38 protein-coding genes and 1 pseudogene are annotated in these 44,963 nt (G+C 39.6%); 18 read left to right on the forward strand and 21 right to left on the reverse strand.

The genetic code is table 11. The features are described from left to right. Positions 1-533: 533 nt before the first annotated feature. Positions 534-3,368, reverse strand: a complete 2,835-nt coding sequence (locus tag QOW94_RS07175; RefSeq protein ID WP_283679711.1) for a DUF5776 domain-containing protein — start codon at positions 3,366-3,368, stop codon at positions 534-536. A 178-nt stretch (positions 3,369-3,546) separates the two neighbouring features. Beyond that, positions 3,547-4,563 carry a sugar kinase gene (locus QOW94_RS07180; protein ID WP_283679662.1) on the reverse strand — a complete coding sequence of 339 codons (1,017 nt, stop codon included), beginning with the start codon at positions 4,561-4,563 and terminating at the stop codon, positions 3,547-3,549. A gap of 175 nt (positions 4,564-4,738) precedes the next feature. Between QOW94_RS07180 and QOW94_RS07185 the strand changes: the two genes are divergently transcribed. The 3 genes from QOW94_RS07185 to uxaC all read left to right on the forward strand — a co-directional run bounded on the left by QOW94_RS07185 (position 4,739) and on the right by uxaC (position 8,516). Beyond that, complete coding sequence (locus QOW94_RS07185) at positions 4,739-5,371, forward strand: bifunctional 2-keto-4-hydroxyglutarate aldolase/2-keto-3-deoxy-6-phosphogluconate aldolase (protein WP_283679663.1); 633 nt, start codon at positions 4,739-4,741, stop codon at positions 5,369-5,371. 86 nt (positions 5,372-5,457) lie between these two features. Beyond that, complete coding sequence (locus QOW94_RS07190; RefSeq protein WP_283679664.1) at positions 5,458-7,083, forward strand: mannitol dehydrogenase family protein; 1,626 nt, start codon at positions 5,458-5,460, stop codon at positions 7,081-7,083. Positions 7,084-7,097: 14 nt separating this feature from the next. Beyond that, entirely contained in the window at positions 7,098-8,516 is a 1,419-nt protein-coding gene (gene uxaC / locus QOW94_RS07195; RefSeq protein WP_283679666.1) for a glucuronate isomerase, read from the forward strand. Between the two features lie 60 nt (positions 8,517-8,576). On the opposite strand, the gene QOW94_RS07200 is transcribed toward uxaC, so the two are convergent. Genes QOW94_RS07200 through QOW94_RS07215 form a run of 4 tightly spaced genes read right to left on the reverse strand, consistent with a single transcriptional unit; the run spans position 8,577 to position 12,690 of the window. Next, positions 8,577-9,656, reverse strand: a complete 1,080-nt coding sequence (locus QOW94_RS07200) for an ABC transporter ATP-binding protein (protein WP_283679671.1) — start codon at positions 9,654-9,656, stop codon at positions 8,577-8,579. Positions 9,657-9,667: 11 nt separating this feature from the next. Continuing rightward, positions 9,668-10,489 carry a carbohydrate ABC transporter permease gene (locus tag QOW94_RS07205; protein WP_283679672.1) on the reverse strand — a complete coding sequence of 274 codons (822 nt, stop codon included), beginning with the start codon at positions 10,487-10,489 and terminating at the stop codon, positions 9,668-9,670. Further along, on the reverse strand, positions 10,479-11,420 hold the full coding sequence (locus QOW94_RS07210) for a carbohydrate ABC transporter permease (protein ID WP_283679673.1): 942 nt from the start codon (positions 11,418-11,420) through the stop codon (positions 10,479-10,481). Before QOW94_RS07210 ends, QOW94_RS07205 begins: the two co-directional genes overlap by 11 nt. Beyond that, entirely contained in the window at positions 11,407-12,690 is a 1,284-nt protein-coding gene (locus tag QOW94_RS07215) for an ABC transporter substrate-binding protein (RefSeq protein WP_283679674.1), read from the reverse strand. The genes QOW94_RS07210 and QOW94_RS07215 overlap by 14 nt, the downstream gene beginning before the upstream one ends. A gap of 157 nt (positions 12,691-12,847) precedes the next feature. Here QOW94_RS07215 and QOW94_RS07220 point away from each other — a divergent pair, with 157 nt between their 5' ends. Beyond that, positions 12,848-13,273 (forward strand): hypothetical protein, encoded by a 426-nt coding sequence (locus QOW94_RS07220; protein WP_283679676.1) that lies wholly within the window; start codon positions 12,848-12,850, stop codon positions 13,271-13,273. Between the two features lie 348 nt (positions 13,274-13,621). Here the strand turns inward: QOW94_RS07220 and QOW94_RS07225 are convergent, their stop codons facing one another. Both QOW94_RS07225 and QOW94_RS07230 read right to left on the reverse strand, forming a co-directional pair. Further along, complete coding sequence (locus QOW94_RS07225; RefSeq protein ID WP_283679678.1) at positions 13,622-17,398, reverse strand: DUF5695 domain-containing protein; 3,777 nt, start codon at positions 17,396-17,398, stop codon at positions 13,622-13,624. 360 nt (positions 17,399-17,758) lie between these two features. Further along, a complete protein-coding gene (locus QOW94_RS07230; RefSeq protein WP_283679680.1) occupies positions 17,759-18,577 on the reverse strand; it encodes a hypothetical protein in 819 nt (272 codons plus the stop codon). 301 nt (positions 18,578-18,878) lie between these two features. Between QOW94_RS07230 and QOW94_RS07235 the strand changes: the two genes are divergently transcribed. From QOW94_RS07235 to QOW94_RS07260, 6 genes are all read left to right on the forward strand, one after another. After that, positions 18,879-20,543, forward strand: a complete 1,665-nt coding sequence (locus QOW94_RS07235) for a formate--tetrahydrofolate ligase (protein ID WP_283679682.1) — start codon at positions 18,879-18,881, stop codon at positions 20,541-20,543. A 12-nt stretch (positions 20,544-20,555) separates the two neighbouring features. Continuing rightward, positions 20,556-21,170 carry a cyclodeaminase/cyclohydrolase family protein gene (locus QOW94_RS07240; RefSeq protein ID WP_283679684.1) on the forward strand — a complete coding sequence of 205 codons (615 nt, stop codon included), beginning with the start codon at positions 20,556-20,558 and terminating at the stop codon, positions 21,168-21,170. A 4-nt stretch (positions 21,171-21,174) separates the two neighbouring features. Then, positions 21,175-22,047 (forward strand): bifunctional 5,10-methylenetetrahydrofolate dehydrogenase/5,10-methenyltetrahydrofolate cyclohydrolase, encoded by an 873-nt coding sequence (locus QOW94_RS07245; protein WP_283679685.1) that lies wholly within the window; start codon positions 21,175-21,177, stop codon positions 22,045-22,047. Positions 22,048-22,248: 201 nt separating this feature from the next. Further along, the gene (locus QOW94_RS07250) at positions 22,249-22,587 is read left to right on the forward strand and encodes a DUF2628 domain-containing protein (RefSeq protein ID WP_283679686.1); all 339 of its coding nucleotides are present in this window, start codon (positions 22,249-22,251) and stop codon (positions 22,585-22,587) included. Positions 22,588-22,805: 218 nt separating this feature from the next. Beyond that, positions 22,806-23,882 carry a ribosome small subunit-dependent GTPase A gene (gene rsgA / locus QOW94_RS07255; protein WP_283679687.1) on the forward strand — a complete coding sequence of 359 codons (1,077 nt, stop codon included), beginning with the start codon at positions 22,806-22,808 and terminating at the stop codon, positions 23,880-23,882. 167 nt (positions 23,883-24,049) lie between these two features. Next, positions 24,050-24,442, forward strand: a complete 393-nt coding sequence (locus QOW94_RS07260; protein ID WP_283679688.1) for an HIT family protein — start codon at positions 24,050-24,052, stop codon at positions 24,440-24,442. Positions 24,443-24,492: 50 nt separating this feature from the next. Here the strand turns inward: QOW94_RS07260 and pepI are convergent, their stop codons facing one another. After that, positions 24,493-25,371: a proline iminopeptidase gene (pepI, locus tag QOW94_RS07265; protein WP_283679689.1), complete on the reverse strand. Its 879-nt coding sequence runs from the start codon at positions 25,369-25,371 to the stop codon at positions 24,493-24,495. A 171-nt stretch (positions 25,372-25,542) separates the two neighbouring features. On the opposite strand from pepI, the gene QOW94_RS07270 reads away from it, so the two are divergent. Next, positions 25,543-26,049: a thioredoxin domain-containing protein gene (locus tag QOW94_RS07270; RefSeq protein WP_283679690.1), complete on the forward strand. Its 507-nt coding sequence runs from the start codon at positions 25,543-25,545 to the stop codon at positions 26,047-26,049. An 80-nt stretch (positions 26,050-26,129) separates the two neighbouring features. Here the strand turns inward: QOW94_RS07270 and QOW94_RS07275 are convergent, their stop codons facing one another. Further along, positions 26,130-26,492: a hypothetical protein gene (locus tag QOW94_RS07275; protein ID WP_283679691.1), complete on the reverse strand. Its 363-nt coding sequence runs from the start codon at positions 26,490-26,492 to the stop codon at positions 26,130-26,132. A gap of 10 nt (positions 26,493-26,502) precedes the next feature. Next, positions 26,503-26,997, reverse strand: coding sequence for a hypothetical protein (locus tag QOW94_RS07280; RefSeq protein ID WP_283679692.1), 495 nt, complete (start codon positions 26,995-26,997; stop codon positions 26,503-26,505). Between the two features lie 162 nt (positions 26,998-27,159). Here QOW94_RS07280 and QOW94_RS07285 point away from each other — a divergent pair, with 162 nt between their 5' ends. Next, the gene (locus tag QOW94_RS07285) at positions 27,160-27,828 is read left to right on the forward strand and encodes a type 1 glutamine amidotransferase (protein ID WP_283679693.1); all 669 of its coding nucleotides are present in this window, start codon (positions 27,160-27,162) and stop codon (positions 27,826-27,828) included. Between the two features lie 158 nt (positions 27,829-27,986). On the opposite strand, the gene QOW94_RS07290 is transcribed toward QOW94_RS07285, so the two are convergent. From QOW94_RS07290 to lepB, 4 genes are all read right to left on the reverse strand, one after another. Further along, the gene (locus tag QOW94_RS07290; protein ID WP_283679694.1) at positions 27,987-28,388 is read right to left on the reverse strand and encodes a type II toxin-antitoxin system death-on-curing family toxin; all 402 of its coding nucleotides are present in this window, start codon (positions 28,386-28,388) and stop codon (positions 27,987-27,989) included. After that, the gene (locus tag QOW94_RS07295) at positions 28,372-28,623 is read right to left on the reverse strand and encodes an AbrB/MazE/SpoVT family DNA-binding domain-containing protein (RefSeq protein WP_283679695.1); all 252 of its coding nucleotides are present in this window, start codon (positions 28,621-28,623) and stop codon (positions 28,372-28,374) included. The genes QOW94_RS07290 and QOW94_RS07295 overlap by 17 nt, the downstream gene beginning before the upstream one ends. A gap of 256 nt (positions 28,624-28,879) precedes the next feature. After that, on the reverse strand, positions 28,880-29,719 hold the full coding sequence (locus tag QOW94_RS07300; RefSeq protein WP_283679696.1) for a hypothetical protein: 840 nt from the start codon (positions 29,717-29,719) through the stop codon (positions 28,880-28,882). Positions 29,720-29,743: 24 nt separating this feature from the next. Beyond that, positions 29,744-30,319, reverse strand: coding sequence for a signal peptidase I (gene lepB / locus QOW94_RS07305; RefSeq protein ID WP_283679697.1), 576 nt, complete (start codon positions 30,317-30,319; stop codon positions 29,744-29,746). Positions 30,320-30,435: 116 nt separating this feature from the next. Here lepB and QOW94_RS07310 point away from each other — a divergent pair, with 116 nt between their 5' ends. Beyond that, positions 30,436-30,954 (forward strand): 2'-5' RNA ligase family protein, encoded by a 519-nt coding sequence (locus tag QOW94_RS07310; RefSeq protein WP_283679698.1) that lies wholly within the window; start codon positions 30,436-30,438, stop codon positions 30,952-30,954. Between the two features lie 3 nt (positions 30,955-30,957). On the opposite strand, the gene QOW94_RS07315 is transcribed toward QOW94_RS07310, so the two are convergent. Further along, complete coding sequence (locus QOW94_RS07315) at positions 30,958-31,401, reverse strand: GNAT family N-acetyltransferase (RefSeq protein WP_283679699.1); 444 nt, start codon at positions 31,399-31,401, stop codon at positions 30,958-30,960. A gap of 171 nt (positions 31,402-31,572) precedes the next feature. Here QOW94_RS07315 and QOW94_RS07320 point away from each other — a divergent pair, with 171 nt between their 5' ends. Both QOW94_RS07320 and QOW94_RS07325 read left to right on the forward strand, forming a co-directional pair. Beyond that, the gene (locus QOW94_RS07320) at positions 31,573-31,842 is read left to right on the forward strand and encodes an ACT domain-containing protein (RefSeq protein ID WP_283679700.1); all 270 of its coding nucleotides are present in this window, start codon (positions 31,573-31,575) and stop codon (positions 31,840-31,842) included. A gap of 11 nt (positions 31,843-31,853) precedes the next feature. After that, positions 31,854-33,197 (forward strand): annotated as a pseudogene (locus tag QOW94_RS07325) (PFL family protein). A gap of 93 nt (positions 33,198-33,290) precedes the next feature. Here QOW94_RS07325 and QOW94_RS07330 read toward each other — a convergent pair. From QOW94_RS07330 to QOW94_RS07340, 3 genes are all read right to left on the reverse strand, one after another. Continuing rightward, entirely contained in the window at positions 33,291-35,111 is a 1,821-nt protein-coding gene (locus QOW94_RS07330) for a S53 family peptidase (protein WP_283679701.1), read from the reverse strand. A gap of 94 nt (positions 35,112-35,205) precedes the next feature. Then, positions 35,206-35,637 (reverse strand): Rrf2 family transcriptional regulator, encoded by a 432-nt coding sequence (locus tag QOW94_RS07335; protein WP_283679702.1) that lies wholly within the window; start codon positions 35,635-35,637, stop codon positions 35,206-35,208. A gap of 13 nt (positions 35,638-35,650) precedes the next feature. Next, on the reverse strand, positions 35,651-36,508 hold the full coding sequence (locus tag QOW94_RS07340) for an NAD(P)H-binding protein (protein ID WP_283679703.1): 858 nt from the start codon (positions 36,506-36,508) through the stop codon (positions 35,651-35,653). A gap of 210 nt (positions 36,509-36,718) precedes the next feature. Between QOW94_RS07340 and QOW94_RS07345 the strand changes: the two genes are divergently transcribed. Continuing rightward, the gene (locus tag QOW94_RS07345; protein WP_283679704.1) at positions 36,719-37,756 is read left to right on the forward strand and encodes a zinc-binding dehydrogenase; all 1,038 of its coding nucleotides are present in this window, start codon (positions 36,719-36,721) and stop codon (positions 37,754-37,756) included. Between the two features lie 221 nt (positions 37,757-37,977). Here the strand turns inward: QOW94_RS07345 and QOW94_RS07350 are convergent, their stop codons facing one another. Then, the gene (locus QOW94_RS07350) at positions 37,978-38,517 is read right to left on the reverse strand and encodes a biotin transporter BioY (protein ID WP_283679705.1); all 540 of its coding nucleotides are present in this window, start codon (positions 38,515-38,517) and stop codon (positions 37,978-37,980) included. Positions 38,518-38,848: 331 nt separating this feature from the next. Beyond that, entirely contained in the window at positions 38,849-39,991 is a 1,143-nt protein-coding gene (locus QOW94_RS07355) for a YhgE/Pip domain-containing protein (protein ID WP_283679706.1), read from the reverse strand. Positions 39,992-40,117: 126 nt separating this feature from the next. On the opposite strand from QOW94_RS07355, the gene QOW94_RS07360 reads away from it, so the two are divergent. Together QOW94_RS07360 and QOW94_RS07365 are read left to right on the forward strand one after the other, a co-directional pair. After that, positions 40,118-40,708: a TetR/AcrR family transcriptional regulator gene (locus QOW94_RS07360; RefSeq protein WP_283679708.1), complete on the forward strand. Its 591-nt coding sequence runs from the start codon at positions 40,118-40,120 to the stop codon at positions 40,706-40,708. 296 nt (positions 40,709-41,004) lie between these two features. Next, positions 41,005-44,820 carry a DUF5695 domain-containing protein gene (locus QOW94_RS07365; protein ID WP_283679710.1) on the forward strand — a complete coding sequence of 1,272 codons (3,816 nt, stop codon included), beginning with the start codon at positions 41,005-41,007 and terminating at the stop codon, positions 44,818-44,820. The last annotated feature ends 143 nt before the right edge of the window (positions 44,821-44,963 follow it).

A 44,963-nucleotide genomic window follows, 5' to 3' on the forward strand; every position in this document is an offset into this window, starting at 1 on the left:
CGAAAAGAAATAAGGTCGCCATCGTTGCTTGTATGAACAAAACAGTTCATTGTCTATTTTCGATGATACAAGCGAATCAAAGGTATGAATACACATACCACGAGCTCAAGGCCCAATAAGATCCGGAGATCTTATATTTAAAGTATAACTGGTCAAGCTGTTTTTTTAAATAGGAACGGGTTGGCTTATTAAGTATGCTTTAATTACATAAACAAGGACCTTGACTAATCGTAGGAACAAGGGAGTGGGACAAAAAGCATACGAAGATGCTTTTGTCGTCTCACCCCCGCGAGACCAACAGTAACTGAGATCCATGAATAATGGGTCTCAGTCCTGATGGTTACTGCGTGTAGCAAGGATTTGGATGAAAGCAAAAAAGCAACGATAAATTTCAAGAAAATGAAATTTATCGTTGCTTTTTTTAGATTTACCTAGTTATGTCCCAACCACTTGTTTGTCTAATGTTTGATACCGGTAGTAGGTATTAGAACAGAGTGCCATTATTCCATATCTACTTACATTTTCTAATGATCCTAATCAAAGATTACTAGCTTCTTATTGGCAGTAATGTACTTGTCATTAGTCAATTGGAATCGGTTGATTGATCTATTAAGGATAACTTTTTTAACTCTAAGGACTGAGTTCCGCTTGTAATGCTTTTGCTTGTCAGTAAGTCCTTTAGTTTGGTAAGAATTGATGCCTGACTTACTAATTACCTTAACTTTCTTGTTTGTAGGGATAGTTGAGTAATAACCAGGTTTAACGTAGTTTTTATTGTAAGTAATGTAACCCTTTTGGGATGTTACTTTCCCTTTTGCGTTAATAACGGATACGAAGTAACGCTTTACTCCGTTTTTGTTAGTTGTAACTTTCGTAGCTAGGAACATTTGGCGATTAGTACGTTTAGCCAATGGATAAGATTTCACCGCGTTGCTGGCCTTGAAAACTGGATTGTTGTACAGCTTGATTCCTTTGACAGCATAAACAGCTTTATGAATTGATTTTGAAGTTGGTTTAGCTGGTTGAGGAGTGACGGTAGAAGAACTAGATGAGTTAGATTCGGATGAAGAATTGTTTGGAGTGGAACTGATTGAGACGGTTGAACTAGTTGAAGATGAGCCATTTGTTGATGGAGTATCTGGCTTTTCAACCTTATTTGATACCCTGACTACAGAATTCTTTGGAACGGTGATGGTGATTGTTCCATCGTGATTGTTGGTATATTCGACCTTGTCATTGTTTGCTACCCACTCGTTTGACTGAGCATCCTTATATTGGCCATTTTCTACCTTTGTTGCCTTGCCGAATCCTTTAATAGTGAAGGTGGCGTCACTGTCCAGTGTACTACCAAGAAGAATATTATTGTCATCCTGTTTTTCAGCAATTCCCATACTCTTCAAAGTGTCAGTCTTATAAGTAACCGAAACGTTGTCACCAAATTTCTTGGTATCCGTAAAGTTATTATTTGAGGAAGGAACAGCGTTGAAGAACAGTAAGTTTTTACCACCAGCACCATCAGCTTGCTTGGTTGCGAGGTCGTAGCCAAGCTTGTTAACGAAGCTGTTAGTTGCTCTGACGTAAGAGATGGCAGATTCACCGTTGACTTCGTGTGGTTTCCAGGTTCCGTCTGCATTTTCACTATCATATAAATCAAAACCATCGCCACTTCTAAAGTCGTAGTAATTATGAGTGGCTCCACCCGCTAACGAAGTGATAATTCTAGCACCGGCATCAATTGGTTTATAGTTATTATGTGCCCAAGAACCCTCAATCCCTAATCCGTCTTCCATAACCATTGGCATGTTATTGCCCTGAGCGTAGTTGCCGGCATGACCGAACTTGTAGATTCCTTCATAATTGTGAGTGTAGGGATCAAGACCAACTGTATCTAGGTAGGTACCACCATTTTTTCTAGCCTCTTCATTTAATGCAACAATTTGAGATCCCTTATCGCCGGAAGCGTTATTTACTCTTGTCCAAACTGAGTATTGAGATTTTTTGATATGGCTATCTAAATTGTTAGTGTAGTTCCATAGAGTCCAAACTGTGAAGTCTGCTTTGCCATGGTAGTTCTCCTTGGCCTTCTTGCTTGCTTCAGATTGTGAGTTATCAGTTGCTGGTTCGTTTGGCTGTTGAGACCCAATAATGGTGTTGGAGTAGTTATGCTCGGCATTGTCAGTAGCGATATGGTTGAATGTTTTGCCAAGAGCAGCTCCTTCATCAGTTTGCAAGTTCTGATCGTTTTTATCTAGAACAAAATTGTATTGTCCCATTCCTGAGGTTGGACTACTGCGTTTAAAATGAATGGGGTTGCCATTTGAATCAACTTCCCACTGATAATTTTGGGCTGCGTATGTGGGAAGCCTTTTTTCTGTTGAAACTTTAGTTGTATCACTACCAAACCATAACAGTTCCATTTTGATGCCTGCTTGTCTTGCGGCTGATATGACTTTATCTAAGTACGAGAAGTCGAAAGCGTCCTTTTTAGATAGTGAAAGAGTGGGGACTTCATCCAATGGCTTTTTGGTGGCAGAGCTATTTTTAGTCCCAAAATCTTGACCACCTCCAATGGTTATGGAATTACCCTTATCTGTCCCTAATGCTAAGGTAACAGTGCCATGGTTTTGTTGATTTACAAAATCCTTAACGTTAAAGTCATAATAATTTTCGCCCTTGATAGGATCGTATTTAGGGGAAACAGTGATTTTTGTTTCATCTCCACGTAAACTGCCAGTTTTATCCCAAGTTGAATTTGAGTCCCAGTTATCCTTATCCGCACCGTAAATCGTTAGATTGGTGTTAGTTTCTGATTTTGCATAGATTCGTAACTTTACACCGTCATAATTGCCAGATTTAAAATCCGAACTAGTTAGGTTTGCTAAGTTATACTTCAACAAGACTTGGGATTGAGTATTGCCATCATTTGAAATTTTTAATGATTGTGCTTTTTCGTCAAAGTTTTTGGTTGCGTCACTCCCACCTTTGATATAAGCAATATCACTTGGCTTTAGCGATTTATCAGGTTGAACATCAGACCATAAAATTTGTGAGTTAATAACTGTGAAACCATCTCTTTTTGCTTGTTTAAAAGCGTTGGTAATGTCATTCATGTTGTAGCCAAAAATGTCACGCAATTTATCAATCCTAATCTGCACTCCATTGTAGAAAAATGGTTGGTAGTCAGAAGAATTGCCTTTTCTTACCTCTAAAATCTGATTTTTGTCCTGGTTTTTTTGATCTGTTTTTTGGACAATTTTAGAAATTGGTAATGAATCAGCGTGAACTGAGACATCACCGTTGGATATTCCACCGAGGATTACGACTGGCAAAGCTAAAAGGCTACTGGTTAGTAGACTGCTGTAATTCATTTTCAAAACAAACAACTCCCATAGATAAATATTTTGATATATTAGTATTTCAAATGTGAGGATACATCTTTTTGAAAGCGCTGTCAACGTAACCAATATGTTACAGCGAGCTGCTTTAGAGCAAAAAAAGAATGTGTTCTCATTTTGAGTACACATTCTTTGAAATGTCTATATTAAACTAACGATTCATTGCTGAACCACCAGCGATAATACTACTGATTTCGGATTCACTAGCTAAGTTCCAGTCGCCACTGATGGTTAATTTATAGACACTAGCAGCAATTGCAAAATTAATTTGGTCTTGAGGTGCAAAATTGTTCATAATACCGTGCATTAATCCAGCACCGAATGCATCACCACCAGCGACACCTTCATACACATGCATATCATAACTGCCGCCTTGGAAGAATTGGCCATTGGTATAAAGGATTGCAGTCCAGGTACTTTTCTCAACAGATAGGATATTACGAAGCACAGATCCAACTGATTCGATATTTGGATATTGATTGACTAGTTCTTCAATTGCGGTTTTAAACGAGTCCATTTGATTGATTCCGTTAGTCATATCACCATCAAAAGCTTTGATCCCAAAAGATTGTTCAAAGTCTTCATCATGTGCTAGGACGACGGAGACGTATGGAAGAAATTTCTTTGAAAATGTTTGAGCTTCAGCCTCAGACCAAAGTTTTCCCCTATAATTAGCGTCAAAAATAACTTTGATACCATTTTCATTGCAGTACTTTGCGGCTTCTAGAGTTGCCTGTTGGAGCTCCTTAGAAAGGGCAGTGGTGATTCCTGACACATAAAAATAGTCTGAACCAGCTAATAGTTTAGGCCAGTTGTATTCTGACGCGCTTGATTCTGCAAATGAACTGAATTTTCGATCGTAAACCACATCGGTACCACGGACACTAGCGCCTTTTTCAAAAAAGTAGATTCCTAATCTATCTCCACCACGAATAATTTTATTAGTATCAACGGATAATCCTCGGAGCTTTCTAAGTGCGGAATCACCAAGGGTGTTGTTAGGTAGTTTTGTAATGTAAGCAGCCTCATCGCCCATTATTGATAACGATACAGCTACGTTTGATTCAGCACCACCAAATGATGCTTCAAAAACATCAGACTGATTTATTCTTTTTGCTGATTCTGGCTTGAATCTTAACATTAATTCTCCAAACGAAGTTAATTTCATGGTTTCATTTCTCCTGTTTATATGTTATTATGATTGCGCTTACAAATATTGTATATTAATATATCAATTTGTCAAACGCTGAGTGTATCGGAAATAACAAATTAAAAAAAGCATTTGACTTTAACTAATATATTAATATACTTAAAGACAAATAACTATAGTGAAGGTGAATTTTTTGAAACGTGTAGAGATTTTAGATAATATCAAGAAAACTGGTGTGGTTGCCGTTGTTCGTGGTGACTCAAAGGAACAAGCCATTAAGACGGTTGATGCAATCGTTGCTGGTGGGGTTAAGGGAATTGAATTAACTTTTACTGTTCCTAATGCTGATCAAGCAATTAGTGAATTAAATGAAAAGTATGCTGGTACTGATGTAATGGTTGGTGCAGGAACTGTGTTGGATCCCGTTTCAGCAAGAATTGCAATTATTGCTGGAGCTAAGTTTATTGTTAGTCCATCATTCAATGAGGAAGTTGCTAAGATTTCAAATCTTTACCAAATTCCATATATCCCTGGAACATTTACGAATACCGAAATCCAATGGGCACTCGAAGCTGGTTCAGATATTGTTAAGTTGTTCCCAGGAAGTATTGCCCAACCAGGTGCTATCAAAGAGATTCACGGACCATTCCCATATGTTAGTGTCATGCCTTCAGGTGGTGTTAATGCTGATAATATTAGTGAATGGAAAGCAGCTGGTGCACTGATTGTTGGTGTCGGTGGCTCTCTTAGTGCTCCGGCAGCTGAAGGTAATTTTGCAGCTGTAACTGAAAACGCTAAGAAATTATCCGCAGAATGGAATAAATAATGAAAGGCCGTATTTGCGGCCTTTTTAACTAATTGGGTTGTAATCGCTTTCCAGCGCAATGATTATTTAGGAGGATCATTTACCAAATGGTAAAAATTACTGACAACTATTTAACGAATAAAACGGCCTTTGAAAATGCAGGGATCAAGGTCCCCAATTATGACATCTCTAACAAAACAGGGGATATTAAGTGGGTCCACTTTGGGGGTGGAAACCTGTTTAGAGCGTATCACGCGGCAATTGCTAATACGCTGATTGAGAATGGTGATTTAGATGCTGGGGTTGTTGTAGCTGATACCCATAATGAAGCGGTGATCAACAAAGTTTATGCTCCTTTTGAAAATCGAATTCTACGTGTAATTACCAAAGATAATGGTGACTTTGACAATGAGTTACTAACTCCAGTAGCGGATGCCTTTTTCTTAGCTCCTGACCACAAACAAAATTGGGCTAAGATGCAGAAATTGTTTGAATCCCCTGCACTACAACTAGTATCATTTACGATTACCGAGAAGGGTTATGGATTATGGCAATCAAATGGTGAGTTTACTGATGAAGTAGCTGCCGACATTAAAAACGGGCCTTCAGCGCCAAAAAATAATATGACTGGCCTAGTTGCACTGATGTATGCCCGCTTTAAGGCGGGTAAACTACCGCTTGCATTATTAACTACCGATAATTTCTCTCAAAACGGAGATAAGTTGAAGAAAAGCGTCAATACAGTGGCAAAGCAATGGGCTAATAATGGCAATGTTGAGCCAGAATTTGTTGATTATCTTGATGATTCAACTAAGGTCAGCTTTCCGCTATCAATGATTGACCGGATCACGCCAAATCCTTCAAAAGAAGTGGCAGACAAATTGAAGGAATCCGGTTTTCAAGATAGTGAAATTATTAGCGTTGGCAGAACAGATTTTGCTGCTTTTGCTAACACAGAGGAGTCACACTACCTAGTTATTGAAGATGCCTTTCCTAATGGGCGACCTGCTTTTGAAAAGGCGGGAGTCATTATGACTGATAGAGACACTGTTAATGATGCAGATGAGATGAAGGTTACGACTTGCTTGAATCCGTTGCATACAGCTCTTGCAATTCATGGTGATCTACTTGGATTTGAATCGATTGCTGAAGAGGTTTCTGACCCAGATATGCTTAATTTAATTAAACAAATTGGTTACGTTGAAGGGTTGCCAGTTGTTAAAGATCCTAAGGTTATCAGTCCAAAGAAGTTTATTGATCAATTAGTTACTAAGAGGTTGCCAAATCCTTATATTCCGGATAAACCTCAAAGAATCGCCGCGGATACTTCGCAAAAAATTCCGGTACGGTATGGCGTAACAATTTCGCATTACCTAAACGACGCTGACCGAAAAGTGACTGACTTAACGTTCATTCCATTAGTTCTGGCTACTTGGTGCCGCTACTTAATGGCTGTTGACGATAATGGCAAATCATTTACCCCTAGTCCAGATCCGCTATTAGATGAGTTACAGCCAAAAGTTGCTGACATTCATCTTGGAGATAAAGATGTTGATGTTCACGGCCATTTGAAGGATATTTTGAGTAATAAAGCAATTTTTGGCCACGACTTATACGAAATTGGATTAGGTTCTAAGGTGGAAGATTTCTTTGCCAAACAAATTATCGGAGTGGGTGCGGTTCGGAAAACACTCCATGATACGTTAGCTGAATATGCCAAGCCAATAATTTAAAGGAGATATCTTAAATGTCATTGCTTAACGATGATTTTCTATTAACAACTGAAACTGCTCGTAAATTGTTTCATAATCATGCTGAAAAAATGCCAATTATTGACTTTCATTGTCATTTGGAACCCAAAGAAATTTATGAGAACAAGAATTATGACAACATTACCCAAATCTGGATTAATCAGGGCAATTCTGGGGATCATTACAAATGGCGCTTGATGAGAGCAAATGGGGTTCCAGAAGAGCTTATTACTGGTGATGGTAATGACTATGATAAGTTTATTGCTTGGGCAAAAACAATTGAAAAGGCGCTTGGCAACCCACTTTATGAATGGACCCATTTGGAATTAAAACGATTTTTTGGTATTGATGAAGTGTTTAATGAAAAGTCAGCACCAGCTATCTGGGAAAAAGCTAACAAAATGCTTGCCACGACTGACTTCAAGCCAAGAAACCTTATTAAACGTTCAAACGTTGAGGTGGTTTGTACGACAGATGATCCTGCCTCTGATCTTAAGTACCATAAGCTTCTTAAAGAAGATGAAGCCCAAAATGGGTTTAAAGTGTTACCAGCGATGCGCCCCGATGCGATTTTTAACCTAAATGCGGATGACTTTGACGAGTATTTAAAGTCATTGAGTTCAGTTTCGGGCATTAGCGTTAATTCATTTAAAACGATGATGGAGGCCCTTGACCAACGGTTTGATTTCTTTGAAACTTTAGGTGGTAGTCTGTCGGATCATGGCCTAAACTTCTTTAGGTTTAACAAAGCAAGTGAAGATCAAATTGATGAGATCATTGATAAGGCAAGAAGAAACGAACAATTATCGGCCGAAGAAGTTGATAAATACCAAACAATGGTCGTTGAAGAGTTGATGCGTCTTAATAAGAAACATAATTGGACAATGCAATTTCATATGAATGTTATTCGGGATGCGAATAAGCCAATGCTGAAGTCGTTTGGCTCCAACGGTGGTTTCGATTCGATGGGAACCCAGGCTGATATTGCTGATCAATTTATGAAACTCTTGATTGATATGCAAAGCGAGAACCAACTACCAAAGATGATTTTGTATTCACTTAATCCTAATGACTGGATGCAGCTTGCAACTGGAATGGGTGACTTCCAACAGGATGGAGTTCAAAAGATTCAACTAGGTGCCGCTTGGTGGTTTAACGATACCTTCTCAGGGATGACAAAGCAGTTGACCACAATGGCTGAGCAGAGTTTACTATCGAACTTTGTTGGAATGTTAACTGATTCACGGAGCTTCTTATCATATCCACGACATGAATACTTTAGACGAGTTTTATGTAATTTTGTTGGTACCTTAGCAGAAAGAGGCCAAGTACCAGATGATGAAGAAATACTGGGTAAGATGGTGGCGGATATATCTTATAACAATGCTCATGACTACTTTGGTTTTTATAAATAATGGATAAAAAGCGTCTCATTAACTCTAGAAATAGGGTTGAGTGAGACGCTTTAATTAATTTTAATCAATACGGGTACCAGTATTTTTATCAAATAAAAGTATGCAATCTTGATCAAATTTCATGTATGCGGTAGCTGCATTACTATTCCAACTGGGAGTCAAGGCCTTTAGGTTAACTTCTGGGCTGACTTTAATTGTTAATTGCTTAAACTTCCCGTAGTCTGTCACTGCATCAATTTTTACTGGAATGGATTCTGTTTCCTGTTTCTCGGAAATTGAGATATTTTCAGGGCGAATACCTAGTAATAATCTTTTATCTTTTTGAACTATATTTTTATAGTTTGAAATTAGTTTCATACCGTCTAGGGTAATCAAGTTTGAATCATTATACTCAACTTGAATTACATTGATTTGAGGACTACCAACGAACTTAGCAACGAATAAATTTGACGGATTGTGGTACACGTTTTCAGGAGTATCAATCATTTGAACTATTCCATTGTTGATGACGGCAATCCTGTCTCCAAGGGCCATTGCCTCTTGCTGGTCGTGGGTGACATAAAGAATAGTTTGACCATTCTGGTTATGGAGCTGTAACAACTGATCTCGGGCTTTTTCTCGGAGCTGAACGTCAATATTCGAAAGGGGCTCATCTAAGAGAAAAATATTGGTTTTTTTGGCCATTCCTCTTCCAAGGGCAACTCGTTGTTTTTGTCCTCCAGATAACTCGGCAGGAAAACGGTCTTTGTACTTAGATAAGTTTAGAGATTCCATTATTTTTTCAAGCCGCTGTTTGCGTTCTTCTTTTGGTACCCTATGGACCTTTAGAGCGTATTCCAAATTTTGATACACAGTCATGTTTGGATACAATGCGTAATCTTGAAAAACCATTGCAATACTGCGCTGCTTATTATTCAAATTCCTAGAATCTTTATTGTTGATTATGATTTTACCGCCAGTTGGGTCCTCCAATCCTGCAATCATCCTTAGTGTTGTTGATTTTCCACATCCAGATGGTCCGAGAAAGACAAGGAGTTCCCCTGGGTAAATTTTGAGATTCATATTCTTAATCACGTTGGTTGATTTATCGTAGTCTTTTGAAACATCTTCAAGTACGATCGAATATCCATTGCTTTCCATATATTAATACCTCACTTTAATCCACTACTACTAATGCTATTTAGGATATATTTTTGGAAAATAACATAAATCAATAACGGTGGAATAATCATAATAGTTGCCAATGCCATTGCTAATGGAAAGTTTGTTCCACCTTCACTGGAAATATAGTTTTGAAGTGCTAATGGCAGGGTAAAGCTGCCTTTATCTTTTAGTATTAGGGTTGGCCAAACGTATTCATTCCAACTGTTAATAAAGAATATAGCTCCAATACTGATAATGTTTGGTTTTAAAATAGGGATGATAATATTCATTAGAATTTTTCGTTCTGGGATGTCATCAATTCGAGCACTTTCAACCAAACTAGTCGGTACTTTCTCCATAGCCTTTAAAAAAAGCATTATTCCAGCTGCATCACACATTTGTGGTAGTGCGACTCCAAGCATATTATTCAGTAAGTTCATTTTTGAGATTACTAAGTAGTTTGGAATCATTATGGTTGTGAACGGCACAAAGATAGTTGCAATAAAGATAAAATAGACGATTTTTTTACCATGAAATTTAAAGTTATGAAATGCGTATGCGGCTAGCAATCCAGTTGAAATTTTCCCTAAAGTCACTAGTGTAGCCATCCCAAACGTGTTTAAAGTTACTCTAATCAAGTTGATCTGATGATTTAGCGTGATGTAATTAGCTAGAGTGGGGTGACTTGGAATTAAGCTTAGAATTGAATTGTAAGAGTCATGCAAAGTTTTGAAAGAGTTAGAGATCATGAACAAGATTGGTAAGATTATTACTAATACGATTAACAAAAGCGGGATATGCCATACTAGGCTTTTTCGATTAGTCTGCATGCTTTCTCCCTCCTTCAACAAATTTTATTTCAAGTGCAAGTAGTATCAAGAAAATTATGAAAGTGACTGTAGCTAATGCTGATGCATTACCAGTTTTGTATAAAACAAATCCATTTAGGTAAGTGTGGTAGAGAATGTTTGAAGAACCATAATTTGGCCCACCTTGAGTAATAACGTTTAGAGGTGTGAAAACATATTGAAGTCCTTCGACAATTGTTAAAATCAAAACATAGACTGAAACACTCTTATTCATTGGCAGGACAATGTCCCATATTACTCTCCATTTTGGGATACCATCAATTTTTGCTGCTTCAATTATATTTTTGGGGATGGAACCTAAACCAGTTAAGAGGAGAATAAAGTTATATCCGAAAACTTTCCAGTTGGTAATTAGACAAATAACGATAATCGCTAGTGAACCAGAATTAGTCCATTGAGGCAGTTTCATTCCGTAGTCCCTTAAAATCAATGCAACAGGTCCGGAAACTGGATTTAAAATCCAAGAGAATAGCATTGCACCAACTACAAGGGAGAACAAACTAGGAATGAAAAATAATATCTTGTAAGGCCCTTTAGTTTTACCAATAAAGAAGTTAACAATTATTGAGATTAAATAAGGGATGACAAAGTTTAGAATTACTAAAATACCAATATAAATAAGGGTATTAAACATCACCTGTCGGTTGGTTGGATCTGTAAATACGTTAATGTAGTTATTAAACCCCACAAACTCTTTGGTTGGTGATATTAGATTCCAGTTAAAGAAGCTTAAATAAAGAGTATAGAGCACTGGAAATCCTATGAATATTGAAATAAGAATTCCTGATGGTAATAGGTAAAAAAATGGTTTGATATTCATTTTCTTGCCCCTTTTGACGGGACCAGAGCGAGAGCTTATTTTTTCCTTGGCTTGGATGTTATTGCTTAACATTTATCTTCTCCTGAGCTGATTTTAGGGTTTGATTAACGTTCTTTCCTGATAGAATTTGGTCTCTAGCATCAATCATACTTTGTTCTGCATCAAGTCCATTTTTAGGGAACGAAGTCCATGGAACTGCATTTCCAAGCTCATCGACAGCAGGCTTTATCATCGGATTCTTATCTAAGTATGTCTTAAAGATAGTAGAATTGAGAGCAGTTTTTGTTGGTGGAAGGTATCCAGTTCCTTTATCCCAGGTCATGAGGGAACTGTTCTTATACATAAATTTTTCAAACTTCCAAGCAGCTTTTTGCTGTGGAGTTGATTGCGCAGTAATTGTCAGCATCGAGCCTCCAACTGGAACTGTAAGTTTTTTGCCTTTGAAGGTGGGAGCAACGATTGCTGATGCATCAAAATTAGCACTTTGCTTAATGTGAGATGCTTGGGCAACAGTAGTGAATGCCATTGCAACTTTTCCATTGATGAAAGCATCCATACCTTGATCCCAAGGAGCGTGGAGAGCGGTTTTTTCTTTAACAACCATATCTTGGTAGAGCTGGTATGCTTGTTGTCCTGCCTTTGAGTTGAAAGCCGCTTTACCGTCATTCGATTTAATTTGTGCTCCATTGCTTAACATCATAGCTTGTTGAGCCCAGGTATCAGCTGGTTCCTGAATGTAAACACCATAGTTACCACTCTTTGATTTGATTTGCTTTGAAGCTTTTTCAACACCTTGCCAAGTAGACAGTTCTGAAGGATCGATTCCATATTTTTTCAAAATAGTTTTGTTGATGTAAAGGATGGGAGTACTTAAAGAATAAGGCAACCCAACAAGTTTTCCATTAGCGTTTTTTGCGAAGCTTAAAGTTTTAGGAGAAAAATTTTTGGTGATTGAATTTGTATTTTTATCAAACTTTTGGGCGGCATCGTTTGGATTTAAATATTTAAAGTTATCAGAGAAGTAGTTTGTGTAAGCCCAACCCACTTGAACAACATCTGGTACCTTACCCGATGCTTGAGCGGACTGGAGATTTTGCATCAGGCCTTGATACATATTTGGATTAAATTTTGCGGTCACTTTAATGTTTTTATGAGTTTGATTAAACTCCTTTACCAGCTTATTAACAGAAGCCCCTCCCAATGTTTGAGCGTTGACGTGCCAGTATGTTATATGCGTTACTTTGTCGTTTGCCTGGGATTTTGAGCATCCTGCAAACAAGGCTGCCATTCCAATGATTGCGGTTATTCCAGCTAACCGTTTCAAAGTGTGCTTAGTATTCATCTTGATTCCTCCAATATATTTGATACTTGAAGAATAACAATTGTTTGTAAAAAAGCATTATGGATAGCGTAATGAACGTGTAAATATTTAAGCTTTAGTACTATAAATTACATTTAGTTCTATAATTAACGTATCTACATATTTGGAGGGGATTACATTGAAACATTTCAAGATTAAGTTGGGGCTAACTATTGCGACTGCTAGCTTCTTGACGTTTGTTCCGGTATCAAACACTGTTCATGCTTCGGCCTGGCATCATGGATGTCCGAAGTTTTTAAAGGGTTCATGGCGGAGTAGTAAATTCAAAGGTGGCATTGGGAATAAAAAGATTCGGGCCCATCTGTTTTTTAGCAACGGGGGGCTAAGTATGGTTTTAGATGGTGGTAATGGTCTTGGTGTAACTAACGGAATTGGGTATAAGCATCTTTCAGGTCACAATTATCGATTTAGAACGCACTATAAATATGGAAACGATTACGGATACTACACTATAAAAAATACTAGCCATAAACGAATCTACCAACGGTTTAATGGTGGCTGGCTTCGTTATCACAAAATATCCAACAAACTAGCTCAATACTAGTTGAAATAAAAAAGCACCGAACTACCAATGTAATTCCTACAATTGGTAGTTCGGCGTTTTTGATCTAGGGTTAAACTGTCACTGTTTTAACTGTTTTTAACTTTCACTAATAACTAAGCTTTCCCCTATTTTTACTTGCTTGTTAGAGACTCATTTCGTTTCATTTGGAACAAGCGTTCTTTTATTTGATTTTGGTAAAACAACTGGTATTTCTGATATTCATCGATACCAGAAAGTATATACATATCTAAACAAAGTAAAATTTTAATTATAAATTTAGTCAGGATAGCGATGGTGGAAAATTAAGGAAAAAATGCTATTCTTTTTGACTGATTTTTTTAAAACGTACTAGTACTGCAATATGAGTTTTTTATTACCTGTGACATACTTGCCGTTGGTCAACACAAATCTAGTTGTTAAGTGATATTTAACGATTTTCTTAACTTTAAGATGTGCTCCTTTTTTGTAGTGCTTGTACTTACCTGTAAGACTAACTTTCTTGTATGAGTTAGCTCCAGATTTAGATATAACCGTAATTACTTTAGACTTATTTAGCTTTGAGTAATAAACAGGACGAATATACTTAGCATTGGCTGTGATATATCCAGTCTTTTTATAGCTTCTGCTACGATTATTTAAGTCGATTACTTTATATCTAAGAGTTCCTCTGTCAGTTTTTGCAGTTGACAGGATTTTAAACATTGGTCGGTTAATGCGCTTTTGCTTCTTGAATGTAGAAATAATGTTCTTCTTATTGAAATCGACTTTTTTGTACAAGTTTATCTTTTTAATAGCATAAACTACAGATCCCTTAAGCTTACTTGTTTCTGCGTTTGACCCTGGGGTGCCTGTTTCGATGGAATTCGAGGATCCAGTAATATTTGATGAAGAATTAACTTGATTGCTGGAAGAACTACTAGTTGATGATGTTTCCGATCCAGTTGAGGTGCTTGAACTGCTTGAGCTATTTGAACTGTTTGAGTTACTTGAACTACCCGAATTTTCACTTGGGTTAGGGTTTGGTTGGGTTCCCTCTTTGACAATTTGTAACTTTCCGTTGGTAGCAGTTACAGGGATTGAAAGATCAATATCTGTTTGCGATTTTCCGTCGAAAGTTTGGACCTTTTTGTCATTGAATAGAACATCAAACTTGCCGTCAAAGCCTTTGCCATTGTGAATTTTCAGGTCAACGTTATGCTCAGATTTGGAAACGTTTTCAAAATCGAATATTGCTGAGTTGCCATCTTTTGATATATCAGCATGGGTATATTTGTCACCATCAAATGTGTATGATAGTTTGTCTGAAACGAGATTCAATTTGGTTTTTAGACCATCTTCAGGAGTGATTGAAAGGTTGTTACCACTCTCTGATACGTCTGCACCATAGCCTGTTAACCCAAATATTGGGTCATTTACAACGTCAGCTGATAATACCTGCAAGGCACCGAATACTGATAAGTCAGCTTCACCTGATAATGAACGCCAACCATTGTGAAGTTTTCCAGTACCAACTCCATATAGTGCTTGGGTTGGACTTCCAAGTTCTGCTTGATAAGTCCAAGAAACTGCACCAATATTCTCAGCAGAACTGTCGATTTGACCACTATTGATATGGGTCAAATTAGCTAACTTTGCTCCATAATTTGCCCGTTCAGCAAGGCCTAATTGCTCGTCTGATAATCCATTATCCTCGTTTACTAGCCAGTCGTTCATTGCTGTATCAGCCAATGATGCGGTGTATTGGAATTGCCACCAGTTTTCACCGTTGATAGTGACAGGATCATCGTATAAATACCATACGGGCTGAACGCCCCTACAAGCTCTTGTTTTCATATCAACCATTTGCATCATCTGCTTATTGCTATATTGCTTTCCAAGCATGTAAACGGCTTCTTCACCTGTGTTGTCGTATGGATACTCTGATGTGTATGGATATGGATCTTTAGAAAAGTTGGTATATTTCTTTTGGAAGTAACTAGCTAAATTTTCTGCTTCGTTTTTATACCCGTTTTCTTTCAAAGCATTAAGAATTTCAGTACCAGTTGACTCACCTTCAAGACCATCCATTGAGTAGGCTATGTCACCTGAATACAGAGTTTTCATAATGTTGTAAGCTTTCTCAAGATACCAAACAGCAGGGTGTTGATAGCTCATTAGTTTTGGATAATTATGCTCGATTTTATACATTTCAAAGAATGTATTGTAAACGTGAGGATAAGCAAATCCACGCCACGAATAATTATCTGTATCAGTGGTACCAGTTGATTTCTTGTCTAACCAGTCTGGAACGCGATAGTCATTATGGTGGTTTTTCATAAGCCCGTTCCAAATGCCAGTATTGACATACGATTCTACACCTCTTATTTGTTCTTTGTTAGGGTTCTCTGAATTTTGGGCTGCTAGGAATAAACCGTGGGTCAACCCCCAATCATCACCCCAGCCAAGGCTATTCCAGTCGGGACCATTGAAGTTGCCTCGTTTTGCCTTTGTGTTAAAGTCCCAATCATCAAAGATTTTGTCATAAAATTTACTTGAGTCGTTCCATTGAGTTTTGAGCATAAAGTTAGCATGAGATTCCAATGCATTCTCAGGGTTGTCGATAACGTAATATTGAAGGGTAGTCTGCTTCGTGGTTTGTTGGCCGGGTAGTTTGTAATTTACGATAATATTATTTCTACCCAGACTATGGAATTTAATGTTGTAAATATGGTATTGTTCGCCATTCTTTACTACTGTTTTGTCAAAGATTGCAGTCCCGGTTTGTTCGCTACCAATATTTGAACTGGTGTCGTTATTTGAATTTGTTCTTTGAGAGACGTAATCATTTTTTTGGTTTTGGTATTTAAAACTAATGTCGCTAGCGGGAACCTTAGTATGCAGGTACATCTTTCCAGTTGCAACTCCGTCTTTATTCTTAGGAATCACCATTCCTGGTACTGAAACGGCGTCCATAATGTTGTTTTTATATAAAACGGATTTCAGTTGACTTTCATACTTCGTAATAGTCATATCGCCTTTTTTGGTCTGGCTATCGCCTTTTGCAGAATTTTTGACACCAGCACTGTCAAAGTTAAATGAATATGTTTTTGTTTGACCAGGATCTAATTGAAGGGCGGTGTTAGGCAGATATCCTCTGTTACCGGATTGAATTGCTGCCGAGTTGATGTAGTAGACGTTGAGACCGTTATCCCATTTGCCACCATCAACATCCCAAGCTGCCTCATCCCCAGTGTGTGAACCCCAACCCCAGCGATCTTGGTATTCAAATTGAGTGTCTGTATTGGAATCCGGAGTCATCACTAAGAAATTTCCAATTCCGCTGGGACGGTTAGCATATACGTATGAAGAATTTTGGCCAACAAAACTATGAAATAACACACTTTTTTCATATGCTTTTTCAGTTTTATCTGCACCACTGTAGCCCCAATATTCTTTGAACGGAAGGGGAATACCAACATCGCCGACTGTTAATTTTTGGTCAGTGGTGTTTTTGATACTAATATCCCATTTAAGATTATCTTTGTCATCGATATAATAAGTTTCTGTAACCGCCACGTTTTTAAAACCGTTTTGGGTCGTCCCAGGTGTATATGAAACAACGACTTTGTTGTCACTTATAGTTATTTTCCTAGTAGCATCAGAGTAGTTTGTGTATTCCTTTTGCCAAGCTGTACCATCATTAGAACTTTGGTCGCCTGAATGAGTTCTTAACATTAAGTCACCAACCCATTTATGAGCTGAGTTTGCTTGATCTGGATTGTCTTTTGCATTCAGTACGTAGTTTGTGTCATGGGAGTCATTTTGAAGATATAAACCTTGAATAGTACCATCCTTATCAATTTGTACTTTAAATGTGTTATTTGCAATTTCGTAGCCACCGTCAGAAGTTGCTGTTGGCTTGGCCACACCACTGCTTTGTAATTGATCAACGGCAACTTTGTTACCTAAATTCAAATTATGTAAGTCAACAGCTGACTTACTCGTGGTTGTCTTTGTAGCATTTTGAGAAGCAATACTGTCAATTGTAGGGGTTAATTGACTAGTAGAGTCAGCGTTAACATTTGAAGCTAACAAGATAGTGGACAGTATCGCAGTTCCTGTCCCTATTAATAATGATTTTCTCATTTTGATGTTCTCCTTTGTAGGTTGAAGAAAATGAATGATAGATTATTGGCCAATAATCCGTGAGTATAAACGACCTAATTTATGAAATCGCTTACAGATTCCATTTTTATTCAAAATTAACTAAATTGGAATATAATTATTTACTGATTTTTTATGTAATCTCACAATATAAAAAAGCCTAGTCGAAATTTTTGACTAGGCTTTTTTTAGTGGTACTCATTTTTTCATGTTTGAAGTGACTTTTTATAAATCGCTATAGTTCCAAAAAGATAACAGGAAAAGCAACGAAAAAAATATGTTGATTGTGTTTTTGGTAATCATACTAAAAACCAATTATCGATACAATCCTGTGCTCTTTCCTTACTTATTCACTTTCCACACAAATGCGGTCATAATTCCCGTCGGATTTGCAGTATTATCATTCGAATCCGAAATGATGTTTGTTGAGATTCCCATGGTTCCCATCAAGTTGAAGTGATGACTCAAGATTGCATGAGCAAATTCTGTGCTGGTGCCAGTAGTACCATAACCGTCCTCAGCAATGTTGATAAACTCCGAACCAGTGATTTTCACCACCGCCACTTTTAAATTGGTGGAATCAAAGTGGTATTGATTTGCTAATTTATATAATGTGTTTTGATTAGCTTCAGTTACGTCAAAATTAGGATTTGCACGGTACTGTTCTAATTCATAATTAGCAACAATCTGGGCAATGTTTGTCATGGCGCTATCTTTGATGCTACGCGATAAGGAGATGTATTTATCTGAAATTAGTTCAGGTGAAACATGCTTTGAAGCAGTCACCATGTCAACCGCTTTATGAGCAGCTCCTGCCTTCAAGTAATTATGCCAAACCACACCTTGGTTGCCCTTACCATCTTGAACGTAGTAAAACAAATAACGGTTTTGGGTATTGCTTGGCCGCATTGAGATTTTCTTAGTTACATACCAAGTGGTGTGCGGGAAGTTACTAAGTTTGTGTACCTTTTGAGTGTGAGTGGCGTTGTATATATAGCCACCCGGTACTGTGTTGTCCGTATGGAACGGTACGTTTTTAACTTGCTTAGTTTTCATCCAGTAATATCTTTGTGATGCGTTCGCAGTAGTTGGGTTTATGCTGGTGGCTCCGAAACCAAGTGCCAACAGACCCAACGTTATTATCAATAATCTTTTTTTCAAAACGATCCACCTCCAATTACTTATTATAGAAGTATTTAGACCAGAAAGAGTTAAAAAATATGAAAGAAGTGTGATTTGCTGGGGAAATTATCAAATGTTGGCCAATATACGAAAAATAACTAAAAATAATTTAAAAATATCCGCGTTTTACCCCAAAACGGATGAAAAATATATTACAATATAAATTATTCAAGCTGTTTTCCGGATGTGGATTGATTCTTTCGTTCGGCTACCGGAAAAGGTTACAATTGACTTGTTAAGTAAATCCCAAATTCACTGGATAGTAAGAGAGGACGATTACATGGCATCAGATATTGAAATTGCTCAAAGTATTCAACCAGAAAACATTAAAAAGATTGCTGAAAAGGCAGGCATCAGTGAGGACCGACTCCAAATGTACGGGACTAACAAGGCCAAAGTTGATGCCCATAGTTTTAAGGACGCTAAACGTAAGGGAAAGTTGATTCTGGTAACAGCTATCTCACCAACTCCAGCCGGTGAGGGAAAGACTACTGTTGGAATTGGGTTAAACGATGCCCTTAACGTAATTGGTAAGAACTCGATTGTTGCCATTCGGGAGCCATCAATGGGTCCCGTGTTTGGAATGAAGGGTGGGGCCGCTGGTGGTGGCTATTCCCAAGTCATTCCGATGGAAGATATTAACCTGCACTTTACTGGTGACCTCCACGCAATCGGAGCCGCCAATAACCTGTTAGCTGCAATGATTGATAATCACATCCACCAAGGAAATGCTCTTAATATTGATGTTAAGCGGGTAACTTGGAAACGAGTGCTAGATATGAACGACCGGCAGTTGCGCGATATCGTTGGGGGCCTTGGCAATCACGGTAGTGGAATTCCTCGTGAAGACGGGTTTGAAATTACGGCCGCTTCAGAAGTAATGGCAATTCTTTGTTTATCGACTGACTTGATGGACTTGAAGCAGCGTCTTGGCAATATCGTTATTGGTTACGATTGCAGTAATGCTCCAATCAAGGCAAGCCAATTACATGCCCAAGGAGCAATGGCCGCAATTTTGAAGGACGCAATCAAGCCTAACTTAGTTCAAACGTTGGCACATAACCCAGCCTTTGTTCATGGTGGCCCGTTTGCTAATATTGCTCATGGTTGTAGCTCACTTACGGGAACTGATCTTGCCCTCAAACTTGGCGATTACGTGGTTACCGAAGCTGGGTTTGGTGGCGATCTTGGAGCTGAAAAGTTCCTTGATATTGTTGCTCCTAAACTCGGTCAGACCCCGGATGCAACCGTAGTTGTTGCCACGGTTCGGGCATTGAAGATGCATGGTGGCTTGGGTAAAGACGAACTTGATAACGAAGATTTGGATGCCCTGAAAAAGGGGATGCCTAACCTATTGAGACACGTCCACAACATGCACGAAGTTTACGGCCTTTCTACAGTCGTTGCCATCAACAAGTTCCCCACAGATATTGATGCGGAAGTCGAACTGGTAAAGCAACAATGTAAGGAACAGGGAATCGAAGCCGTGCCAATTGACGTTTGGGGGAAGGGTGGCGAAGGAGCCACTGAACTTGCTGAAGAAGTTGTCAAACTGACTGAACAGCCAAGTGATTTCCATAAACTATACGACGTTGAAGAACCAATCGCAGATAAGATTGAAAAGGTGGCAACTAAAATATATGGTGCCGATGGAATTTCTCTAAGTGCTAAGGCTAAAACTGAAATCAAGCGACTTGATAAGAATGGATTTGGTAAGTTGCCAATCTGTATTGCCAAAACCCAGTATTCATTCTCGACTAACAAGAATTTACTGGGAGCGCCAACTGGGTTTAAGGTACCGGTTGTCGACGTTAAAGTTAGTGCTGGAGCTGGTTTTGTCCTAGTTTCGACTGGGTCGATCATGACGATGCCTGGTTTGCCAAAGGTACCAGCTGCTGAAAACATTGATGTGACGGAAGACGGTAAGATTACTGGTTTATTCTAAGAGGTGACAATTTTGGAAAAGATAACGGTTCAGGATTTCGTAGCTCAGTTAAGTTCATCAGAACCAACGCCTGGGGGTGGGGCAGCTTCAGCAATGGCTGCCACCCTTGCTAGCAGTTTGGGTTCGATGGTTGGTAATATCAAACGAGAAAAGGCTGAAACGGCCGAACTAAAAGACCTGTTGAACCGGCTGGAAGTGAGTCGGACCAAGTTGATGAACTTGGTTGATGAGGACCAAGCTGCGTTTGCAAAACTCTCCGCTGCTTTCAAAATGCCTAAGCAAACCGAAGAGGAAAAGCAATCCCGTCAGGACCAGTTGGGTAACCGACTGCTTAAGGCCGCTTCAGTTCCCCTTGAAATCAGTCGGACAATCGTTGATGTTTTACACGAGGTGCAGGAAATGCAACACTTTTCCACTAAGTCATTGATTAGTGATATTGGCTGTGCTGCTGCTTTGGCGGCTGGAGCTATTAAAGCAGCTGTTTTGAATGTTTACGTAAACACGAAGCTGATGAAGGACAAGGAAGCTGCTCAGGTTTTAAATGAGCAAACGGAGGCTCAGCTTGAAGCTGGGCTGACTATTAGTGATCGAATCTACCAAGAAGTTCTGACAAGCGTGAAAGGATAATCTGATGGTAACAGTAATGAAGGGCCGTGAAGTGGCTCGGGCAATTCAGGATACAACTAAGGCTGAAGTTGAACGACTGACTGAACTTGGTCACCAACCCCGATTGGTTATCATCAGAGTTGGCGATGATAAGGGTTCGATTGGGTATCAGCACGCTGCAGAAAAATTAATGGGCAAACTAGGTATTGAGGTTGAGGTTGCCGAGTTTGATGCGGATATTTCAATGCCAGCGTTTGAAAACGAGTTTTTAGCAATCAACGATAGTGAAAACGTTGATGCAATTTTGATGTTGAGACCTCTTCCTGCTCAACTGAATGAGAATCGAATTCAGCAGCTGATTGATCCTAGCAAGGATATTGATGGGATGAGTCCAATCAATCTGGGCAAGAGTCTTGATCCTAATACCACTGATTTTGTGCCAATTACTCCGGCTGCGGTGATGCAGATGATGGCCTATTATGATATTTCGCTGGTTGGTAAACGGGTGACGGTTGTTGGCAATAGTTTGGTAGTTGGCCGGCCGTTGGCGGATATGCTGATGGCTAGAGAAGCTACGGTATCAGTATGTAATATTGATACCCCAGACAACGCTGAGTTTACCCGAAACGCAGATATTGTAATTGCTGCGGTTGGTAAAGTTGGTCTGATTACGGGTTCGATGGTCAAAAACGGTGCCATCGTGATTGATGTTGGAACTAATTATGATGAAACTGGACATCTGACCGGGGATGTGATGTATGATGAGGTTGCGGCTAAGGTGGCCTTTATCAATCCCGTAACGAACGGAGTTGGCTCCATTACAACATCACTGCTAGCGAAGAGAGTGGTGCAGGCGGCGAGGGCTAATGTGGTAGTGACTGGAATGGTCGAAAGATAATCTTGAATGATTAAAATAATAGGTTGATGACAAGCGTAAAAGCATTGTTGTCAACCTATTTTCATTTTAGTTTCATTTTTTTGAAAATAGGTGTATGCTTTTATAGTAATTATATTATTGTTAATATGTTTTAAATTTTCTGGGGATATTGTCCAACTACTGATGACAATAAAAGCTGAATATTTTTTGGGGGATTTTATTATGCACGTAAATTTGGTTAACTCTGCAACGAATCAAGTCAAGCAGACGAAGGTTGGTTATTCTTGGACTACTCTCTTCTTTAGCTTTTGGCCAGCTTTATTCAGAGGGGATTGGTTATGGTTCTTTGTTCAATTAGCGATTGGATTATTTGCTGGATTTTCAACTTTTGGAGTTGGATTTGGGATTTCAACAATAGTCTTTTCATTTATTTACAACAAGATTTACATCAACGAATTGTTGACGAAGGGATTCCAAGCAGCTGATAAGAGTGACCACGATATTTTATTGAGTCATGGTTTCATTGTCGATAATATGAATCATACTGCTCCAACTCATTAAGAAATAGCAATAATTATGGAAACAGTTTTCCGGTAACGGAAGGCTGTTTTTTTATTGGCTTAGTGGGTACTAATGTTGCTACACATTACTATTTTTGGTAAAATTCAAACCAAATTGGTGAACTTATCACCAGACGGAAAGGAAATATGTATATGTTGGGCATTGTAATAAACGTTGCTACGTCACTGGAGGACTACGCGCGTTAGTTCTCCCGAATTTTGGAGGACAGAAAAATCGAATTAGAATTAAAAAAATATGGCTCAAACCAAACTACGCCTGCTAGTAACGGGCTAACTTTAGCCAGAGTGATCACGACTAGTCATTTAAATTACTCAATAATAACTGATGAGGGACAGTATAAAGCCCAGGTCGCCGGTAGAATTGCTAATATGGCTGTGGGACCGGAAGATTTTCCAACGGTTGGCGACTGGGTACAGGTGCGATTACCCGAAAATGTTGAGGATTTCGCGATTATTGAACGGTTAAATGATCGGAAGTCAGTATTTTTAAGAAAAGCTTCGGGTCAGAAATCGGTCGCTCAGTTAGTTGCTGCAAATATAGATTGGCTCCTTCTGTGTATGGCATTAGATGATAATTTCAACGTTCGAAGAATGGAACGTTATCTAGCGGTGGCTGCCGCATCTGGCTCTGATCTTGCGATTGTTTTGACTAAAGCTGATAAATCGGATAATATCGAAAAACAATTATCTGAGCTCACTGAAATTAGTGGTGAAAGTCGCATAATCATTTGTGATGCCACAAGTGAAAATGGTTTGTCAGAATTGAAATCGTTTATGAAATCAGGCCAGACATACGCCTTTCTTGGTTCATCAGGAGTCGGCAAGACAACGCTGATTAATCACTTACTTGGTAGTCATGATTTAGCGACCAAGGAAGTTCGGCAAACTGATTCTCATGGGAGGCACACAACCACTGCCCGCCAATTAATGCTACTGCCGAACGGGAGTGTTGTTATTGATACCCCGGGGATGCGGGAGTTAGGACTGTTAGATGCTGATATTGATTCAACGTTTAAGGATGTTCAATTCTATGCAAAACAGTGTAAATTCAAAGATTGTTCGCATCAAAATGAACCTGGATGTGCAGTTCAAGCTGCTGTTGCAAATGGTGAGTTATCAGCAGATAGAGTAAACAGTTATTTGCAACTTTTACAGGAAAAGAGCCACAACAACGAGTTGCGCGGTAAGGCTAGGGAGAACGCTAAAGTTAATCGAATGTTTGGTAGTAAGAATCAGATGAAGAACTTTAGAAGAAATTTGAAGAAGAAACGATAAGTAGATTGAAGTAAATTATTTTATAAATATGTGTGTGAATTTTGCACAGCACCTTACCGATGAATTTATTGGTGAGGTGTTTTTAGTAACGGTAGCTTTTAACAATTAACAAAAGCTGAAAAAAAAGCTTATACTCAAACTAACTACACTACCGAAAGGAAACCGTCATGAAACAACCCAACTGCATTTTTTGCCAACGTACCGATATTCCCATTGTCCTTGAAAACGACCTTGCTGTAGCCTTCTGGGACATTCACCCAGTTAGGAAAGGGCATTTGCTAATTGTTTTGAAAGATCATAAGCAGGATTACTTTGACCTTGATCAACAGGATCTGTTGGCAATGGATAGCCTGTTACGTGAGGGCAAACAGTTGATTGACGACAAGTACCACCCAGAGGGATATAACATTGGTATCAATGTTGGTGAGTATGCCGGTCAAACGGTGATGCATTGTCACTGGCACCTGATTCCAAGGTATAAAGGTGATGTGAAAAATCCGGCTGGTGGGATAAGAAATATGTTGCCAAAGGCGGCAAGGTGGTTGCGAGATAAAAGATAATTTTAATAGATGAAATAAAAAAGAAGGCTATTCAGCCTCTTTTTTTGAACCTAGTCATTTTCCGACAACCAGTTCTCCAACACACTCAAAAATTCTTCACGTTGATCTAGTAAAGCGAGATGCCGGCTATTGGCGAATAAGTGCCACTTGGCCCCTGGAATGTTGTCATACACCGTCTTAGCAATCAATGGTGTACAAAGGTCATCAGTTCCGTTTGTGACCAGAACTGGAACGTGAACCTTATGAAGGTCATCGGTAACGTCAAAGTCACTGATGGTTCCGTTTTCGGTAAATTCATTCGGACCTTCCGCAATCAAACTAGCCCGTTTTCCATTAGTCTCACGTCTCATTGGTTCTGGTGAATTTTCATTTGGCTCGTCCCAACAATAAGCTTCCATGTAGCGGGAGTTGGCTGCCAGGTAACGAGGGCCGGTAAAGTCACCAGTTCGCTCAGCCTCGGCAATGGCCTCGCGGTCTTCGTAACTGAGGTATTTAATTAGGCGGTGCTGTTCTTGCACCCAGAGCTTGATGGACGAAGGTGAGCCGTCAATCATGACACTCTTGATTCCTTCTGGGTCAAATTGAGTTAGGTAGTACATTTCCAACATTCCGCCCCAGGACTGGCCGAGCATGTGAACGTGGTCAAGATGCAGATATTTCCGTAATTCAATCAATTCTTCTGCCCAAGTTTCTTTAACGTAAACTGATTCGTCTTCGGGGAGGGATGACTTTCCACAACCAACTTGGTCATACATAATCAATTGGCGACCACTAGTTTCAGCGAAATCGTCCATCATCTCAAAGTAATTATGAGATGACCCTGGACCACCATGAATTAACAATAACGGTGCCTTATCACTTGGTTCACCAACAATTCGGTAGTACGTTTTATACTCTCTGAATGGCATGTAACCTTCTTCAATCTTCATATGTATCAACCTTCTTTAATAGTGTTATTGTCTTCGATTGTACTCCTTGATTAACCGTTTGTGAGAGAAAATTTAATAATTGGTTAAAACTAGTAGTTGAATTATCAACTTAGATGGCTTATTGTTAAAACTATATTGACCACAATCTATTAACTAAGAATAGGGATAACCGTGACAAAATTTAACTTTGATTATTCAGACGACGCAACGCTTAATTATGGCAATCAAGATGCAAAAACAGAGCTGACCTTGATTTTGAACTTAGGCTGCCCAGACACCCGTGACTGGTTTAACGCCAACAAGGATGACTTGGAAGCTGCAATCGATGATGGCAAACTAAAAATTCACGTGAAGTTCTGGAACAAGGATAAGGAAGACCTTGCGAACGGCAACGTGGCTAACGGTTACGTTGATTATGACGATCCAAAGGCTGCTTGGAAGTTTATCGTGGCTGACTTTGAAAACCAAGATGAGTTAGACGCTCAGAATCTTGCAGATGTTCCTGCATACCTTGCTGATAAGTTTGGCGTTAAGCAATTTGCTGATCGTGAAACGGTTGCGGCTAAAACACTTGCAGAAGTAGAGGCGAATGACATTGTCAGTGTGCCAACTGTTATTAAAGGTGATGAGGCCTACTTTGATGACTCATTAAAGACGGTAACTGAATTGTTGGGATAAAAGAAAAAGTCCAGCACTGAATTTTGTGCTGGACTTTTTGATATGCCTATTCATGCTCTGAACGCGTTTTATTATTGGATTTACTTCTTTCCCAGTTCAGCCGTAGTATACACCATCTCATTCTTCAATGTTCCGCCCACTCCAATCACGTTGTACTTGGAATTTAGGAGGGCATCACGATGGCCCCAATTACTGCTAGCATCGTTGTAAATGTATTCGTGCAGATTGGATAGGGCGATACTCTTTTCTGAGCGGCCACCCTTGATCTGGTTTGAGTTTGGTAGGTTCCAGCTTTCTTTTGCTATACACTCGGAGCGGTAACCGTCATAGCCATACTTCTTGAAAAGTTGGTATGCTAATCCCTTACCGTTGCTGGCACCACTATTTGCCTTGTTGTAATGGGAAAAGTTGGTAATGATTTGTTGCGAACGTTTTTGGGCCATTTTGTTAAACTCAGCGTCTTGGGTTAGGGGGGGGTAACTTTCGCTTGGCTCGTTCAGCGTTTAATGCTTTTATAAATTCATTTCTATATTCGGTTAGTGAAAAGTGGCTTAGGCTCGACTTGGAGGACTTAGTCGACTTCACCCGTTTGATGGTATCAGCCTTCTTAACGTACTTCGAAGCGACATAACCCTTTACCTTGCCGTTTTGTGACCTAAGGTACTTGTAAATGGCGTGCTTACCACTTGCCAGTTTGACTGTGACGGTCTTACCAGTCGTAAATACAGTCTTTTTGTACTTAGCCAGATTGTGATTTTTCTTGGTTAATTTATAGTTAGTGTACATTGGGCCTTTGGTTGCCTTAACCTTGGTGGCGGGGGAAAACGTTTTTACCTTCACTAGTTGGGCAGGCTTGGTTTTGGCACTTGCGCTATCGGTGGTAGTATAAAAGCCGATACCAAGAGCTAGTCCGCATATGATTCGGGTAATTATTCTGGTTGTCAGCATTAGATTGCCTCCTTCATGCTGGATAAATATGATTGTTAGGTTTAAAATTCTGCCGTTAGTATACCATTATTGTTAATCCGATTCACGAACGGAGTATCCAGTTGCGATTCTTGGTGGCTGGTGTATATTTATGAATAGAAAATGGAAAGTGGAGGTTTCATCATGAGAATCAATGTTTTGCAACACACGCCAAATGAAGGCCCTGGGGCGATTCAAAGCTGGTCAAACGACAATGGTCATGAGATGTATGTGTATCATCCTGCCCAGTTCAATGGTGTCTTGCCAACGGCTGATGAGACCGACATGCTAATAATTCTAGGCGGACCAATGAGTCCAAACGATAATGACGACTGGATTCTAAACGAACGAGAATTGATCAAGGAACTACTGTCTCGCGATACGCCGATGTTTGGTGCTTGTTTCGGCGCTCAGCAGATTACCAAAACCCTTGGCTACCCAGTTACCAAGGGGCCCAAGGAAGTTGGCTGGGCCCCAGTTTACCTTCAAAATGATGTGATACCGAACTTACCTGATGAAGTTACAGCATTGCACTGGCATGAGGAAACGTTTGAGATTCCGGAGAACGCACAGTTACTATTCTCAAGTGATTGTCTAAAAAACCAAGGATTTGTGATGGGGCATCACGTAATCGGGTTGCAATTCCATTTTGAACCACTAGCAGACAATGTTCGCGAGATGGTGGTGAATGATGGGAGTTATACGAAGGGAAGTTTGCTGAATCAAACGCCGGCTGATATTCTGCAAGTGAAAGTGCCGAGTGAGAATAAGCAAGTGATGTATAAGTTGTTGGATTATATAAGTGAAAGGTGAGTGCTGATAACGAAGATGCCAGGACGTACCTAGGCATGTCAAAAAAGCAATGAAAATTATCATTGCTTTTTTTGCTCATATCCAAATTTTTGCTACACTTCATATACATCTAGTAATGTTCCATAATTTTATTGATTACCTATATTTAGTTATCTTACTTAATTAGTTTTATTTTCAGTAATATGGCTCGCAAATTTATCAAATACCAAGTCGTGGTTAAGGGAAGAATCCTCGGTTTTTGCTACAAATAATGCCAATTCCTCGATTTCTTTATTGGTAAAAGTTAAAACCATGTTGTTCATTGTAGTCATAAGGTCGGCGGCAAGTACTGCAGTCCTCTTGTTGCCATCTTCAAATATATGGAGTTTTATAATTTTGATAAAAACTATTCCAACTTTTTGATGAAAGGTTGGATAAAGTTCTTTTTTTGAAACAACTTGTTTTGGCAGTGTTACTAGTGAGTTCAATCCTTTAGGGTTTCGAATGAACGGAGTTTCGCCACTTTCGAGGATAATAGCAGTATTAATGGGCATTATTTCTTGCTCAGTGAGGTACTCCATTTTGGTCTCCTTCCTTCAAGGCATTTAGAGCATCTTTATATTTATTCATACTTTCAGCTAACATTGCTTCAAAGTTTTCAGGTAATTGCTGAGTTGGTTTGATTTGAATTCCATCCTTGTTTTTGGAAATTGAAACTCGATCTCCTTCTGAAAGATTCAATTCCTTTAAGACTTTTGATGGTATTACGACTCCATTAGAGTTACCGATTTTTATAACCTTTTTTATTGAATCCATGGTTAAACACCTCTTTTATAAGTAACTATATTATAACGTAATAACGTAATTACATTTTTACACAACATAATTTGAGATAAGGGGAAACCAGTTTACTTTAAAATTTTTATAAATGAAACGAAACAAAGAGGCGAAAAATGAATAAGTATATGAAACCACCCGGTAAAAGTTAGATTTATGTCTAACTCGTACCGGGTGGTTTAAGTTTAAGAAAATGAAATTATCACTATTTTTTGGTTGTTATTGTGATATTTCACTAATCTCCATTATTCTGATATGGAATTGGCAATGTGTAATACCTATACCCACCAAACTTATACATGCTGGCAGTTTGGGTGCTTCTACCAACGTATTCGTAAGGCGTGTGTAAGTTTTGAATTGTTAGCCGATACCTGTAATTACCAGTTGATCTAACCTTCTTGTCATTCACACCCTTCAGATTATTTCTGAAGTAGAAGTAAATCTTACCGTTCTTACGAATGGTTTTTCTGATTTTTGCAAACGAAGTTGGTTTTTGACGGTAAAGCCATCTACCATCGTAGCCTACCAATTGTTTGCCCTTATACTTATAGAATTCTGCAAATCCATCAGAGGTAAACTTGATGGCGTTTTGCTTGAGCTTAGCTTTTGAACCGTTGATTGCCTTGTCCTTGAATTGAGCAGGACCACCAGTAACAAAGACGTTATTGTTATATGGGGTAACCATATAACTTGGCGTTTTAACCCTGGTGTAGCGAGACTTCATATAAGTTTGCCAGGTATTAAACTGGTGCCATGGTTTGGCAAAACCTTGTTTTTTTAATAGGTAGTAACTTAAATCTGGACCCATATTTTGTAGAGCGTCAAGGGTTTTGCTAGCACTGTCACCGGAATGAAAACCACTGATAATGGTTCCCTTTGGTAGAATGATTTTTTTACCTTTGAAGGGACCAGCCTGGGTATTCTGATTGTACCGATAGTATTGGTTTGGTTTCGCAGTGTTGGTGATAAAGCTACTCTTAATCCGGTGAAAGTCACCCGCGTGAGCAGGCTTAGCTGGAATGGCAAATAATGCCATTGCTAAAGCACCGATAAAAATACCAGTTGTTTTTTTCATTGTAATATCTCCCCCAATGATTAATTATTGCTTAGATGCGTTGACTAACGTTGCGTTTTTGCTAAATGGCAACACCTTCATTACACCGACAATTTTGTTCTTAGGAACAAAGCCCCAATAACGTCCGTCCATTGAAATTGAACGGTGGTCACCTAGGACAAAGTACTTACCCTTTGGCACGACCGTCACTCCGTTATCACGGGGCCACGATTTAGAAAGGGAGTGGAGGGTCCAATTGCCGGTTCCGGTAGTTCGTTGGTATTTGCCGATGTAGCCTTGATAAATCTTTTTATGGTTCACATAAATGTTACCATTTTTACTCTCAACTGTATCTCCAGGCAACCCAATCACCCGTTTCACGTAATCGGTATGTTTGTGAACGCTGGGATCTTCACCGTTAGCGTCAAAAATAATGACAGAATTATGATTGATGGCTGTGGGTTTGACGGCAACCCCCAGTTGTTGATTTTCCAAATTTGGTTGCATGGAATTACCATCGACCCGAATGGGTGTCATGACGAAATTGTTGATGACAAGGACAAGAGCTACCGCTACCACGATTGGGATAACGTAACTCATAATGCTTTTTATTGTTTTCATTAAAGTAGCCTTTCATAGTTATGTATTTAGCATAGGTTGATTATACCAACCTCAACGTTGAACTTTAAGGGGGAAAGTGTAGAATGAAACTAAAATTTAAGGTGTGGGGTGATTAAATGCAATTAAGGTCCGTCTTGATGTTTCCAAAGCTTGATGATTCAAAAACGATAAGTGATTACCGAACTCGCTATGATGACTTGGTAGAGCATATTCGTCCCCACGTTCAATTAGTGTTTCCGTTTGAAAGTGAAATGAGTGACCAACGAATTGGTAACGCCGTGGCTAAAGTAATCGAGCGGGTTCGACAAATGAAGGCGGTGTTGGGGGATGCGTATACAATTCCCAGCGCTAGGACGGTTGAGGTCGAGGTATTGTTGGTGAAGCAGGAGATTATTGATCTTCACGACGCTTTGTATAAAGAACCTGAGTTTGCCAAATTTCTCAATAAACAAATTCCGTACCGGCCTCACGTGACGATTGCCAGAAATGTAACTGATTCAGAGGCAAAACAAATCGTTAAAAAGTATAATGCTGAGGGAAATCGCCAGGAGATGATCATTGATTCGGTTTCAATTGAGAGAATCTTGGAGAATGGTGATTCAGATGAATTCTTCAATCATGAATTAGGTAGTTAAGAACTAAATTTTCATTGTATATCCCACTTCACCAGTCTCGCCATCAATTTGTTTGCTAACTATTTTAAATCCCAGGCGTTTGTACAATTCAAATGCCCTGGGATTTTTTTCGTATACGTGGAGGGTTAGCGTTTTATAGTCCGCAATTGCCCGCTTGAATAGTGCAGTCCCAATCCCATTATCACGATACTTACGGTCAACAAATAGACCAGCGGCGTAAGTATCAACAATTCCCAGAAAGCCAACGATTTGGCTGTCAATAGTGGCCGTGTAAACGACTGATTCCTGAATTGCGTGACGAACCTCGGTGATGGAGCTAATCCAATAATTGCGGTCAATAAACGAATGACCGTCGAGGTTCCCCGCTAGCCAAATGGTCATGATTTGATCCATTTGAACTTGGTTGAGCGAGTTGGGCCGACTGATTTGAAACTGAGTATTTGTCATTGTAATTTTCCTCCTTGCATAGCTAAGTATATCGCAGAGTAAAGTTTTTATATAAAACACGGACAATAAAATTATATTTGTTAATAAAGTTTGGCTTTAATTGCTCATTTGCTTGCTTTAGTGTAAAATCATACCAACACTTAATAAAATACGAATCGTGAAAGGATTATTATGAAAGCAATTGTTACCGTAATCGGTCATGACCAAGTTGGCATTATTGCCAAGGTTTCTCAAAAACTAGCAGATCTACAAGTAAATATTATCGATATGTCACAAACTCTGATGCATGGTGATTTCACCATGATGCTTAACGGTGAGTGGGACGAAACCACAACCTCGTTTGAACAAGTGAAAGCTGGATTGAAGGAAGTTGCTGATGAAACTGGATTAACAATCAATATCCAACGCGAAGAATTGTTTGACGCAATTCAGAAATTATAGGGGGTGCCGGTTTGGAATCAAAACAAATTATCGATACCATTCATATGATTTCTGAAGAACGACTTGATATTCGGACGATTACGATGGGAATCTCTTTATTTGATTGTATTGACAGTGATGGGGCCAAGGCTCGTCAGAAGATTTATGACAAACTAACTACGTCTGCTCAGGACTTGGTTAAGGTGGCTGACCAGATTGAGTCAGAATACGGAATTCCAATTGTGAATAAACGACTTTCCGTAACCCCAATCTCAATGATTGCGGCCGCATGTCATGATGATAACTACGTCGAATACGCAAAGACGATGGAAAAAGCTGCAGAAACTGTTGGCGTTGACCTAATTGGCGGTTTTTCGGCCTTAGTGCAGAAGGGGTACCAAATTGGGGATGAAAAGCTGATTGCTTCAATCCCGGAAGCTTTGAGTGAGACCAGTCGGGTATGTAGTTCAGTTAATGTTGGTTCAACTCGTTCTTGAATCAATATGGATGCCGTTCAGCAGATAGGTAAAGTAGTTAAGGACTTAGCTGAGATTGACGTTGCTAGCTGTATGAGTTTGGTAGTCTTTGCAAACGCCGTTGAGGACAACCCATTTATGGCAGGTGCTTTCCACGGCGTTGGTGAAGCTGATAAGGTAATCAATGTTGGTATTAGTGGCCCAGGAGTTGTGAAACGGGCATTGGAAAAGATTCCTGGCGCATCAATGGACGTTGTTTCTGAAACAATCAAAAAGACTGCGTTCAAGGTAACTCGAATGGGTCAATTGGTTGGAAACGTGGCTGCGAAGGCTTTGAACGTTCCGTTTGGAATTGTTGATCTATCACTAGCTCCAACTCCATATGAAGGCGATTCAGTTGCCGAAATCTTGGAAGAGATTGGTTTGGAAAGTGTTGGTGCACCAGGAAATACTGCTGCATTGGCAATGCTTAATGACGCCGTTAAAAAGGGTGGCGTTATGGCCTGCGAACGGGTTGGTGGTTTGTCAGGGGCATTCATTCCGGTGTCTGAAGATGCAGAGATGATTCGGGCAGTTGAAAGCAGTAATTTGAATATCGAAAAACTAGAAGCAATGACCGCAGTTTGTTCTGTCGGCTTGGACATGATTGCCGTTCCTGGCGATACGTCAGCTGAAACGCTGAGTGGGATGATTGCTGATGAAGCAGCAATTGGCGTAATCAATAATAAGACGACTGCGGTCCGGGTGATTCCAGCAATCGGCCAAACGGTAGGTGACTACGTGGATTTTGGTGGGATATTTGGAAAGGCTCCAGTAATGCCGGTGAATACAAATAGTCCGGCGAAGATGATCCATCGTGGTGGTCATGTGCCGGCACCGATTCATTCGTTTAAGAATTAGATTGTTTATATCAAAAAAGCGGTGACAATTTCAAAAAATGAAATTATCATCGCTTTTTATTTTACGTTCAATGAAGCATTTTTAAGGGAATCCTTATTTACTCTCCCCCAACTGCTGATACAGTTTTTGGTAGTTAACAGTTCCTAATCCAGTCGCCTGGTTGTACAACTTACCTGGCTGACCGGTGTAGTACAGGTTGTCATTATTGTCCGCATCATCCAGCACATTCATTGGTGAATCGGTCGATTGGGCCATTCGATAAATTTGGGGATTCAAGAAACCGACGTTTTGTTTTAACCCACTATTCAAGACGGCGTTTGCTCCGGCCATTTGGGGAGCTGTAAAACTAGTTCCACCTGAGACCATCCATTCTTTAACGGGGGTCTTTTTTAATTTACCCTTACTTACTGAAAGGTTAGTTCCTGATACGTAAACGGCGTAACCGGTCTGCTTATCAGCGTTCCCGGAAATATCAGGTAGGTTCCGACCTGACCCAGTTCCAAATATGATGTGAGGATTTTTGTTAAGAACCATTCGTCCCTTTGAATACTTAATGTAGTCGAGGGCTCTGAAGGTGTTTACGCCTGGCACGCCAACTTGAAACCGCGGAGTAGGGTCGAGGTTTGAAAAACCACCGCCACCGCCAGGAAATGCACCCGCTTTTTCGCCTTGTTTGCTGATGGCAGCTAGGCCACTCCATGCCCGTTCCTTAGATACAGTTACCAGCTTTCCGTTTATCAGTTTTTGGTATGGCAGGGTCGTTCCCCCAACTGAGGTTAGGTATGGCGAAACGGCAAGTAAGTGGTTCTGCTGTTTCATTGGTTTTTGCCAAGGGCCAAAGTCACCACTAGCTGCATAGATGGTTTGGCCTTGGGCTGCTGCTTGTTGGAAAATCAAATTAAGAGCGTCGTTATACTGGTTCAAAGTTTCACTAGTTCCTGAGAACCACTTTGAAGTAATGTCGATGTTTGGGGCAAAACTGGTACTGAGTTGTTTGGCATCATTATCGGCAATAGCTCGGGCAAACGCACCGAAGAATAATTCTGAGCCAAACGTATTGTCATCAACCGAGTTAGCAATGTAGGCTGTCACCTTCGCGTCTGGCGCAACCGCTCCAGCTTGGTCGACGTCAAGGGTCGCTTCGGTTTGAGGCCCAGTCCCCTGATCAAGAATTGTGTCGGCCTTCTTCTGGGAGTCGTCCGCATATACGCGTTTGATTCGAGAAGTATCAGCATTAACGCCACTTTGAAGCCAGAACTTTTGCACATCACTATTCTTGAACGAAGCGTTGGTCATGATGATTCCAATATTCTGATTAGCTCCTGTTGCCCCTTGATTGTAGACCTTATCTAATTGGTAAGCCTTGGCAAACTTGTTAGCTCCGTATTTATCGGAGAACCTAGTTGGTGAAAAACTCAGATTGGGCTTTTCAGAACTAGTATCAACATCAGAACTAAATAAATTTTTATGACTGCTCTTGGTGGAAGTGAGCCCAATCACGCTTTGAACTTTGCTAGCCATTGACTTTGGTAGGTTAGTGTCAACACGGTTAGTTTTCTTGACCAGTTTTGCCTTGAAAGCCTTATTAAGATTGGTCTTTGATCCACGAATCTTCATGACTAGGTTACCACTCAGCGGGGTGGCACTCACTTTGTACTTCTTAAAGTAATTTTTGAATGAACTGATTGTTGTTGACGTTGCTCCAAATTTGTTGGCAAACTCGTCCCCTGACAAATACTGATGATAGTTCGCTGACGCTGGATCAACGGTATCGTAAACGTAGTCTGTCAACTCGCCACTGTTTGTTGGGTTGAAAACAAGGCTAACGGTGGTTTTTGACTGAGCCGCCACTGACAGTGATCCTGCAGCGAACATTACCGCTCCAGCTAAAAATGACAACATTGCTTTTTTCATTGAAACTCCCCCAATATCTAAAAGTAAGTTCGTATTCTTAACTACCATTTTACCATTACTATTGCTGAAACGACGGGCGGAACGCTGACAATATCTAGTTTGATTGTGAACTTCTGAGGAGGATGCCGTCAATAATGCTCTGCAAACTAATCTTGTGCATTTCATTATTAGCGGCATTCTGGACTTGTTCATATGCCTTGGTAAGGGTATCTTGAATGTTTGCGCCAATGACGCAGTCAGGATTCGTAGCATCATCTACGTGTAGGATAGGCGTACTCCCCTCGATAATTTGATAAATGTCTAAAAGAGAGATGTCTTTAGCACTTCTGCTTAATTTGGGTGAACTTTTTCCAGCTTGAGTGGTAATTAGACCTGCTTGAGATAATTCAGACATCATTCTTCTAATCAAGCTAGGATTAGATTCGATACTACTTGCAATTGTTTGACTGGAAAGGTTTCCGCCTTGGTTGATCTCAATAAATGCCAGTATGTGGACGGCATCACTTAGTTTGTGCGAGTATTTCAAAATAGACCACTCCTTACTCTGAAAGAACTTCCCTAATAGCGTTGGGAAGTGGAGTGAGATCATGGCCAAGGATATCGGTTAAGTCGTTTGTATTTTCATCCAAATTCCCTTCACGAATCAATGTTTGAGTCATTGTGATAAATCCAGCAGTTCCTTCATCAATCCCAGCATTGATGAGGCCCTGTTTATATTCATCATCGGTTACTTGATTTACCTTAAAGTCGGTTCCAAAGGCTGCCTTAATTCCAGTAAATAATTCAGGGTAGTTTCTAGAATTACCAGCAAATTCATAGATGGGCTTGGGAGCATCCTTCAGCAAAACGTTAATTGCAGCTTCAGCGTACTCTCGTTCCAGTGCCCAGCCAGCCTTGCCGTCCTTTGCAGAGTAGTTGATTGTTTGAGCCTTGCTTCCAGCAACCAGAAAGCTAGTTTCGTTTTCTAAGTACCAATTATTTCTCAGGTTAGAATGAGCGATACCACTGTCGGCTAACATTTTTTCCGTTGCGACATGATCGGCTGCGAGTGGGGTATTAGCATTTTCTGCTTGAGGAAAACTAGTATAGGCGATGAATTTAACTCCGGCTTGTTTAGCGGCTTCGATTACATTATGATGTTGATTTTGGCGGGCAATTTTGCCACCGGGTACGGATGAAATAAATAGAAGCTTGTCGATTCCTTCGAATGCGTTAGTTAAATCGGCAATGTTTTCATATGTAGATTGATGAATTCCAATACCAGCTGGTAATTTGTTCTCTGCTTTTTTAGGGTCGCGAACGATAGCGATAATGTCGCTGGGGTCTACCTTTGTGGCTAAATAATTAGTTGCAAAAGTACCAAAGTGACCGGTAGCTCTGGTGATTCCATATTTCATAATAGATGACCTCTTTATTTAAAGTAATTACGTGTTACTTTTTAGATAACATGTTACTTACATAGTAACAGCATTTCCCACTAAACGGTAGAATACTTTCAAATTAATAGCCAGGAGATAACTGAATTTCATAATTCTTTTATTGACCTCTAGTCCACTCTAAGCGTTACCATGATAAGTGTAATCAAATTATTTGAGGAGGAATTAACTATGAAAGAAGCCGTATTTGCCAAACCAGGTGAAATGGAAATTAAAGATACCGAAATTCCAACCATCCAACAACCAGGGGACGTAATTCTTAAAATCGTGCGGACCTGTGTCTGTGGTTCAGATCTCTGGAATTACCGGGGAATTAATGAAGTCAAACCAGGGGAAGAAAATTCCGGTCACGAGGCTCTTGCCATTGTTGAAAGTGTTGGTAGTGATGTGACTACTGTCCAACCAGGAGATTTTGTAATTGCGCCGTTTACTCATGGATGTGGTCACTGTGCCGCTTGTTTGGCAGGATTTGACGGTTCATGTCTTAACCATCAAGATAACTTCAGTGCGGGAGTTCAAGCAGAGTACGTTCGATTCCAGCACGGTCAATGGGCATTAGTTAAAGTTCCAGGCAAACCCGAGGATTACAGCGAACCAATGTTGAAGTCATTATTAACTTTGGCTGATGTTATGGCCACTGGCTACCACGCTGCTCAAGTTGCTAATGTTTCCAAGGGTGACACAGTTGTCGTTATGGGTGATGGTGCCGTTGGTTTGTGTGCAATCATTGCAGCTAAAATGAAGGGTGCCAAGAAGATTATTTCAACGAGTCGGCATGAGGACAGACGAGCTCTCGCTGAGGAGTTTGGAGCGACTGATAACGTTGCAAGCCGTGGTGATGATGCCATCAAGGAAATCATGGACCTTACTAATGGTCAAGGAGCTGACGCCGTGCTTGAATGTGTTGGAACTGAACAATCGACTGACACGGCTTTACAAGTTGGCCGTCCTGGTTCGGTCGTTGGTCGAGTGGGGTTACCTCATACTGCTAGCCAAGATATGACCGGATTGTTTTACCGGAACCTTCAGGTAGCCGGTGGACCAGCTTCAGTAACTACGTATGACAAACGGGAGTTGTTGAAAGCAGTCCTTGATGGTGAAATCAACCCAGGTAAGGTATTTACTAAGACCTATTCACTTTCAGAAATAGACCAAGCATATAAAGATATGGATGACAGAAAGACAATTAAATCGTACGTTGTAATGTAAAAAGGCGGTGGGACAGAAAGCATACGAAGATGCTTTCGTCGTCCCACCCCCGCAAGACCAACAGTAACTGAGAACCATGAATAATGGGTCTCAGTCCTGATGGATACTGCGTATAGCAAGGATTTGGATAAAAGCAAAAATGCAATGATAATTTTCATGAAAATGAAATTATCACTGCATTTTTTCGATATGATTATTTATGTTCCAGCTTCTTTGTCTATTTAAACCACTAAATGATTATGCTTTCTAAGTCTTCTTGCCAAAATTACCGCAATCCCTGATTTGATCGTATCACCGGGAATGAATGCTAGCCCTGAAATTAAAGCGGTAGTCAGTGGAATGTGGTTAGTGACACTAAGCCAGACAATTCCAAACAGATTCATGACTAGAACCCCGGCAATCCAAACGATTAGCCATTCTGACCACCATTTGGTTGTTGCTTGTCCTAGTTTTAGAGATAATCCAACTAGAGCGGGAGTGAATAACCACGCTATTAAGTAACCGGCAGTTGGCCCAACGAAGACCGCAATCCCGCCAGTCCCACCTGATAGGAATGGAAAACCGATGGTAACAAGTAACATGAACAGCCAGACGGAAAGGGTCCCAATCTTAGGTCCAAACAATTCACCAGCGAGGACGATTCCTAGGTTTTGAAGCACGATGGGAACGGGAATGAATCCGAGGGGAATTCCAGGTACTAACCCAAGGACGATAATAACGGCCGTCATTAGGGCGGTAAGGGTAATTTCTTTAACTTTCATTAGTCACAATCCTTTACGACGTTGATTGTTTAATTGTACAAGCAATTGAGAAATTAGTAAATGGCGTAAACAAATTTGACTATTTGGAATTAGTTGGAAATAAAAGGCGGTGAGACAGAAAGCATACGAAGATGCTTTCGTCGTCTCACCCCCGGAAGGCCAACAGTAACTGAGGGTCATGAATAATGGGCCTCAGTCCTGATGGCTACTGCGTGTATCAATAATTTGGATGAAAGCAAAAAAATAACGATAAATTTCAAGAAAATGAAATTATCGCTACTTTTTTCGATTTACCTAGTTATGTCCCATGCTTTTTTTATTTAGATACTACTTAAGCTTTTAGCTGACGGTTTTTCTTTGGTGAGAATGTTTCAAGGAAGAAGAGTACAGCTCCGGTGACCATCACAATCAGTAAATGAGTAGTGGCTGAGTTCCAGAGACCTGAATGGTAGTAGAGCATACTTCTAGTTCCGTCGTACAGGAACTTCATTGGCAACCAAGGAAGAACGTAGTCTTGGTAGAAGTGAGGAAGTAGTTGTGGTGCTAGTGTCATTAGTGGAATTGAGAAGAACAGTAATAGGACAAATATGATTATGGCAGGAAAACCGAACCATGATATGAATCCTGAGAAGAGCATGATGAATGCGAATGAAGCGATTGATAGGAAACTGGCGATTTGAATAGGATCGCTGAAGTTATATCCCAAGATCCAGGTTACGTACCCGGTAGTCAGTGAGCCAATCAAGAGGGCAATGATGGCTGCCCCAACAACTTGTGCCGATTTAAGACCAATGATGTGTTTTCTTGACCGCCACGACTTTCTGTCATTTACCGCAAAGTACAACATTAAGCTTGATACTAGGCTGGTAAGCCAGATTGGTTGAAAGAATACTGAACTGGCAGAAGCTAATTTTGAATAAGAATGGGTGACAGTAACCTTTGGGATAATTGGATTTGCTAGTTTGTTAATGGTAGCTGCTGGTAATTGAGCATGAGCAGCGGTCAACTTACCGACGATTTGGCTTCGCATTCCACCACCTATTTTAGTAACGATGGTAGTCAGAATGGTTTGAACTGAGGTGGCAAGGGTACTGTTCTTTTGTTTATTGATTAGGACTTGAACTGTGGCTGATGTAGCTTTGGGGTTCGAAACTAATGTTGAAATCTTCTTTGAAAAATTCTTTGGAATAACGATAGTTCCGTAGTAGTGTTGCTTGTTCATAGCAGCCTTTACGTCTCTTTTACTATCGAGTTGCTTCCAGTTAAGAACTTGATCAGACTTACTTGATTTGTTTGAGGCAACCTGGATTTGTTGGACAACCTTTGATCCTAACTTGCCTGTATCTTCGTTGACTATGGCAACGGGAATATCCCGTGGCTTTGACTTAGCGATTGGAATCTGAACCGATACCATTACTAGAGTCAAAATTAATGAAGCAATAATTGCTAACCAGAAAAATTTATTTTTAAACATTTTGAATACCTCCTGAATATTGAACACTGTGTTGCACTTATCTCCACAAAAGAATATACTCTGCTCACGGAGTTAAAGCGATAGTCAAAATGAATCAAAGTGTTACATTTTCAAAAAGGAGAAATCATGGGGTACGATAAGAAAAACGAAGAGACTAACAATAAAATAATTAAGGCATTTCTAGATACGTTGGCTGAGAAGTCATTCGAAGAGATTTCGGTTAGAGATATTTCGACAAAAGCGGGTGTCAATCGAGGGACGTTTTACCGCCACTTTTTAGATAAGTATGATTTGCTTGATAAAATTGAAGATAGATTTTTACAGGTGTTGGAGCAGATTCCCCGAGGATTTATTAATCGAAATATCCCAGATTCACAAATGAAAGCGAATTTAAGAGACTACTTACGGTCACTTTTTGTTATCGTTAAGGATAATTCGGAGATGTTGGCTCGGTTATTTAGCGATAATGGTGATCAGCGATTTAAGACGAAGTTTAAAGATCACTTGGCTGAACGAATTAGAACTGGTCTCAATCATACGGTTAATGCTGAAAATACCCTTAATCTTGATTTAGCAATTGAGTTTATAAGTGCGGCTGATACCGCAACAGTGGAATATATCATTGACCATCCTGAACTAGATAGTGATGAAATCTTTAATACGTTCTTTACACTATTGGTAAATGGACCGTTGAGTACGCTGTCGGAGTATTGGTAACTATTTATAATATTTTAATGGTAGTTATAAAAAGTAACATAAAGGGCCTGAATTTTGCCATTCTGACGGGAAAATTTGGCCCTCTTTTTGTCCAAAAAAATACCTGTTCGTCATAGAAAACGGTTTCATTTTATAAAAAATACCTCACTTATTTGATTCTATTTAGACGAGTAGATTGATATCATCTTTATTGAAAACGATTTCATAAGTTGGCTTAGGAGGAGTGCTTTTAAAAAGCAGTAGCAACTTGGCGATTGTTTACTTTTTTTAGGGGAAAAGGCAAGGAGTAGGTAGAAATGAAAAGAAGATACAAGGTAATTGGTGGTTGTGCGACAGTACTTGCAACGACGATTCTATGCTTGACTGCGATGCCAGCCGCTATGGTTAGTGCAAGCTCAGAATCGCAACAAGCGACAGCAAGCGCTAGTGTAAATAATAGTGGTAAACAGTCTCTCAACGGGATAGAAGTTGATAAGAATGCTACTGTTACCAAGAACAATGATGGTTATATCCTCAACAATGACAAGTTTAAGGTTGAAATTGGTGGCTCTGGTGAAATCGATGGTTTGTACTTAGCCAACGATGCATTTGATACTAACTATGTTATGAACTACAAGGATAACCCTAAACAAAATAATGCTGCTCATCAATGGATGGGTGAATTGATGTTCAGGACTAAAAAGGGCGACGCTAACTCAACGATGCCTTGGACGAAAGAATATACATCTCAATCGCCAGTATCAGTTAGAAAACTGAGTGTAAATAATAATTCTGTTGTGGTTACGTACACACCCAATTCTAGTAGTACTACTGGTGATGGAATTAAAAACATGGTAGTGACAGAAACCTATACTTTAGACGCCAGTGGTCATCTTCACTGGGGCATTACACTAAAAAATAATACTAAGGATAAGTTGACGGTCGGGGACTTTGGATTACCAATGCCATTTAGAGAGTACTGGCATTACAAACCAACAAATGGTAAGTCACAGCTTGATATGGCTTATGAAAACTCAGTTATTTTCCACAGCTTTGTTGGCCAAAACTCATCGTACATTTATACAACCAGACCAAGTGGAATTGGGAATTTTTTGACTTTCACTCCTGATCAATCAACGGATGCAAAGTTAGAATACCAGGATCACTGGGAAGATGATGGTACTAAGACTACGGATGAAAAGCAATGGAGCATGCCAAGGTTTGGTGCTAATGTGGCTGGTACTACTGGCTGGGATAATGGCTTAAATGTGTTCTATGTTAACTCAGAGGCAATCAGCCCAACTGGTAATCGAGGCTATTTACCAAGTACCGCAACGGTGTTGAATCCTGGCGAGAGTAAGACATACGCTTTCAACTTTAGCGCGTCTGACTTGCAATCTAATAAGCAAACAACTCATCAAACGAATAGCAACTCAACAGCTGTTTCAGGTGATATGACAAGTACTAAATATGAAACTAACTTGAAGAAAGCGTTGTACGATGAGGGATTAGTTGATGCGGTTTCAGTTCCAAGTATGGTTTTGACCAAGGACTCAACTGGAATTGCAAAGGGTCAAATGTATCTTCATACTAAGGTGCCAAAGGATAAAATCAGCTTTAGTTTCCAAAATCAGCACAATGATGAAGTTTCTAAGCAAAAGAGTTCTGATCAAAACAAAATTAGTGCTGATGGATTATCAGATGAATTAGGAACTGCCACTTATAAAAAGACAGTTACTAAAGATGGTGAAAATTACTACATTTACGATATTGCGTTTAAGGCCGAAGGTCGTAACAATATTATTGTGAATTATGAATTGAACGGTCAAGCAAAAAAGACAACGTTACAGTACGATGTTTTACAAAATCCTGAAAAATCGTTAGAAAAACACGCCCAATTTCTATTGAAAACTCAAATTCAAAATTCAGGTAAATTCAACGACCAAATTTTTGATGACTGGTCGATGGATAAAAAAGCAACTGTAAATGACTTCACCACCGCTTACGGTGGCTGGGGTGATGATTGGGGCTTGACTCACGGTCTCTTCCTTGCGGATATGAACACAAAAATTCCTAATAAGGACCAAGTTCAAGCCCTTGATAAGTACTTACACACTGGAATTTGGGATAACTTGATGAAAAATCATCATAGTGACTATGGTGTTCCAGATTGGTTACGTGAAAAGAACGATAATCTTTCGTACACTTGGCGTTCATACTCATATATTCACATTTATAATACGTTCTATGAGATGTATAAAATTGCTAAACAGAATCCAGATTTGATTAAGTATGATGTTAGCTCATACCCAGTTGCCAAAGATAAAGATGTTAAAAATGCAGCCGATGCTTATTTGAAGATGGCCTACAATATCTTCAAAGCTTGCTACACTAATAGCGGAATTAGATATAAAGATGATGGTTTGATGGGCGAATCAACAGTTCCTCAATTTATTTCTGCTCTGAAATCGGAAGGGATGACTGAGCAGGCAGGTAATGTCGAAAATTGGATGAAGCAAAAGTACACCACTTATACTTCCCAGAAATATCCATTTGGTTCAGAAATGAACTACGATAATACTGGTGAGGAATCTGTATACATGCTTGGTAATATGTATAATGACAAGCGACTTATGGCCATGGTAGATATGAAAACAAGAGCGGATCGTGGTGTTCAACCATTGTGGTATCAATATGGCGTTCCTGTAACGATTGATGGTGAAAATTGGTGGCAATTCCAGTACACGACATCACTTGCAGATACAGCAATGAACAATTGGCTAGTTTCTCAAGATAATGGTTTAACCGCTGATCAAAGAGGAATTGCTCAACGTTCAAATTACGCAGCTAAGTTGGGTAACTTAACTCAAATTAACACTGGTCAAATTGATTCTGATCAAGAAAACAATGGTGCTGTTTCATGGACTTATCAGGCTGAGTTAGGCAACTGGGCACAACCAAACCAAAACTCAGTTGCTAAGACCGGAGCTGGCTCTCTTCATAATGGTTGGAGACAAACATCTGGTGAAGGGGACTTGGCACTATTTGGAGCCCTTCAAGTTCTTTCCGCTGATGTCGCAACTGACCCAATTTTTGGAACTGTTGGTTACGGTGCTAACGTTAATAGTACTGATAAGACTTACGAAATCACACCAGAAGATGGAATGAGACAAAAACTTAATTTGATTGACTCTCAAACCGCCTACGAATTTGCAGGAGACCGTTATACAAAGGCTGTTACTAACAAAGATAATTCTGCAATCCGGTTCGATGTTGAAAATGTTACGAGAAAAGATCATACGTTACAATTGAAAATCACTTTACCAACCGCTACTGGTACTCAATATAACGTCCTCTGGAACGGTAAAAAGGTTAGTGAATTTAAGCAGGATGATACAGATAAAACCATCGATGTTAAGGTTGGTACTGGTAATGGACAATTAGAAATTGCTAAGCCAGGCAGTTCAATTGAACAATCAACTAGTGGTACAGGTAACGGGTCGACGGTACCTAGTGGATCAACTAGCAGTAGTAGTTCACAGATTGACTCATCACAGGTAACTTCTTCATCTTCATCTGCAATTAATAGTTCAAGTTCAGATGCTAATGGGAATCAGTCTAGCAGTAGTGTGGATAACAATACTGTATCAAAAGACAAAGGTTACAAAAAGGGAACGATGTTGTACGCAACTAAAAAAGTTCGTCTTTATAAGGGAACCAAGTTCGATAGCTCAACTCGAATTGTAACTTATAAGAAGCAAAGTCGGACTAAACGACCTGAATTCAAAGTAATCTCTAAAACTAAGAATGCTAATGGGGTTGCTCGCTATAAGGTCGTTGATATGAACAAGCATACTAAGAACTATAAAAGGACGGGTTACATTACCGCAAGTTCTAAGTATGTTCAACCACTTTACTATCAATCATTAGCTAAGCATCATGTAAAGGTAATCTCAAAGACTGGAATTAATTCATACAAGAGTAAGAGTTTTTCCGGTAAGGTTCATCATTACAAATATGCAACTAAGCTCAAGGTTAAGAAGATTGTTAAAACCAAACTAAGAACAACATTTGTTCTAAATAATGGTAAGTTCATTACCGGTAACAAGAAATTTATCATGGAAATCAACTAAGTATAAGAAAAAAAGAGGAACTTAGTCAAATCGTATTGATGAAGTTTCTGAAGCATCGCCGAAAGGTGATGCTTTTTTTGTCTAATCATGAATCAATCTGATTCTGATGAATAAATGGGCCATATTTTTAAAGCCATAACAAC

The organism is Lentilactobacillus sp. Marseille-Q4993 (assembly GCF_951230165.1).
In the GTDB taxonomy this organism is placed as follows: domain Bacteria; phylum Bacillota; class Bacilli; order Lactobacillales; family Lactobacillaceae; genus Lentilactobacillus.

Coding starts and splice junctions, on each gene's coding strand:
- QOW94_RS07175 (WP_283679711.1), bottom strand. CDS start 3,368: ATGAATTACAGCAGTCTACTAACCAGTAGCCTTTTAGCTTTGCCAGTC.
- QOW94_RS07180 (WP_283679662.1), bottom strand. CDS start 4,563: ATGAAATTAACTTCGTTTGGAGAATTAATGTTAAGATTCAAGCCAGAA.
- QOW94_RS07190 (WP_283679664.1), top strand. CDS start 5,458: ATGGTAAAAATTACTGACAACTATTTAACGAATAAAACGGCCTTTGAA.
- uxaC (WP_283679666.1), top strand. CDS start 7,098: ATGTCATTGCTTAACGATGATTTTCTATTAACAACTGAAACTGCTCGT.
- QOW94_RS07200 (WP_283679671.1), bottom strand. CDS start 9,656: ATGGAAAGCAATGGATATTCGATCGTACTTGAAGATGTTTCAAAAGAC.
- QOW94_RS07205 (WP_283679672.1), bottom strand. CDS start 10,489: ATGCAGACTAATCGAAAAAGCCTAGTATGGCATATCCCGCTTTTGTTA.
- QOW94_RS07210 (WP_283679673.1), bottom strand. CDS start 11,420: ATGTTAAGCAATAACATCCAAGCCAAGGAAAAAATAAGCTCTCGCTCT.
- QOW94_RS07215 (WP_283679674.1), bottom strand. CDS start 12,690: ATGAATACTAAGCACACTTTGAAACGGTTAGCTGGAATAACCGCAATC.
- QOW94_RS07225 (WP_283679678.1), bottom strand. CDS start 17,398: ATGAGAAAATCATTATTAATAGGGACAGGAACTGCGATACTGTCCACT.
- QOW94_RS07235 (WP_283679682.1), top strand. CDS start 18,879: ATGGCATCAGATATTGAAATTGCTCAAAGTATTCAACCAGAAAACATT.
- QOW94_RS07245 (WP_283679685.1), top strand. CDS start 21,175: ATGGTAACAGTAATGAAGGGCCGTGAAGTGGCTCGGGCAATTCAGGAT.
- QOW94_RS07250 (WP_283679686.1), top strand. CDS start 22,249: ATGCACGTAAATTTGGTTAACTCTGCAACGAATCAAGTCAAGCAGACG.
- QOW94_RS07260 (WP_283679688.1), top strand. CDS start 24,050: ATGAAACAACCCAACTGCATTTTTTGCCAACGTACCGATATTCCCATT.
- pepI (WP_283679689.1), bottom strand. CDS start 25,371: ATGAAGATTGAAGAAGGTTACATGCCATTCAGAGAGTATAAAACGTAC.
- QOW94_RS07275 (WP_283679691.1), bottom strand. CDS start 26,492: ATGGCCCAAAAACGTTCGCAACAAATCATTACCAACTTTTCCCATTAC.
- QOW94_RS07280 (WP_283679692.1), bottom strand. CDS start 26,997: ATGCTGACAACCAGAATAATTACCCGAATCATATGCGGACTAGCTCTT.
- QOW94_RS07285 (WP_283679693.1), top strand. CDS start 27,160: ATGAGAATCAATGTTTTGCAACACACGCCAAATGAAGGCCCTGGGGCG.
- QOW94_RS07290 (WP_283679694.1), bottom strand. CDS start 28,388: ATGGAGTACCTCACTGAGCAAGAAATAATGCCCATTAATACTGCTATT.
- QOW94_RS07295 (WP_283679695.1), bottom strand. CDS start 28,623: ATGGATTCAATAAAAAAGGTTATAAAAATCGGTAACTCTAATGGAGTC.
- QOW94_RS07300 (WP_283679696.1), bottom strand. CDS start 29,719: ATGAAAAAAACAACTGGTATTTTTATCGGTGCTTTAGCAATGGCATTA.
- lepB (WP_283679697.1), bottom strand. CDS start 30,319: ATGAAAACAATAAAAAGCATTATGAGTTACGTTATCCCAATCGTGGTA.
- QOW94_RS07310 (WP_283679698.1), top strand. CDS start 30,436: ATGCAATTAAGGTCCGTCTTGATGTTTCCAAAGCTTGATGATTCAAAA.
- QOW94_RS07315 (WP_283679699.1), bottom strand. CDS start 31,401: ATGACAAATACTCAGTTTCAAATCAGTCGGCCCAACTCGCTCAACCAA.
- QOW94_RS07320 (WP_283679700.1), top strand. CDS start 31,573: ATGAAAGCAATTGTTACCGTAATCGGTCATGACCAAGTTGGCATTATT.
- QOW94_RS07330 (WP_283679701.1), bottom strand. CDS start 35,111: ATGAAAAAAGCAATGTTGTCATTTTTAGCTGGAGCGGTAATGTTCGCT.
- QOW94_RS07340 (WP_283679703.1), bottom strand. CDS start 36,508: ATGAAATATGGAATCACCAGAGCTACCGGTCACTTTGGTACTTTTGCA.
- QOW94_RS07345 (WP_283679704.1), top strand. CDS start 36,719: ATGAAAGAAGCCGTATTTGCCAAACCAGGTGAAATGGAAATTAAAGAT.
- QOW94_RS07350 (WP_283679705.1), bottom strand. CDS start 38,517: ATGAAAGTTAAAGAAATTACCCTTACCGCCCTAATGACGGCCGTTATT.
- QOW94_RS07355 (WP_283679706.1), bottom strand. CDS start 39,991: ATGTTTAAAAATAAATTTTTCTGGTTAGCAATTATTGCTTCATTAATT.
- QOW94_RS07360 (WP_283679708.1), top strand. CDS start 40,118: ATGGGGTACGATAAGAAAAACGAAGAGACTAACAATAAAATAATTAAG.
- QOW94_RS07365 (WP_283679710.1), top strand. CDS start 41,005: ATGAAAAGAAGATACAAGGTAATTGGTGGTTGTGCGACAGTACTTGCA.